Genomic DNA, 56527 nt, shown 5'->3' with positions numbered 1-56527 from the left:
CGGCAGAGTAGACGGACGAGCTGACGGCGACCTCCGCGACGTGACGATTACGCGGGGTTTCACCTCGCATCCGGCGGGCTCGGTTCTCGTCACCTTCGGGCAGACCCGTGTCATGTGCACGGCCAGCGTCACCGAGGGTGTCCCGCGCTGGCGCAAGGGTTCGGGACTCGGGTGGCTGACCGCCGAGTACTCCATGCTCCCGGCGGCGACCCACGAGCGGTCGGGTCGTGAGTCGGTGCGCGGCAAGGTCGGGGGTCGCACTCATGAGATCAGCAGGCTGGTGGGGCGGTCGCTGCGTGTCGCGATCGACCTGGCGGCGCTGGGGGAGAACACCATCGCTCTGGACTGCGACGTGCTCCAGGCGGACGGTGGTACCCGCACGGCAGCCATCACGGGTGCCTATGTGGCGCTCGCCGATGCGGTGACGTGGCTGCAGTCGAAGGGGGCCGTCACCGGCAGCCCGCTGACCGGTGCGATCGCCGCGGTGAGCGTGGGTGTGGTGGACGGCCGTGTGCTGTGCGACCTGCCATATGAGGAGGACTCGCGCGCCGAGGTGGACATGAACGTGGTCTGCACCGAGGCCGGGAAACTGGTGGAGGTGCAGGGCACCGCCGAGGGTGCGGCCTTCGGGCGTGACGCACTGGACGCGATGCTGGACTCGGCTCAAGCCGGCTGCGAGAAGCTGTTCGCACTGCAGCGTGAGGCCCTGGCGGCCCCGTATCCGGGCGAGTTGCCGAAGCCTGCGACCGCGCGGGCCGGGCGGTAACCCATGGCTGTGCGCCTGTTGGTCGCCAGCCGCAACGCCAAGAAGTTGGCGGAATTGCGGCGGGTGCTGGAGTCGGAGGGAATCGTCGGCATCGAGCCGGTGGGCCTGGACGAGGTCGCCGAGTACGCCGAAGAGCCGGAGGACGGCGCTACGTTTGCCGACAATGCGCTCATCAAGGCCAGGTCGGGGGCCGTCGCCACCGGGCTGCCGTGCCTCGCCGACGATTCGGGACTGGCGGTGGATGCGTTGAACGGGATGCCGGGTGTGCTCTCTGCGCGCTGGTCGGGACGCCACGGCGACGACGCCGCCAACAATGCCCTCCTACTCGCCCAATTGACTGACGTGCCCGACGAGCGTCGGGGCGCAGCGTTCGTGTCGGCCTGTGCGCTCGTCGTCCCCGGGGTACCCGGGGGTGCAGACCACCGAGAGGACGTCGAGGAGGGACGCTGGCGCGGCAGTGTGCTGCGAGACCCGCGTGGTGAGGGTGGGTTCGGTTACGACCCGCTGTTCCTGCCCGAGGGCTCCGAGCGAGCAGCCGGCGAACTCACTCCGGAGGAGAAGGACGCTGCGTCCCATCGTGGTCGTGCTCTGCGGGCGCTGGCGCCGGCGCTGCGCGCACTCGCTGAACGAGCCTGACATCGATACGACGGAGTGCCCCCTTCCGGCATCTGCACCCGCGCCTGCTCACCTCGACCACAGGCGCCGCCAACGATGAACTCCCGCGCCCGCAGCGGCGGGGGCGGGAGTTCATGGTGAGGGGCGCGAGGCGACTGGGCAGAGGCGGGGTCAGACCGCGTATTCGGCCCGCACGTCCAGGGTCCGCTTGTGCTCGAACCAGAACGACAGGAACGGCACGGTCCCCGCGAGAGCGGTGAGGAGCGTGCGGGCTGCAGGCCACCGGGCCTTGATCGCCAGGTCGAGCGTCATGAACAGGTAGATGATGTAGAAAACTCCGTGGGCCTGACCGATATAGGTGAACCACTCCGGGGCGTCCGAGGAGTTGCCCAGGATGAGGTACTTGTAGATCATCTCGGCGGTCAGTACCAGTAGCCAGATGCCGGTGATCCAGGCCAACACCCGGTAGCGCTTGAGCGCGCCGGCGATCTTGCCCTGCGGATCCGGCTTTCGGCCGTCGGTCTGGGTAGCGGCTGCGGCGGTCATGAAGCGGGCTTCTCCTGGGAACGGTCACCGGCGCGGTCCTTGCGGGCCAGCTCGGCGAGATATGAGTTGTACGCGTCCAGGCCCTCGTCACTGGGCTCGGTGTGACTCGCGGGTCGACGCGTGGGGAGGAGATCCGCGGGGATCTCCGTCATGACATGTCGGCGGTTCCGGACTGGTTCGTTCATCCCGGCCCCCGCGGCGGATCCGGGATGGCCGGTCTCGTCGTCGTCGGAATCAAGATCTTCTCCCGTGGCACTGTCGGCCGCGGCTACCTCGTCGCTCTCCTGGGCCTCGAGGCGGACGTACTTCAAGTAGGCGTAGACTAGGAACCAGGCCAGGAACGGCCACATGAAGGTGTACCCGAGATTCTGGACCGTGCCGGTGGCCGCCTTATACCTGGCCAACTGCCAGATCCCCATCCCCAGGCAGAAGATCGCACCCAAGACGACGAACGCGATCCACGCTGGCCGGTGCTGGACCTTCGCGGGCGACGGGGTGCGCGAGCCGGAGTCGCTTCCGGTCGCGCGGGAACCCACAATGTCGGACACGCCTCCACGGTACCGCCGACCACACGCTAAACTCACCTCGCCCGGTACCCCCGGGTCCACGCGCCCGTGGCGGAATTGGCAGACGCGCTGGATTTAGGTTCCAGTGTCTTAGGACGTGGGAGTTCAAGTCTCCCCGGGCGCACCATCTTCTTCGTGCATAAATCCGAAGATCGGGCCGGGCTTCACCGGCTGAGGCCGTTTCAGCTGCCGAGCGGCTGCGCCGAAGCTCCCTCGGGGGGATCGGGATGGATTGAGGCTGGTTCGACGTTCTGACTCAGTGGTCGAGTATGCAACCACAGCGGAGGGAGATGTCGGTGACGAGCCAGGCTCAGGACGAGGACGTCGAGGGTCTGGACACCTCTGACCCGGTGCGTTGGCGCATCCTGGCCGTGCTGCTCATCGCGATCTTCATGTCTCTGGTGGGCGTGAGCATCGTCAATGTGGCACTGCCGTCGATCCAGAATGGACTGGGTGCCTCCCAATCCGATGCCCAGTGGGTGCTTTCCGGATATGCCCTGACCTTCGGCATCGTGCTTGTCGCGGCCGGTCGGGCAGGCGACCTGTGGGGGCGCGGTGGCATCTTTATCCTCGGGGTCGCGGTGTTCACGCTGTCGTCCGTGGCGGCAGGTCTCGCGCCCAACGCCGAGGCCCTCAACGCCGCGCGATTCATGCAGGGCGTCGGCTCGGGGATGCTCAATCCGCAGGGCGTCGGCATGATCCAGCAGTATTTCCGTGGGGCCGCCAGAGGGCGGGCCTTCGGTTACTTCGGCAGCGTCGTCGGGATCGCCGTTGGCATAGGGCCGGTGCTGGGAGGCCTGTTGATCGGCGTCGGTGGCCCCGACTTCGGGTGGCGATTGACCTTTCTGGTGAACGTGCCGATCGGGATCGCGTGCATCGTCCTGGCACTGTGGTGGTTCCCGCGCCCGCTCTTCACACGACTCCCCAAAGCGTCCGGCGAGACGAAAGGGTCGCGGTCTATGGACCCGGTCGGCGCCGTTCTGCTGGGGCTGGCAGTGCTGGCGATCCTCCTCCCGTTTGTCGAGTCGGGAGTCTCCGTCTACGTCTGGCTGCTGCTGCCCGCAGGTCTCGCCCTGATCTACGGGTGGGTCCGGTGGGAGCGCCGCTACGCGCGTACCGGCCGCAGCCCGATGGTGGATCTGAGCATCTTCTCCACCCGGAGTTTCACCAACGGCAGCATCATCGTCACCCTGTACTTCATGGGCATGACCAGCATCTGGGTGCTGGTGGCGCTGTACATGCAGGACGGCGTCGGCCAATCCGCGCTGGCCGCGGGGCTCGTCGGTGTGCCCGCGGCGTTGATCTCCGCCGTGGCCGCGAACTGGGCGGGTAAACGGGTCACGATCTACGGGCGCAAAGTGGTGATCGGCGGCCTGCTCTTCGCGTTGGCCGGGCTGGGGCTGAGCATCGCGGTGGTGCTGTTCCACGAGTCGGGACATCTCAGCGAGTGGTGGTTGGTTCTCTCGCTGTCATTCATCGGAGTCGCACAGGGATCGGTGATCAGCCCCAACCAGACGCTCACACTCGCGGAGGTACCGATTGCGTACGCGGGCAGTTCTGGCGCGATCATGCAAACCGGGCAGCGGATCGGTACCTCGATCGGCATCGCCGTGATCACCGCAGCCGTGTTCGCGACCCTGGACGTGAGTACATGGGCGGTTGCGGTGACGGTCGGATTCGCACTTGTGGCGGTGGTGGTGCTCTGTGCACTCGGGGTCGCTATTAAGGACCAGCGGGACCGGGTGACGGCAGCCCAAGCGGGGGACGTACCGGGCTGATCGACCGGTGCGCGCGCCGGCCCGTCCGCCGGCTAGCGCGGCTTGTGGGCGATCGCCTTGAGCTCCACCAGCGTCTCGGGCATACCCAACTTCTCCACCCCGACCGCGGTCCAGGTCGGTCGCCCGGCACCCTGGAACGTGGCCTTGGCGGCCATGAACTCTTCCATGTGCTCGGGATAGCTGGTGTGATAGCTCATCAAATCGACCAGGTCCTCGGGCGAGCAGCCGGCCTGGTGCAGAACGGCGGCCAAGGCCTCGAAAGCCAGGCGGTACTGTTCCGCGGGGTCGGTGGGGGAGTTGCCCGACTCGTCCAGTCCGACCTGGCCAGAGAAATACACCAGATCCCCCGCTTGCTTGAAGTCTGAGTACTTGAACTGTTCGGCCCAGTCACCGTGCGATGCCATTGTGCTCCCTTTCGTTGATGGCCGATCGTACCGATCTCTACTCATCGCGGGCGGGCAGCCGCGTCGCCAGGTAGGGCCCGGTCGCGCTGCCCTCCGCCCGGGCGACGTCCTCCGGCGTGCCCGAGGCCACGACCCGCCCGCCGGCGTCGCCGCCGCCCGGACCCAGGTCGATGACCCAGTCGGCGCTCGCGATCGTGTCGAGATCGTGTTCGACCAACACGACCGTGTTGCCGGCGTCCACGAGCCGGTGCAACTGGCGCACTAGAAGCGCGATATCCGCCGGGTGGAGTCCTGAAGTCGGCTCGTCGAGCAGGTAGAGGGCATGCCCGTGGCGGGCCCGCTGCAGCTCGGTAGCCAGCTTGATCCGCTGAGCCTCCCCGCCGCTGAGTTCGGTCGCCGGCTGACCTAATCGCAGGTATCCCAGGCCCACCTCACGCAACGTTTCGAGGCTGCGGCGGGCGGCCGGGATCTCGTCGAGGAAATCCGCGGCCTCGTCGACCGAGAGCGCGAGGACGTCGGCGATTGTCTTGCCGCAATAAGTGATCTCGAGCGTCGCGGCGTTGTAGCGGGCTCCGTGGCAGGTCGGGCAGGGCGCGTAGGTGCCGGGCAGGAACAGTAACTCGACGGAGACGAACCCCTCGCCCTGGCAGGTCTCGCAGCGACCCTCCGCGACGTTGAAGGAGAAGCGCCCCGCCCCGTATCCGCGGCGGCGGGCCTCGGGGGTGGCAGCAAATCGCTTCCGCACCGCGTCGAACAGGCCCGTATAGGTGGCCAGGTTCGAGCGGGGCGTCCGGCCGATCGGGCGTTGGTCGACGCGCACCAGCCGATCGAAGGAGTCCAGGCCGGTGGTCTCGTTCACCTCGACCGCAACCTCGTCGTCGTCATCCCGGCCGTCCTCGCGGTCGTCCGTCGACTCGGGCGCTCCGCCGAGGTGACGCCGTACGATCTCGCTGAGCACCCGGGTCACCAGGGTTGACTTCCCCGAACCGGAGACACCGGTCACGGCGGTCAGGACGCCCAGCGGGACGTCGACGGACAGTCCGCGGAGGTTGTGCCGGGAGATCCCATGTAGGTGCACCCACCCGCGCGGGGCGCGCTGGTGACGTTGTAGCGGCTCCGCGCGACCGAAGAGGTGATCCGAGGTGATCGACCCCTCCACGTCCTCGAGCCCCGCCACCGGGCCGGAGTAGAGCACCTGCCCGCCCTGCTCGCCGGCGCCGGGCCCGATGTCGACGATCCAGTCGGCGCGGCGCACCACGTCCAGGTCGTGCTCCACGACGAACAGTGAGTTGCCCGAGCGGGTGAGTTCGTCGAGCACGTCGAGCAGCGGTTCGGCGTCTGCTGGGTGCAATCCCGCTGACGGTTCGTCGAGGACATAGACGACCCCGAAGAGCCCCGAACGTAACTGCGTCGCGATCCGTAGACGTTGCGCCTCTCCCGGAGACAACGTCGTGGAACTGCGCCCCAGCGAGAGATACCCCAGCCCGAGATCGAGTATGACCCTCAACCGGTCGACGAGGTCGGTGCAGATCCGCACGGCGACCTCCGTGCTTTCGCCCGAGTCGGCCGACGCGGTCGCCGCGGCTGCCTCGGCTAGTTCGGTTACCGGACGGAGCACCTCGACCAGTTCGGTGAACGCCAAGGAGTTGATCTGCGCGATGGTCAGACCGCGGAAGGTGACCGCGAGTGCGTCCGTCCTCAGACCTGTCCCGCCACAGACCGAGCAGAGCGCGGCGCGGACGAAGCGCATCGCCTTGTCCCGCATCATCTGGCTCTTGGAGGTGGCCAGGACGTGGTTGATGTGCGCACGGGCACTTCGGAACAGGCCGTGATATCCGTGATCGATCCGGCCGGGTTCGGGTTCGACCAGGACCTTGGGCTGTTCGTCGGTGAACAACAGCCACTCGCGATCCTCTTCGGGCAGGGTGTGCCACGGCGCGTCGACAGCGATGCCCAGGCCGGAGACGATGCTGCGCAGGTTCGCGCCCTGCCAGGCACCCGGCCACGCGGCTATGGCCCCCTCGCGAATGCTCAGAGACGGGTCCGGGACCATCAGGTCCGCGCTGACATCGTGCTCCCGTCCCAGCCCCTGGCACCGTGGACAGGCACCGGCGGTGGTGTTGGGCGAGAACGCTTCCGCCTCGAGTCGCGGCGCGCTCGGCGGATATGTGCCGGCCCGCGAGTACAGCATCCGCACCAGGTTCGACAGGGTCGTGAGCGTTCCCACCGTGGACCGGGAGTTCGGCGCACCGCGTTGTTGTTGCAGCGCGACGGCCGGGGGTAGTCCCGTGATCTCCTGCACGTGCGGCGCTCCCACCTGATGCAGCAAGCGCCGTGCGTAGGGGGCCACCGACTCGAAATACCTGCGCTGCGCCTCGGCGTAGATGGTGCCGAAGGCGAGCGAGGACTTGCCCGATCCGGAGACACCGGTGAAGGCGACCAGTGCGTCGCGGGGGACGTCGACGTCGACGTTGCGCAGGTTGTGTTCTGAGGCGCCGCGCACGCGGACAAACGCATTATCGGGGTTCGGGGTCACGTCCACTGTCTAGCTGCTCGGGGGGAGTCGCACAATCGACGACCGCGGAGACGACCTCGTCGGCGATCGCGGCAGCCGACAGCGAGATCGGACACACGATCCCGTTCTCACCGTGGTCGAGCGGTTCCAGCGTGTGGATCTGCGACGCCAGAATCTGTTGGGAGGCGAAGTGACCGCGGCGCGCGGCGAGCCGGGCCGCGATGATCTCTCGATCCGCACCGAGTTCGACAAAGAACACCGGACGAGCCACGTCTCGGAGGACGTCGCGGTAGTCGCGGCGCAGCGCCGAACACGCGACGACGAGACCTGGGGCGCGCGGCTCGGAGCTGTCGCGCTCCCGCATTTGGTCGCGGACCGCGGCCAGCCAGGGTCGCCGGTCGTCGTCTGTCAGCGGCACCCCGGCGCTCAGCTTCCGTCGATTGGCGGGCGGGTGCAGGTCGTCGGCGTCCAGGATCGGCGCTCCCAACCGCTCGGCGATTACGCGCGCGACCGTCGACTTCCCTGCACCGGAGACGCCCATCACGACGATGTGCGGTGTGGGCATGAGTGGCTGAGGTGTCAGATGGTGAAAGCGATCGAGGCGAGGATGGCGCCGCCGAGGTCCTCGTCGCCGTTGATCTGCACGCCGTCGCCCGGCTCCGCGACGATGCGTCCCGTCGCTGACCGGACGAAAGTCGAGGTGTCAAAAACCAGCTCCACCGTGGGCTGCGAGGTGTCGTCGACGTCTGTGAGGGCCGCACGTCCGTCGACGACGACATCGGTGGCCAGCGACAAATCGGTCTCAGCGTCTCCGGTGACGCGGAAGCGGACCCTGGAGCCGTCCGGCGCCCCGGCCTTCTTCCCGACGATGCGGGGTAGTGCTCGCACGATCTCCTGGACCGCGAACCGCCCGGTGTCTCCACCGAGGTGGTGCTGCATCCCGAGAGCCTGCCGGATGTCGTCCTCGTGGACCCAGCAATCGAAGAGCCGCACGCCCATGAAGTGGCGGTACGGAACGCGACCGACAGGAGAGTCGGTCTCGGCCTCGAAGTCCGCTGCGGACATCTCCGCCAGCTGCTCGGTTCGTGCGGCCACGACCTCGCGGAAGTCCTCGAATGCATCCTCGATCGCCAGGGCCCGGGCCTCCTGCACGAACTTCTCGTTGAGCTCCCCGATCGGATTACGGATGTATTCGCGGGTCGAGGCGGGTAGCTCGATGTCCGGGACAGGCTCGCCGGTGAGCAGGTGCTCGGTTCCCGCCACATGCGCCACCACATCGCGGACTGTCCATCCGGGCAGTGCCGTTTGTGCAGACCAGTCCTCTTTTTTCAGGCCCGCGAGTAGCTCATCGATCCGTTTCCATTGCTGGACGAGGTGGCGCACCTCCAGTGGGGCGGGTGCGGAGGTGCCATCAGCGGCGACGTCGTGGTGAGTGATGTCCATGAGCACACGCTACTGTCACGACAGCGGCAGGGCGGCGAAGTCACACCGACCCCGGTTCCAATAAAGGAACCGGGGTCGGTGCTTGCTTGGTCTGGTGAGTCAGGGGCGCGGTGCGGTGTCCGAGGCAGATTGCTCGGATATGTCGTCCGGGTTCCGCACGAAGTGCGCGATACTCAAGGCGAGGCCGCCCCAGATCACGAGTAGGAACAGCACCATCATGATGATCGCGGGAGTGTCCACGGGTCAGCCCTCCTTGCGGATGTCGGAGTTCGCCGGTGCGGCCGGGGCGCCGTCGGCGTGGGGCGTGAGCCCCTCTTCGTATGAGAAGTCGCTCGGGTCGTTGTCGACCTCCGGCGGGCCCTCGAGATGCGACGCGCCGCGCCAGGGCAGCAGCGACAGGATCACTGACAGGACCAGGATCGCGCCGATCATTCCCCAACCCCAGACGCCGATGACCGAGGCGTCGTAACCCTCGTACGGCTCCGAGATCAAGCTCCGGATCTCGCCGAACAATGAGTAGATCAGGACGATCGGGGTGATGACCGCCATGCACACGAACCAGATCCAGCCCACCCTGAACGAGGAGACCGAGTTGAGGTGATCGCGCAGACTCGGCGCCAGCCGCAGTCCGAAGGAGACCACGATGAGCGCGATCAAGGCGATCCCGACGATTCCGATGCTGTTGGCGAACTTGTCCATGATGTCGAGGTTCTGCAGGCCCGTTTCGGTCGGCATGAGAAGGACCGACGCGCCAGCCATCGGCAGACCCACGCTCAACGTCGCCGTGGTGCGGGAAACCCCCACCTTGTCCTGGAAGGAGGAGACGACCACCTCGACGATGGAGATCATGGACGTCAGGCCGGCGAGGATGAGACAGGTGAAGAACACGACGCCCCAGATCGGCCCTCCCGGCATCTGTGAGACCAGCGTGGGGAACGCGATGAACGCCAAGCCCGGGCCGCCACTGACGTCATCCCAGCCGACTCCGGCCGACGAGCTCACGAGGAAGCCGAGGGTCGCGAAGACTCCAATGCCGGCGAGGACCTCGAACGCTGAGTTGGAGAAACCCACCACGAGTCCCGAACTGGTGAGGTTCGACTTGCGCTTGAGGTACGACGAGTAGGTGAGCATGATTCCGAAGCCCACAGAGAGCGAGAAGAAAATCTGCCCGTAGGCGGCGATCCAAACCCCCGGGTCGGACAGTGCGCTCCAGTTGGGCGTGAAGAAGGTGTTCAGTCCCTCCATCGCTCCGTCGAGGAAGAGCGACCTGACCACGAGGGACGCGAAAAGAGCCACCAGCAGGGGGATGAACACCAGGGCGGTACGTCCGATTCCTTTCTGGACACCCGCCAGGAGGATCCCGAGCGTGACGATCCACACCACGATCAGGACGATCGTGATGGACGGGATGAAGTCGAGACCGAAGCCGCTGCCTGCCTGGAGGAAGTCCTCACTGAAGAATGCCGCGGACTCCTCGTAGGTCTGCCCCCACCGCTCATCGACGGAGAACCATGCGTAACAGGCGGCCCACGCGAGGATCGCAGCGTAGTAGACGGCGATCACGAATGATACGAGGACCTGAACCCACCCGATTGGTTCCGCGAAGCGGCTCATCCGCCGAAAACTCAGGGGAGCGGATCCACGGAACTTGTGTCCGATCGCGTAGTCGAAGAACAGCAGCGGTATGCCTGCCGTCAGCAAAGCGACGAGATAGGGGACGAGGAACGCTCCGCCGCCACTCTCGTACGCGACAAACGGGAAGCGCCAGATGTTGCCCAGTCCGACGGCCGAGCCGATCGCCGCAAACACGAAGACGGAGCGTCCCGAAAATGTCTCGCGTTGTCTGGTACCGCTCGTGGCGGTAGGTGTGGACATGAACTCCTCCTCAGCGGGAAGCACGACTCGTGCCGTGCGGTAGGACCCCTACTTTTAGTCGGACAGTTGCCAATTGGTGACCATTTCGACGCGATCCGTGTATCGCAATCGCGTGACTCGTGTGATTAGGGTAGTCCCATGAGGCACCAAGTGGGCAGCAAGACGATAGGTCGGTCCCTTCTGGCCGCGTCGTTGGCTGTCATCACGGCGGGGGCCGTAACACTGGTTGCGGAGCCGACGAACGCTCGCGCAGTGAGCGGGCAGCCTTCCGGCCCCGCGATCGCTGCGGCGTCGGACCCCGCACCGTCCGACGTCGTCCGTGAGGTCGGGTCTTGGTTCGCGCACGGGTACACCCTCGACCTGCGACGGGATGGAACGGGTACCTTCTCGGTCTGGCTCGGTGCATTCGACGGGGACCGGGTTCAGTTGCGACTGATCCCCGCGCCCGGGCCGGCGACCGTGGCGGAGGTCATCGCCGTAGAGACTGTCGGCGATGGAGCGCTGGGTCCGGATGCCAGACCCGGAATCGGCGGACTGGTCACGATCCTGTTCGGCGAGGAGATCACTACCGCTCATGTCGAGTGGACCTCCGGCCCCGATCGTCACGCGGTTGACCTATGTCCGGCCGTGGGCCTCGACGTGGACTCGATGAATGCGCTTCACTGCGGCGCCTGAGTAGTCCTGAAACCACAGCCCATCAGGCTCTTGCTCCCGCGTCTAGCGGTGTTGTCGTGAGCTGGGTTTGCTCTGCCGAACTCGCCGGAATCACCCACCGCCGCCACCGTCGATGAACTCGCGCCCCGGCTGCTGCGCCCGCCGGTGTGCATACACGGGCGCAGATGCGTTCCCGGCGTACGTGGTGGGACGCGAGAGTTCATCTGCGGGAGCCGATGCCTGGGTTGCGGTTCGGCGCGGTGGGGCATGGGTCGTTCCGGTGGCGACATCACGTGGGATCTGCAGAATTCCCCTGAGAAAAATATAACGATTCGATAACGGGCCAAGCCTGGAACGTGAGGCGGGCCTCACCTGTAAATATGATGAGGGCATCACTTCTATTTGTGATTTAGATCACCACGAGACGACTTTGATCGGAGGCGCAAAATTCGTTCGTACCCGCCTAACCTGAGGACGCCCTCAAGTTCCTGTGGCAGTGTGTGCTCGGTGCCGGACCAGCGATGGATCCCGGCGATAGATGTCCCTGACGCAAGTGCCAAGGAGTTCCCCACGTGACGATCGATGACCGCGACCTCTCCCCCCGCCCGTTTGAGACCGGTTCGGCGGTCCGCCGCCCCGCCCGGGCCCTGTCGGACGAGCTACGTGACGGCACGGCCTACGCGCTCGCCTTCGGTGGACAGGGGATCGCGTGGCGTGACGCCCTGAGTGACCTCATCGACGGCACCGGGATCGGCCCCGAGCTCCAGGACCTCGTTGACGCCTCCGTGTTGCTCACCGAGCCGGTGCACGACGAAATCGCGGTTGTCCGGACCCACGGTTTCCGGCCCATCGAGTGGGCCAACACCACCACCGGCGAAGACGAGGACGGCGCGGATCTGCCCGACGACGCCTCGCTCTCGTCCGCCGCGGTCTCGCTGCCGGCCGTGCTGCTCACTCAGATCGGTGCACTCCGCGCCCTCGCAGCCGAAGGCTTCGACGTGAACGACACGACCCCTGCGGCCGTGGTCGGTCACTCCCAGGGAGTCCTGGCCGTGGAATCGGTGGAGACCTTCGGTTCGATCGACGACCGGCTGCTCGCGGTGGCTGAGCTCATCGGTGCCGCGGCCACGCTCGTGGGTCGGCGCGTCGGTTTGTTCCGTCGGGGAGAGGCGAGCCCGATGGTCGGGGTGTCCGGTATCGACGGCGATGCGCTCCGTGAGCTCATCAATGAGCTGTTCTCGGGAGTGGACGCCTCGATCCGGCCCGCGGTCTCGATCCGTAACGCGCAGCGCCGCCATGTCGTGGTGGGTCGTCCTGATGATCTCGAGGAGCTGCGCCGGCACTGCGCCGACCTCGAGGCTGAGTCGCGTCGTCGTCGTGAGGCCAAGCTCACCGGCGGCGAGATCTTCGCCCCGGTCTTCGACCCCCTCGACGTCGAGGTGGGCTTCCACCACCCGGCCATGGCCCCGGCCGTGGACGTGGTCACCCGCTGGGCCGGTCGCTGTGGACTGGACACCACCCGTGCCACGGACCTTGCGCGCCAGGTGTTCAGCGAGCCCGTCGACTGGGTGGAGGAAATGGCAGAGACGCTGCACGCTGGCGCCGCCTGGATCCTCGACATGGGGCCGGGCGAGGCCCTGACCCGACTCAACCGCTCTGTGGTCCGCGGACAAGGCGTCGGCGTGGTGGCCGCCGCGACCCGTGGGGGCCTGCGCAACCTCTTCACCCCGGGCGCCACCCCGCCCATCGAGCGTCCATGGACGGCGTTCCAGCCGCAGCTCATCACGCTGCCCGACGGCAGCGTCCACGTGGAGACCTCGTTCACCCGCCTCACGGGTTGCTCGCCGATCCTGCTGGCGGGAATGACCCCGACAACCGTCGACCCCGAGATCGTGGCCGCTGCGGCCAACGCCGGCCACTGGGCCGAGCTCGCCGGCGGTGGTCAGGTTTCCGAACCGATCTTCGCGGAGAACACCCAGCGTCTCGCCGAGCTGTTGGAGCCCGGTCGCAGCGCGCAGTTCAATTCGCTGTTCCTCGATCCGTACCTGTGGAAGTTGCAGGTCGGTGGCAAGCGCCTGGTCCAGCGTGCCCGCGCCGCCGGCATCCCGTTCGACGGCGTGATAGTCACCGCCGGTATCCCTGAGCTCGACGAGTCAGTGGCCCTGATCGAGGAGCTCAACGAGGCCGGCCTGCGGCACGTCAGCTTCAAGCCCGGCACCGTCTCGCAGATTCGCCAGGTCGTGCGGATCGCCGCCGAGGTGCCTCATATGCCCGTGATCGTCCAGGTGGAGGGTGGCCGCGCCGGCGGACACCACTCGTGGGAGGACCTCGACGACCTTTTGCTGACCACGTACGCCATGCTGCGCGAGCGCCCCAATGTGGTCCTCTGCGTGGGCGGTGGCATCGGCACGCCTGAGCGGGCCGCCGACTACCTCACCGGTTCCTGGTCTAACAGCCATGGCTTCCCGGCCATGCCCGTCGACGGCATTCTTGTGGGCACCGCCGCCATGGCGACCCTCGAGGCAACTACCAGCCCCCAGGTCAAGCAGCTCCTCGTAGACACCCTCGGCGTGGACCACTGGGTGGGCGCTGGCCAGGCCGAGGGCGGGATGGCCTCCGGTCGCAGTCAGCTGGGTGCTGACATCCATGAGATTGACAACACCGCGGCGCGCACCGGCCGTCTCCTCGACGAGGTGGCCGGTGACGCCGACGCAGTGGAGAAGCGCCGCGAGGAGATCATCACCGCGATCAACGGCACCGCCAAGCCCTACTTCGGCGACCTCGACTCCATGACCTACGAGCAGTGGCTCAGCCGCTTTGTGGAGCTCTCGCTCGCGCTCGGCGCCACCGCCGACGGCACGATCTCCAGCCAGAGCCACGACTTCGACCTGGGCGCGGATTTCGGCTCCGATGTGGCAAACGGCACGCGATCGGTGTGGCTGGACCCGACCATTCGCGAACGCTTTCACCGCATGGTTCAGCGCGCCGAGGCCCGCCTGTCCTCCGAGGACACCGGCCGGATCGTCTCCGCCTTCCCGCGTGTCGAGGCGATGGAGCGTCCCACTGAGGTCATTGCGACCCTCGCCGACCGTCACCCGCAGCTGTCGAGCGCGGTCCTGCACCCGGCAGACGCCGCCGAGTTCCTCGACATCTGCCGCATGCCAGGCAAGCCCGTGCCGTTTGTCCCCGTCGTGGACGGCGACGTGCGTCGCTGGTGGCGCTCGGATTCCTTGTGGCAGGCCCATGACGCCCGCTATGACGCCGACGCCGTGTGCGTGATTCCCGGCACGACCGCCGTCGCCGGCATCACCCGCGTCGACGAGCCGGTCGGCGACCTCCTCGACCGTTTCGAGGCCGCCACCGCCGACCGGGTTCGTGGCTATCTGCCCTCCGCCGAGGCCGTGAGCAGCCGCCGACGCGGCATCGTCACCACCGCCACCGGGCCCGTCGCCGACGTGCTCAACAGCCCCGACGTGACCTGGGCCGGCCGTCTCGTGGTGAGCCCCGTCCACCGCCTGGGCGTGCTCCACGCCTGGGAGATCGACGCCGATGGTGTCGGCCGCCACCCCGTCTCCGGCGGAGTGCTCACCCCGGCAGCCGACGGCAGCAGCGTCGACCTGACGCTTCCCATCGGTCCCTCCGAGATGACCATCACGATCACTCTCGGGGATTCCGTGGCCACCGGTGCCGCCCCCGTCGTGACGGACGAGGCCGCCGAGGCCGCCATGCGCACGCTGCTCGCCACCGCCGCCGGCGTGGGCCGTGGCGGTGCCGGCGGTTCCGAGATCGCGGAGCTCCCGGAGGTCCGCGACGGCGTGGCTACCGCGCGGTTCCGCTTCGAGCAGACGCTGGCCACCGACCACACCGGCGTCACCGCCGGCAGCCTGCCCGCTTCTCTTGTGCCCTCCGTCGGCGTCCCGGATTCGCTCGTGGGAGCTGCCTGGCCAGCGGTGTTCGCCGTGCTGGGCCGGACGCGCCGTCCGCGTGGCGAGGGGACGGTCGTCGAGGGACTGCTCGACCTGGTCCATCTGGACCACGGTGTCCGCATGCACGCGGCGCTGCCAAAGACCACTGCCGACCTCGTCGTCGTGGCCCGCTCCGGTGGTGTTCGCGACACCGACCTCGGACGAGTGGTCGAGGTGACCGTCGAGATGGCCATCGAGGCTGCCGACGGCACCCGTACCCCGCTGTGCACCCTGTCCGAGCGTTTCGCGATCCGAGGTCGCACCGGTCGCGCCGAGGTGGGGGACCCCCGCCCGGCCGGCGGCGCACTGCTCTCCCGCTCCGGTGGTGCGGTCGAGCCGGTGGAGACGTCCCGCCAGGCGCGCGTGTCCACTACCCTCATCGCCCCGCACGACATGACGGCGTTCGCGCTGGTCTCGGGCGACCACAACCCGATCCACGTCTCCGACACCGCGGCCGAGCTCGCCGGGCTGGGCGGGGTGATCGTCCATGGCATGTGGATCTCCGCCGCCGCGCAGCACGCCGTCCAGGCCTCCGAGGGCTCCGTGCCCGCTCTGCGGATCGCCGGGTGGACCGCCCGCATGCTGGCCCCCGTCCGGCCGGGTGACCGCATCAAGGTCCGCGCCGTGCAGACCGGGCGGCACGCCGGCGGGCAGGTACTCGAGGTCACGTGCACCGTCGACGGGGCCACCGTCATGGCGGCCACCGCCCTCACCGAAGCTCCACGCACCGTCTACGCATTCCCCGGCCAGGGCATCCAGGCCAAGGGCATGGGCATGGAGGGGCGCACCCGGTGTCCGGCCGCGCGCGAGATCTGGGACCGTGCCGACAAGCACACCCGGTCCGCGCTCGGCTTCTCGATCCTGGCGCTCGTCCGCGAGAACCCGACCGAAGTCACCGTGCGTGGCGAGGTCCACCGTCACCCGGACGGCGTTCTCTACCTCACGCAGTTCACCCAGGTCGCCATGGCGTGCCTCGCGGTGGCGCAGCGGGCCGAGCTCGAAGCCGATGACCTCTTCATCGACGACGCCTACTTCGCGGGTCACTCGATCGGCGAGTACGACGCCCTGGCCGCCATCTCCGGTGTGCTGGAGCTGGAGCCGCTGCTGGAGATCGTGTTTCAGCGTGGGTCGACCATGCACCAACTGGTCCCGCGCGACGCCCATGGCCGTTCCGACTACCGGATGGCCGCGATCCGCCCGTCGCAGATGGGCATCGCGGACGCCGACATCGTGGACTGGGTAGCCAAGGTGTCCGCCGAGTCCGGCGAGTTCGTGGAGATCGTCAACTACAACCTGGCGGGCTCGCAGTACGCGCTTGCCGGCACGGTCGCCGGCTGCAAAGCCCTGGAGAAGGCGGTCGAGCGTGAGCTCGAGGTCTCGGGCGGCAAGAACGCCTTCATCCTGGTGCCGGGCATCGATGTCCCGTTCCACTCCACGGTGCTGCGCGGCGGCGTCCCGGACTTCCGGGCGACGCTGGATGCGCTGATCCCGCAGGATATTGACATCTCAGTGCTCGTGGGGCGCTACATCCCCAACCTGGTGCCGCGGCTGTTCAGTCTCGAGCGGGACTTTGTGCAGGAGATCGCCGATCTCGTACCGGCCGATGCCCTGGCAGACGTCCTGGCCAACTGGGATGCGTGGGCCGCGACGCCCGTGCGCCTGGGCCGCCTTTTGCTCGTGGAACTCCTGGCCTGGCAGTTCGCCAGCCCGGTCCGCTGGATCGAGACGCAGGAGCTGCTCTTTACTCCTGTAGAGCGTGGTGGGCTCGGCATCGAGCAGTTCGTGGAGGTCGGCGTGGCCAACGCCCCGACCGTCGCGAACCTCGCCTCCAAGACCCTCGACCTCCCCACACACCGCGGCCCCCGCGCCCGCGTGCTCAACGTGGAGCGCGATTCCGCGGCGCTGTACGGCACCCTGCCGCCCAGCGTTGAGGTCGACGACGACAACGACGCAGCGGACGCCACCGGCGCGTCCTCAGCTGCGTCGTCCACCCCGGCCGCCGACCAGGCGAGCCCCACAGACCCCGCACCGGCCGTCAATACCCCCGGCACGGCCGGTGCGGACCGATCCGAACCCGCGGCAGTTGCCGCGGCCGCACCCGGTGCTCCCCGCCCGGACGACCTTGAGTTCGGCGCACCCGCCGCCACCCGCATGTTGGTGGCGCTGCGCACCAAGGTTCGTCCCGAGCAGATCACCGCGAGTGACTCCATCGAGACCCTGTGCGACGGCGTGTCCTCGCGCCGAAACCAGTTGCTGCTGGACCTCGGAACAGAGCTGAGCCTCGGTGCGATCGACGGCGCCGCGGAGGCCGACTTCCCGACGCTGGCCGACCAGGTCGCGCGACTGGCCCGCGGCTACGCACCGTTCGGCCCCGTCCTGTCGGACGCGGTCGGCGAGGCCCTGCGCGCCCTGCTCGGACGCTCCGGTAAGCGTGCCGCGTACATCACCGAGCGGGTGACCGGCCCCTGGGAGCTGGGCACCGGCTGGGCGCATCACGTGACCGCCGAGCTCGCCCTCGGCAGCCGGGACGGTGCCTCGATCCGCGGCGGCGACCTGGCAACGCTGGACACCGCAGGTGTCAAGGACGTGGCCGGCCTGGACGCGCTCATCGACGCGGCCGTGCAGTCGGTCGGTGCGGCCAACGGCGTCGCCGTGGCCATGCCGTCCTCCGGCGCCGGCGGCGGGGCGACCGTCGACGCCGCTGCGCTCGGCGAGTTCGCTGACGAGATCACCGGCCCCGACGGGGTCCTGGCGGAAGCCGCCCGAGGCATGCTGACCCGCCTCGGCCACCTGAAGCCGGACGCCGTGGACCTACTGGCCGAGGCCGACCCGGACTCCGAGCTGGCCGACCTCGTGACCGCCGAGCTGGGCTCGGACTGGCGACGCGTGGTGGCCCCGGCCTTCGACGCGGATCGTGCACTCCTGCTGGACGACCGGTGGGCCTCCGCCCGCGAGGACCTGGCCCGTCTCTGGACCCGGAACGACATCCCGGCGGACGCGGCGGAAGCCTTCCGCGGTGCGGGCGAAATCGTGGCCGGGCAGGCACGCTGGTGGGCGGATAAGGCCACCGCCGCCCGACGCGACGGCCTCGCAGACGCCTACCGGCAGATCGCCGAGACCGCGGTCGAGAAATTCGTGGGCGCGTACGCGGGTGACGTCGCCGTCGTCACCGGAGCCGGAAAGGGTTCCATCGCCGCGGCGGTCACCGGCAGTCTCCTCGCCGGAGGCGCCACCGTGGTGGCCTCCACCTCCAGCCTGGACCAGTCCAAGCTGGCCTTCTTCAAGGACCTGTACCGCTCCAATGCACGCGGCGGTGCACAGCTGTGGGTCCTGCCGGTCAACATGACTTCCTACTCGGATGTCGACGCGCTGGTCGAGTGGGTGGGCTCTGAGCACGCCGAGTCGGCCGGCGGTCAGACCACCGTACTCAAGCCGGCCCTCACCCCGACTCTGTTCTTCCCTTTCGCGGCTCCCCGTGTCCAGGGCTCGATGGCCGACGCCGGCCCGCGCGCCGAGACGGAGATGCGGGTCCTGCTCTGGAGCGTGGAGAAGCTCGTCGCCGGACTCGGTGCCATCGGCTCCGAGACGGACGTGGACTCCCGCCTGCACGTGGTCCTGCCGGGCTCGCCCAACCGCGGCATCTTCGGCGGCGACGGTGCGTACGGCGAGGCCAAGGCGGCGCTCGACGCGATGATCGCCAAGTGGGGATCGGAAAAGACCTGGTCGGAGCGGGTGACGTTTGTCCACGCCATCATCGGCTGGGTACGCGGCACCGGACTGATGGGTCACAACGACCCGCTCGTCGAGGCCGTGGAGGCCGCGGGTGTGTCCACCTGGTCCACCACCGAAATCGCCACCGAACTGCTCCGCTGGTGCAGCCCCGAGTTCCGTGACGCCGCCGGCGACGCCCCCGTGACCGTCGACCTCACCGGCGGACTCGGCACAGCGAACCTGGATATGGCCGCGCTCGCCGCGGACCGCCCGACCACCCCGACAGAGTCCTCGACGGACGAGGCCGCCGGCACCATCGCTGCGCTGCCCTCACTGCCGATCGTCACGGCCGACGAGCGTCCCGACTGGGGCGAGGTCACCCAGGATCTCGACGACATGGTGGTGATCGTGGGGTCCGGCGAGGTCGGTCCCTACGGCAGTGCCCGCACCCGTTTCGAGGTGGAGACCACGGGCGACCTCACCGCCGCAGGTGTCGTGGAGCTGGCCTGGTCCACCGGACTCATCACGTGGGAGGAATCGCCGCGTGCGGGCTGGACGGTCACCGAGTCCGGCGACCCGATCGCCGAGGCCGATATCGTCGATCGCTTCCACGATGAGGTCCTCGCCCGTGTGGGCGTGCGGACCTACGCCGACGACGCGCGCGCAGAGATGTTCGACAACTCATCACCGCAGCTGACCTCGGTGTTCCTGCCGGAGGACCTGTCCTTCGTGGTGGACGACGAGGCCCAGGCCCGTGCCTACCTCGCCGACGACCCTGAGAACACCGTGGTCACCCACAGCGAGGACGGGGAGTGGACGGTCACCCGCAAGGCGGGAACAGAGATCCGCGTCCCGCGTCGCACCACACTCACCCGCGTGGTGGGCGGCCAGATCCCGACCGGCTTCGACCCCACCGCGTGGGGCATCCCGGCCGACATGGTCTCCGGTATCGACCGGGTGGCCGCCTGGAACCTGGTGGCCACCGTGGACGCCTTCATCTCCTCGGGGTTCACCCCGGCGGAGCTGCTGGCCCACGTGCACCCGTCCGACGTCGCCAATACGCAGGGCACCGGCATGGGCGGCATGACCAGCATGCGGTCGCTGTACATCGACGGCATCCTCGGTCGCAGCCGCGCCAACGACACGCTGCAGGAAGCTCTGCCCAACGTCGTGGCAGCGCATGTCATGCAGTCCTACGTCGGCGGCTACGGCTCGATGGTCCACCCCGTGGCGGCATGTGCCACCACCGCGGTGTCCGTCGAGGAAGGCTTCGACAAGATCCGCGCGGGCAAGGCCGAGTTCGTGGTGGCGGGCGGGTTCGACGACCTGTCCACCGAAGGGATCCAGGGCTTCGCCGACATGTCTGCGACCGCTGATTCCGCGGCCATGGCGGGCAAGGGTATCGACGAGCGGCACTACAGCCGGGCCAATGACCGTCGCCGTGGCGGATTCGTGGAGTCCGCCGGCGGCGGCACCATCTTGCTGGCCCGTGGTGACGTGGCGGCCCGTATGGGACTTCCGGTCCATGGCGTGGTGGCGTGGGCGGGTTCCTACGCCGACGGTGCCCACACCTCCATCCCGGCTCCCGGGTTGGGTGCGCTGGGTGCCGGCCGCGGGGGCAAGCGTTCGCCGCTGGCCCGGGGCCTCGCGCAGCTGGGCCTGACCGCCGACGATCTGGCCGTGGTGAGCAAGCACGACACCTCGACCAAGGCGAACGACCCCAACGAGTCGGATCTGCACGAGCGACTCGCCGCTGCCATCGGACGCGCGGACGGCAACCCGCTGTTCGTCGTCTCGCAAAAGACCCTCACGGGTCACGCCAAGGGCGGCGCCGCCGCGTTCCAGCTCATCGGTCTCACCCAGATGCTGCGCTCGGGCACCCTTCCGCCCAACCGCTCGCTGGACTGTGTCGACGACGTCCTGGATCACCACCCGCACCTGGTGTGGCTGCGGGAGACCCTGCAGCTGGGGGGCGCGATGCCGCTGAAGGCGGGACTGCTCACCTCACTGGGCTTCGGCCACGTGTCCGGCCTGATCGCCGTGACGCATCCCGAGGCGTTCCATCGCGCGGTGGAGTCCACCTACGGAGAGGACGAGGCGAACCGCATCCGGGAGTCGGGTCTCGAGCGCGAGCGTTCCGGCGCCCGCCGTCTCGTGGACGCCCTCTACGGGGGCGAATCCCTGTACGTCCGTCCCGAGGCTCGACGGTTGGGCGAGGGCTCGGCGGATGAGGTCAAGGACCGCGAGGCCGCGGTTCTGCTGGATCCGGCCGCGAGGATCAACGACGACGGCGTGCTCGCCTCGTCCACAGGTGCGGGCGACGAGTGAGCCTGACAAGCGGATGAGCGGACTCGAGCGCGTATCAAACGCGAGCGGGGGCGTTCGGGGCGTCGGGGTCGACATAGTCGATCTCGGCGCCTTCGCCGCGTCCCTGGCCGAACCCGGCACGCGGTTCTCCGGGGCGTTCTCGCCCACCGAGCGGAGGCAGTGTCGTGAACGCGCCGAGGCCCGCGGGGCACGTGCCGGCACTGCGGTCTCGTCGTCGTCCCGCCGAGGTTCGGAGACGGCGCCTCACGAGGACCCGGTGGCCCGCCACCTGGCGGGCCGGTGGGCGGTCAAGGAGGCGGTCGTCAAGGCGTGGTCGGTGGCGCTCTACGGCTCGCCGCCGCCGATCTCGCCGGAATTGCTGCGCTGGTCCGAGATCGAGACGGTCTGTGACGCATGGGGCAGGCCCTCGGTACGCCTCAGTGGCGAAGTGGCCCGTCAGGCAGCGGCAACGCTGGGGGAGGGCGTCCGCTGGAGCGTCTCACTCAGTCACGACGGCGGCTCCGCCATAGCGTTCGTGGTCGTCGACGGCCCCGGGGCCTGACGATCCGATCCTGCATCTGGGACTCAGTCGGACTGCGCCTGCTTCTCCGCCAACCACAGGTAGGCGGTGAGCATCCGCTTGAGTTCGGCCACGGTGGCGTCGTGGGCGTCCTCGCCGATCGTTGAAGCCGCACTTATCGCGTTCGCGCTGCTCGTGCCGGTACTGACCGAGAAATTGAGCACCGAGTACGCCACGTGCACCAGGATCTCGGCCATGAACGCACGCTGCTCGCGCTCGGTCGCGGGCATGAGGGGGGCCAGCACACTCGCGATCATCCGGGCGATCTCGCGCTCATTGACCGCCGCGGTGGCGCGGGTGGCCGGGGTCGCCTGTGTGGCCAACCACACGGCACGACGAGACGGATCTCGCAGCCACAGGTCCGCGAGGTGGTCCAGGAAGTCGTTGAGCAGCTCCGGCCAGTCCAGTGCCGGGATCTTCTGGGCGAAGCGTTCGACCTCCTCGATCACGCCGTGAGCGTCCTGGCGGTCGAGTTCACACACCAGCACGTACTTGTTCGCGAAGAACTGGTACAGCGTCCCGATGGGAACGCCGGCGCGGGAGGCGACCTCCTCACATGTGAACGACTCGAAGCCCTCCTCCACGAGGACCTCTCGAGCGGACGCGAGCAACGCCTGGAATTTGCGCCGACTGCGTTCCTGAATGGGCCTGCGGCGCGGGACCAGGATATTGGGCTCGTCCTGGACCGCCTCGTCCGTGGGTTCGTGTGTGTGATCCTGCTCGTGCTCCGGCGGGTCATTGGTCATGTGCGGTCTCAGCCCTCCACGGGCTCGGGCAGCTCAACACCGAGCAACTTGGCGATCATCGATACATGCCCCTTGGCGCGCACGTTGTAGCGGGCGAATGACAGGGTGCCGTCGGATTCCACGACGAACGTCGAGCGGATGACACCCATGACGGTCTTTCCGTAGTTCTTCTTCTCACCGAACGCGCCCCACTCGGAGAGCATCGACTTGTCGGGGTCCGACAGCAGCGGGAACGTGATGTCGTACTTGTCGCGGAACTTCGTGAGCTTGGCCGGGGCGTCGGGGGACACCCCGACGACTGCGATTCCGGCGTCCGCGAGCTGCTGCAGGGCGTTCTCGAAATCGACGGTCTCCGTGGTGCAGCCCGGCGTCATGGCGGCGGGATAGACGTATACGAGCACCCGGCCGTGCGCGGCCAGGAGATCCTCGAGCGACGTGGGTGTGCCGTCGGCGTCGGGGAGGGTGAAGGCGGGGGCGGTCTGGCCCACCTCGAGCCGTGATGTCACCGGTACTCCTGAGGTCGAGTCGGGGCGTCTGACCCCAATAACCTATCCGATGCACCGCCGCACCGGCGCGGATCGTCCCCGGGTGCAGTAGCGTGGGCGGAGTCCAGTACCCGCGGCACCCCGCGGACGAGCGATTGACGGAGGTCTCGTGTCCAGGAGTTACGACAGCATCGAAGGCGACATCGCCAAGGCGCGTGACGATCTCGCGACGACCCTGGACGAGATCATCGACCGGGTCAATCCCAAGAACCTCGCCACCGAGGGCAAAGAGCGGGCCACGACAGCGCTGAAGGACCCGAGGGTGCTGGCGGTGCTCGGCGGCATCGCGGCGCTGGTCATCGGCGGTATCACGGTGTCGATGGCGAACAAGCGCAAGGAGCGCGCACGGATCGAGGCGTACCTGGCGGCCAGGAGGGCCTGAAGCCTCTAGTGCGAGGATTTGCAGCCCTGGGGCGCAACGAAGAGGCCTTCCCATAAGGGGAGGCCTCTTTTCTCATCCCGGATACGCTCTGATCCTGGGTACAAAAAAACCCGGTCACCACGATTGTGGTGACCGGGGTCTTGTTCGCTGTGCGCCATCAGGGACTCGAACCCCGAACCCGCTGGTATGGGGAACGACCCAGCTCAGCGGGAGGCGAGGTGATCCCGCTTCGGCCCGCCGACACCACCCCTCGCGAACTCATCGCAGCATGAGCGCCCGGACACCGCGCACCGTCTCCCTGGTCGGTCTGTGTAGCCGTGAGGTGACCTGCCGGGCACTCGTCGTCCGCGAATACCCCTCGGTGGCGAAGGTCCGCTACTGGATGGGCGACGGCTGGTCCGACGTCCAGGACGCCCACCCTGACACCCTGATCCACGACGATGGCAAGCTCGCAGGCTGGACTTCCGTAGATCACAAACAGAACACGAGTTAACAAATGTCACGCGCGCCACATCTGTTCTCGGTTACCACTGTGCCTATGTCCACCACTGTGTACGTCCCCCCGGCATGGCGCGACACACTCGCCAGGTTCGACGCAGAGCTACGCGCCGCCGGCCGCCCGCGCTCCACCCGCGACATGCGCAGCTACCAACTACGCCGCTTCGCCGCAGACCACCCCACGACCCCACCACCAGAGATCACACGCGAGCACCTCATCTCGTGGCTCGGCTCCCGCGACTGGGCCCCCGAAACCCGCCGCGCCTACCGCGCAGCCCTCACAACATTGTTCCGCTGGCTCCATGCGACAGGCCAGGTCGACATCGACCCCGCCTCTTCCCTTCCGACAGTGACCGTCCCGCGCGCCCTCCCGCGGCCCGCCCCCGACGCCGCACTTCTGGCCGGACTCACCGAGGCCGACGATCGGACCCGCTTGGCGATCGAGGCGATCGACGCCACCGGCCTGCGACGAGCCGAAGCCGCCGCCCTGCACTCGACTCAGCTCATGACCGCAGTCGACGGCAGTGCCCTGCGCGTCGTCGGCAAGGGCGGGCATGTGCGCGTTGTCCCGGTGCCCGAGCGGGTCGCGTTCCGTATCCGCAAGACCGACGGATTCGTGTTCCCCGGCCAAATAGACGGCCACCTGTCCCCGCACTACCTCGGAAAACTCATCTCCCACGCACTGCCCGGGCGATGGACCGCCCACACATTGCGCCACCGCTACGCCACCCGTGTGTACGCCGCCACCAACGACTTACGCGCGGTCCAGGAGTTGCTCGGCCACGCCAACATTCAGACCACCGCCCGGTACGTCGGCGTCACCGGAGACCGGCTCCGAGACGCCGCGCGAGCCGCATGGGATTTACCCAGGGCGGCGTAAACGTCGTGCACACCTGCTACGAATAGACCATCCCCTACGGAAAGGCTATCCGTGTCGCATCCCGGCCCGCAGAACCCCTACCAGCAGCCCGACGGGCCGTACCCGCCCCAGAAGGCCCCGAAGAAGAAGCGGGGTGGCTGCATGAAGGTCGGTCTCATCGTCCTCGGCATCTTCCTCCTGGTCGTGATCCTCGTGACCGCGATCAACGGCAGCGGCGACAACGAGGACTCAGACTCGACGAGCACCATTACTAGCCAGACCGCGCCCGCCCCTGACGGCGACGCCGAGCCTGCCCCAGAAGCCGAGCCCGAGCAGGCAGAGCAGGAGACGGACGTGCCTCGCGAGTTCAAGAACGCTCTCCGGTCCGCTGACCGCTACCTCTCGGTCTCGTCGTTCTCCCAGCAGGGGCTCGTTGATCAGCTGCAGTTCGAGGACTACAGCCCCGAGGCCGCCCAGTACGCCGCCGAGAACGTCGACGCCGACTGGAACGAACAGGCAGCCAAGAAGGCCGAGGAATACATGGCCATGTCTCCGATGTCCCGGCAAGGCTTGGTCGACCAGCTCGTGTTCGAGAAGTTCACTCCCGAGCAGGCCGAGTATGGCGCAAGCCAGGCGTACTGACCGCCCCAGCAACGACAAAAACCGCCCCCGACCGGCATGGTCGGGGGCGGTTCCGTGTTCTCAGGCCGCGAGATACGAGGCGAGGATGTACGCGCCGTGCCGGTCAATGTCCCGCCGGCCACGGTCGTAGATCTCCGTCGTACGCGGATCGGCGTGCCGGGCCATCGTCTGCACGTCCCGCAACGGGATCCCCGAGTCCAGCGCGCACGTGATCGCCGCAGCGCGGAGATCGTGGGGGCTGATGTGCTTATCGATCCCCGCGCGCTTAGCTGCCGCTGCGACGACACGAGCAGCGGAGCGGCGAGTCATGCGCGAGCCGTCCCTACGCAGGATCAGCGGGCCGAGGTGCCGCTCGCCCCGGGCGGCGTCAATCCGCCGGCCGACCGGGACGGGGACGGGGATGCCGGTGACCGTGGCGCCCTTACCCGTAGCGGTGAGGATGCGGTGCCCTCGCTCGTGCCGGTCCGCGCAGTCCACGTCCAAGGCGCACGCCTCCGAGACCCGCAGCCCGAGGACACCCATGAGGGAGACCAGTGCGCCGGCCGCGGGCCCGATGTCGTCGGCCGCGACGAGCAGCGTGGACAACTCCCCGCGGGTGATGTGCGTGTACTGGGTACGGTCCCGCCGCACCCTGGGTAGGCGCGCGTACTCGGCAGGGGAGACGAGGATCCGGCCGTCAGCGGCCATTGTGCGGTAGAAGCTGCGGAGGCACACCAGTCGACGGTGCACGCTGGCAGGGGAGTTGCCGCGCGCGGTCTCGAGCCAGCGGGCGAACATCTCGACGTGGCCGCGCTCGACGGTGAGCACGTCCAGGCCCTGCTCGTCGCACCAGTCGCGCCACAGGGCGAGGTCACCGGCATAGGCGGTGCGGGTGGATTCCGACGAGAACCGGGCGAGGAACCCCTCGATGAGAAGGTCGGTGGTGTCGAAGGTGGGGGGAATTGCGCGCGCAATCGGGCGCGCAGCGGTAGCCTGCTGCACAGGTCATCACTCCAGAGTTGGTGGTGTGGTGGCTCAGACCCTCGGCCGGTGTTGGTAGCACCGTCGGGGGTCGACCGCTTTCTGCGGTACGTCCACTAATACCTCATCGGACCGACATCGTGCCGCCCGTAACGACAAAAGAGCCGCCCCCACCAGGTCAGGTGAGGGCGGCTCATTCGTGCGAGGTGAGGCTACGCGGGCTCATAGGTCCGGCGTGATCTCTGGAGGTGGAGTCTCGATGTCCTCAGGGGAAACGTGACGCTGCAGCTGAGCCACGATGCGCCGTATATAGGCGATCGCCGCCCGGTACTTCATCTCGATCGTGTCGAGCCGCTTCTCGAGACGGTCGATACGCCGGTCCCGTTCGGCGAGCTGTTGCTCGGTCCGCTCGTCCTGCTCCTTCAACTGACGTTCGGTCCACGCTTCCAGCCGTTGCGTGAAGGCATTCCAGTCGGCGGTGTGGTTGGCTTGCTGGTCGTTCTCGTTAGCCTTCTCGCCGGTACGAGCTGACCATCGGGCCGTGATCCATGTGCTGATCATCAGCGTCAACGCTGACACCACCCCGACGGCGAGGTTGCTCCACGTCATACGTCGTCCCCTCTCGGTGGAATCACCGGATCCTCGGGTGGTCCTACCGAGTCAGCCAGGGCGGCGATAATGACCATCACTCCAGCGAGGGTGAACATCGTGGATGCAGTCACCCAGCCTCGGGCAGAGTCGCCGGAGATGGCCGCCCACAGAAACGACAGCCCCCACACTGCCCACAAGGACGCGGCGAACGACAACGCCCACCTGGCGATGACGCGATGCCAAATGCCTGCGAGGATCGCCAGTCCCGAGAGCATCCAGATGATCGCCCAAACCGGCAATGGCACGACCGCGTCGACAAACGTCGTGAGTCCGCCCGTAGATTGCTGACCCACATACGCGAGGCCCCGGGTGATCGACCCAACGGAACAGACGGACAGGGCCGAGATCCGTAGATTCGGATGGAGTGGCTCGAAAGCTTGCATCATGGTCTCCCGACTGCGACGCCAGCGCGAAGTGCCGCGAACGCGGTCAGGCACCCGTAGGCGAGTACACCAGGCTGGGCGACCGGCGACGGGTCGCGGGCCGCGGAGACCGCGAACATGGTCGCGAACACCACGAGCCACAGCATCGCCAGCGTCGCACCCGCACCGACGATCTGCTCACGGCCCAGCACAGTCCCGATGAGCATCAGCACCGCAGCCGCTACCGCCGCCACCCCCCATGTCGCAATTCCGCCAGGGACACTCAACGCCGGCCCGTAGGTGCGCAGTGCCCACAGGTCCTCTCCGTGGATGGCCAGCAGTAAGCCGTAGCCGCCTACTAGAGCGACGAGCACCAGGGCGGTGCCGTGCAGCAGTACTCGTCCGGCGGCTACGGCTCGGCGGTCGTCCGGCACGCTCACTCCTCGAGGCGGTGCCGGCCAGGCGTGGCAACGAGAGACGCGGTCGAGTGGCTACCCACTCCCGCGGAGGCGATCGAGGTGAGTACCGACACGAGGGTGGCGGTACCTGCGATCGCGAGAGCATCGAGCCAGTCGACGGACAGGATGGTCACCCCGGCCACGAACACGGCGACGAGCGCCTGAGCCAGGGTCTTGACCGCACGCTCGGCGGTGTCTTTCCAGAACTGCGAGTTGTACATGGTCACTTCCTCCCCTTCTTGGTGTCGGCGGTGCCTGCGATACCGGCGTCCGCGGCGATCGCGGAGGTCAGGTCGTAGAGGGTGCGGTGGCCGCCCTGCTCCCATCCGTTGAACTCTTGTTCGCCGCGCTCGTTGCGCTGGCCTGCGACCTGGTCGAGAAGAAGGTCGAGCTTGGCCTCGATGCGGTCTGCCTGGTCTTTGGTCACTTCGGTCTCCTTCGGTGCGGGCGCCGGGGCCGGCGCGGGTGCGGGGTTGGTGGGATTGGCCATGGCGTCGTACCAGTGGCGGGCACGGGAGATGAGAGTGGCGTTGTCCTCGCCGCCCGGCGCGAGATTGTGGGGGCATGAAGTGCCGGTGAACTCGCGGTGGTATCGGATGTTCGTGCCGGGGTTTGGCCGTCCCAGTTTGTAGGCGCGGCAGAGTGCAGCGATCAAATGAGCGGCTTCCTCGACCGCCTTGTCGGTGATCTTCCAGCCCGGGGGACCGGTGTAGTTGGACACCTCGATGCCGATGGAGGACTCGTTGATGTAGGTGTTCGCCGCGTGCCAGGCGGTGTCCCAGTCGTTGACGAGCTGGCCGATCAAGCCTCCGGACTCGACCTGGTAGTGGGCGGATGCCTGCCTCGACTGCCAGACCTGCCAGATGTCGTCGACTGAGAGGATGCCGGCGTTGTGGTGCACGACAATCTTGTCGATCGTCCGGCCGTTTCGTCCCTTGGAGTAGTGCTTGTTCATCAGCCGGTACCGATCCGGCTCGAGGTTCTCCCATGACTTCATTTCTCCCCCTTCAAGGCGATGCGCCAGGACTTGTTCAGTTGGGCGATGAACCAGGCGTCGAACACGCTGTTGGCCCACCGCCAGGTCTCCCACGCGAACGGCGCCCACATCTGGGCCCGGAGTCGCCACCGGTAGTAGCGGTTCATGGCCGCACCGTGTGACGTAACGCGTCAAGATAGATAGCGGCGACGGCCCACAGCATCCGCAAGCCCCACACGAGGTGGCCGATCATCGGACGGCCCACGCAGCCGAGTCAGCGATACGGTGCGCGAGAGGACGGGCGTCACCATCCGGGGTGTGGAACGGCTCGAGGTAACCCGCCGTGTGCCTGCCTGCGGTGAGGTAACCCTCTGCCTCACGGACCGATCGTGTGATGCGCGGCCCCAACCCTTGAAACCATTCCCACGGCGGCAATCCCAACATGGGGATCAGTTGCAACCGGCCGCGGTGAGCCTTATCCACGAACGCCGCGAGTAGTTGCCCGGGCACAGCGTCAGCCGATGCCGTGAGGTACCGCAGCAACGAATCGGGGGCGCACCGACTGATCGGATCCAACGGGTGCCCCACCCATAGGGTGCGGTCGGGGATTGGCCCGTAGTTTTCGCCCATCACCCCGAACCCTGGACTGTCAGGGATGCCGTGTTGTTGGCGGTCTGCGGGTTGCCACCCGTCGGCCATCTGCAACACTGCGGCGATGCGGTGGCGCAGTTCGGGGTGTTGTTCGAGGAACTCGCGGACTGGTCGTGTTCCGGCGCTGTAGCCGATGAGGATGATGTCGTCGTCGGTGTCACGCACCATCGACGCGATGCGCATCACCGCCCGGCGTGACGCTTCCGGCCACGACAGTGGCCCCCCCACCCCCATCAGCGACGCCGCCCACGGCACCCACCGGGTGGTGCACCCGGTTTTCCAGCGCAGCCGCTCCACCATCGGATCGACCACCCCGGACGTGCGGCCGTGTGAGCCTGCCCCGTCGAGGACGAGTGCGGTGATAGGCATGTTGCCTCCTGAAATGAGGAACCCCCCAGCGTGAGTGCCGGGGGTTGCAATGAGGAGCGGTCAGAGTGCAACCAGAGTGCAACTAGTTTTTCACTCTGGCCGCGATGACGCCGCCCATGATCGGGCGGTTAGGGGCGGGTCTACTCGTGGGGCCAGAACCCGCCGTCTGGTGCCACCAGTTACCGCGCGGGCACCAGGTCCCGAGTCGCGGCCTACAGTTCCGTGTACGACACCATGTCGACAGTGGACCCCTGGTCCTGAACCATGAGAGTTAGCGGCACTGTATGCGTGTCAGGCATCGACAACGGTCCGCCTCCGTCCTCGGGATGGGCTTCCACCTGCCGCCCGTCCACCAGTACAGTCCACAGCCCTCCCGCACGGCGTAGCGTCACAGACGAACTCACGGACCACGCCCCCACCTCAGACTTACCAACATCGGTGGCGAACCCATCCCTCAGACGCAGCACCCCTGACGGGGCGAACACCACATTTGCGCCAGCGGAGTAGTCCGAGGAAATAGCAAATAGCGTCGCCCCATTTCCGCCTTGGATTGTGACCTCGAACGCGGCAGAAACCGTGGGTCCGGAAATTAATGCGTTGGTCAGACCGGGTGGGGAGTAGGTGCCGTCCATCAAGGTCCACCGCTCATCCAGTGTCGGGGTGGTGAAGTCGTCCACCCAGAGTGGCGGGATCGGCCACACTGTCACGTACTCGCCCAGCGAGGCATCCCACACGAGCGCCTCCTGCAACCCGCCGACACCGTCGAAGCGCACCTTGTCCGCGTCGATCCACTGGTTACCGTTCCACACCTGGATCGCGCGCCGGGATGCGGCGAGGTCCGCAGCCTGACGCGATACCTCCGCAGCCGATTCTGATGATGCCGCCGCCGACGCAGACCCGGCAGCCGCATCTCGTGCGGTCTCGGCGCCACCACGAGCCTCCACTGATCCATCACGGGCGGTACGAGACTCATCGCGAGCATCCCGCGCGTGGTCACGGAACACTCCCGCCTGCGCCTCGCTCTGCGCCGCAGACTGCTCCGACAGGGAAGCGTTCGACTCCGACCCCGCCGCCGCCCCCCGATGCTGGTCAGCGTCAGCAGCGTGACCGCCTGCCACACCGGCCAGACGGTCAGTCTCCGACTCGTGATCAGCCGCCGCATCCCGCGCCGTCTCAGCGGCCTGCCGAGCGCCCTCCGCCGCAACACGATCCGCCTCCGCCTGCTGCGCCGCCGCGCGTGCGTCAGCGCGCAGCTGCACCATCACAGACTCGACCCACGACCGTTCATGCGCAGGAGCCGACTCGGCCACCGCCTCCGACAGCAACGTCATGTCGGCGGTGACATACAGCTCGTAGATGTCCGGGCCACCCGCGTAGGTGTCTACTACCAACACCGCCGGGCCGGGTTCGAGATCGAGCGAAATGGTGCCTGACGCGGCCACTGGCACTGGGGCAGACACGATCAAGCGATCACCCGAAGCCAGTGACCCACGCGCTGCGGGGGCCTTCACGAACGCCTGCCGCACCTGCCCCGCGACAAGTAGCTCGCCTACAACGTCAGCGAGAGAGCCAGTAAGAGTCGGCATCCCAATCCCCCTAAGTAACGTCCGGGCCGTCGCCCGGGTTGCGGATGATTCCTGAGTTCGCAGTGTCAATGTTCTTCCGCTCCACCCAAATCAGGGTCTTCTCCGTCCCGCCGTAGAGCGTCCACCACAATCCGTTGTGCCGATACCCGAGCTCGATCGACCACGGCGCCGATTCAGGCGGAACGATGATCGGCATGGCGTAATGCTGATCCCAGCCGGCATTTGGGGTTTGCCAGTCGAAGAACCGGGTCATGACCTCGGTACCGTTCTTGTCCCGCACCAGTGCCCGCAGCCCGTGACCGACACCGCCGCCGCCTGACGTGGAGATGGTGAAGTGCGCTGACCACGAGCCGGTCTCGATGACCATCCGGTGGTTCGACGTATTGAGTTGAGCCTTCTTCGAAGGCCCATACCGCGAGTTGAACGGGATCGTCTTGTACGTCGCGCCGGACCCGAAGCGGCGGTTCTGGGTCATGATCCCGCCCGCATAGCCGGGAACATCGTCCAGCAGTTCCACGCGGCTATTGAGGGCGGTCATTCCGTCAGCGATACGGACGATCGGATCGCCCGGGCCGGGACCGAACAGGGCGTCGGCGATCATGCCGATGATGCCGGTGAGCCCGTCCGCGAGCGCCTGCCCGATACCGCCGATCCCGTCAAAGATCTGCTGCAAGATCCCGCCCGGCACACCCGGCGACGTTGGGGTCGTACCGCTTAGATTGACGCCCATCTCAGGCCTCCTTGGCCGTCTTGGCGCGCTTGGCCACCAACGCCGCCTGCGCGTTAGTGATGACCTCCGCGAGACCGTCCTCGTCCATATCGGTCAGCACAACCTCCGGGGTCGTCACCTCGACCGTCGCCCGCTCCTTATCAGCCGGGATCCACACCCCGTACTCATGCGGGGCACCGGAGCCTCCGAGCGCGTCGTACTTCACCGACGGCGGGGCTGCACTGCCCGGCCCGGAGCAACCGAGCCGGCCGAACACCCACGCCGCCATCGCGTGCGCACCGTCAGCGTCGACCGACAAGTGCGGCATGTTGAAGAACACGTACGCGAGCGGATGAAAGTCCGGGTGCCTCGGGTACGGAAAAATCTCGTCGGTGATGTCGTCGGGCATCGCTTCTCCTCACATGATGAACGTCTTGACGCGGTCCACCGCGTTCTGCACAGACTTGATCGACCTCGCGAACAAAGCCGCCGGACTCTCCCGCACCCGCGGATCCCCGAGCTCGATCGTCGAGCGGAGTCGGCGGTCGCCGCGCTTCTGCCCGATCGCAGACTTGGAGACGTACGTGGCGAACACGATGTCGCGGTGCACCAGGCCCTGCTGGTCCCCAGCCCGGTAATCGACGCCCCACACGAACGGGGCCGCCCCGTCGACGGTGAACCCGATACTGATACCGCCGGCGCCCTGGGCGAGCATCTGGAACGCCTGCTGGTAGGCAGATAACGTCCAGCCGTCGCCGGCCCCGACCGAATCTCGGTAACCGAACCGGCCGTGCCAGTCGCGGCGTTTGCCGTCGAAGGACACCGACCAGGCGAACAGTTTGTCTTTGAGCCCGTCCCCGACAATCTCGCCGAGGAAGATCGCCGCGGCGTTGATCAGCCCACCGAAGACGGGGATCGCCCCCGCCAGGGCGGCACCGACACCACCGAACACCGCCTTGGCACCGGAGCCGACGAGCTTGTTCAGCGCCTCCGGTGAACGGCCACCCACAGTGACGTGCCAAACATCAGACTTGGCGACCGTGAGCTCCGAGGTCACCGACTCCATGTGCTCCGGGCGCCACACCACCCACGCCGGCACTCCGGCCGCTGTGGACGGAGTATCGGCCAGCCCGATCCGCGGCGCGTTGGCTTCGGTGTCGAAGGTGCGGATCAGTCCCTTGAGCAGATCCCCGACGTGACCGGTCGTGGAGGTGTCCCACTGGCGGGGCACCACGTCGAGGACGATGGTCGGCTTGGTCAGGATGGTGTGCTGCGGGAATGGTTGCGGGTCGCCCTCGAGCCACACGTCGTGGGTGAGCAGTAGCCCGGCGGCGTCGAGGGTTTCCTTCACCGCGGCGAGCCCGGAATCGAAGCGCATGTCCAGGATCGTCATCGCCGTGACGATGTCCGCGTTGATCGGGTTGACGATGCACGGCCACCGGTCGGCGACCACGTTCTGCCACGCCGCCGGTTCCCACAGGTCCCAGCCAGTGATGGACCCGGGCTGGAACTCGCGCATCAGATTGATCAGGAAGTACTCCTTGATCACCTTGAGCGACTGGCCCGCCCGCGTGTCCCGGTACTTCGGCTGCGCGATCACCGGGAAGCCGGGGGAGGCCTGAAAAGTGATGTGCGCCGAGTAACGGTGCAGTGAGACGGCCTCGATCTTGACCCGCGAGCCGCGCCGCTTCGAGCCATGCCCGTCAGTGATGCGCAGCACCCGGTAAAACAGCCGGTTCGGCTTACCCGACACCGGATCTGGGGCGGCCTCGATGAGCACCCACTGCGCGGCATGCACCAGCTCAGTCCAGGTGTCCTCCGGCCGCTCCGGATCGATCGACCCCAACGGGATCAGCGACTCCACGACCGGATGGTTCACCGGGTAGGACGCCTCGAACACCGACTCCTCGTTCACACCTTCCGGGCCTTCCCACTCGATGAAGCCGTGCAGATCGTCAATCGGCTCGATATGACGATCCAGGAGCTTCATCACCACCCCGCCCGCTGCGAGGGTGGCGTGGCGTTCAGCGGACCAGTCGGACACCGCTCACCACCTCCACGGGTCGCAGAACAAGGGCTCGATCACGCCCGTACAGCCGGTGAACGTCCACGGCGCAGACTCCCCAGGGAGGATCGGTACTGGGGCGACACGGCCCCGCAACTGCCGCCGCAGCGCGGTGGCCGGCTCGCCGTCGACAGTGACCAGACCACCGGTGGCCGGGTCGGTGTGCCACACCGCCGGGACCGCCGTGGTCGGCAGAATGACGGACGGTAAGCCCGGCCCGGACACCGTGGCGCCCGACCCGGACCACTCCACCCGCGGGTAGCCTTCCAGCTCGCCCAGATTGAGCACCTGAGCGGCGCCCGAGTACCGCTGTGGGGCGCCGAGCCACACCCCGTCATGACAGGTCACCTCGAGCGTGGTCACCAGAGACACCGTCCCCACCGACCGCGGGGACTTCGCGGGCGTCTCAGATGCGCCCGGCAGACGTGCGCGGGTCCGTAGTAGCGGCCCTTCCTGGGATCGGAGGGTGAATTCCCCGTCGGCGAACGGAGACCACGCCGACCGCCACCGACGAAACAGCCTGCCCGGATCGTCCAGCATCTCGTCATCGCGCCACCGATCAGAGATCCGCACTTTCAGCGACCCCGTCATAGCCTCGAACGAGTACCCGGCCAGCACCACCCCAGCCCGCTCGGGCGCGGGCTCCAAAGTAGTGGTGGCCGAGGCGACGAACCCCGACACCTCCTCGGCGCCGACACCCTCGGCCCCCTGATGAGCGCCGACGAGCTGCCACGTCGAGTTGTTGACGCCGCGGTAAGTGAGCTCGTACACCAGTAACCCCCTCTAGACGATCCCGGAGATTCCGGCGCCGAGCCCGGCGGGCTCGCGTTCCTTCTCCTCGATACGGATCTCGATCAGATCGACCTTCTCGTCGAGCGCGGAGAGCATCTGCTCAACTTCGTCCCGGGAGAACGCCGACTTATCAGCGGGGAGAACCACCACCACCTGGTCGCCCTTGGCGGCCTTGGTGTCGACGTCGTCGGTGGTGCCCTCTGCCGGATCGTCGACTGTCAGTTCCGCCAACGCCGCGGTGTCAGGTACCGCCGTTGCCGGTTCCGCAGATTCGGCTACCGGGGCCGCGTCCAGCTTCGTGCCCAGGACCCGGCCGTCATCGTCGAGAATCGCCGGAGCAGACAACAACGGAGACTCGGCGGCCTCGATCAGCAGGTTCGCGAACGAATCCTTGAACTTGCCGCCGACAATCCCACCGAACCCGACCTGGGAGAGCAGCCAGTCACCCTCGGCTGTGCCGTACTGGCCGCCGTAGTGCTGGAAGTACTCCTGCCACGACCCTTGACGCCCTTGGGAGTCGGAGGCCATAGCCCAGTTCAGGTAGCCGTTCACCGCACCTTGGACCATCTGACCGGTCATGATCGCGGCATCCCTTGCCCGCAGTACCGCCTCGGTCAGCTGACTGTTGGAGGCGGTCCACTCCTCGAGTCGGGCAGTTTCCCCGGTCTCGAAGGCGTGCAACGCCGCATCGGTCGCGGCCTCGATGGCGTTCGGTCCGCCTGCAGCGATGCGCTCCAAGTCCGGCAGGATCGGATCCCGACCGAAGATGTCGAACAGTGCGTTCGCCACCGGGTCTCGGCCCGGCGATGCCTGGCCGGAGATGACCGCCTCCGCCAGGTCGATGTTGGACCGGGCGACCTCTTCCAGCGAGTCATCGAGCCGGACCGCCCGCCACGCGGGCCCCACCTCGTCGGTGGGCACCCGACCGGAACCGATCGGCCACTCACCCTTCGACCAGGCAATAGCCTTGTCGTTCAGGTAACCGGACACCTTCTCCCACTGCTGACCGACCGCGCCGGCCACAGTGAGCGCACCCTTCACCTCGCCGGGTAGCGCCGCCCACACCGCGGCGCCCGCAGCATCGAGCCCGGAATCGATCTGGTGCTGCACACCACGCCGGGTGTCGGCCGCGATCTTCTCCAGGTGATCGATCGCGTCGCGGCCGTCTCGGGCCATGACGCGGATCGGATCGAGAAGCTCAGCGGTAGCCATGACCAGGTTGGAGATCCAACGCCACTGCGGATTGGTCAGCACCGGCTCGACCTTGCCCGTGCCGTTCGCCGCCAGGGTCAGGCCGGGGGCAAGCCCGCCACCCTCCTCATACCAGTGCGGTGACTGCGCGTTCCAGAACGACAACGCGCCCGAAGCAGTGCCGTAACGGTCCTGGATGTACCGAATGCCGTACTCGATCTGCTTAGCCGGATCCGAGGTCTTCGGCCCGTACGGCGCCCACGTCGAGTCAAGGAACTGGGCGATCCCGTAGGCCGTCGACGTTGGGTTCTGGGCATTGTTGTTCCACCCGGACTCGCCCGTCCACAACTGCTTGAGAGCTTCCCATTCGCCGCCGGTCCAGCCGACCTGCCTTGCCGCAGCTTCACCTAGAGCGAGGTTGTCTCCGGCGACTCCAGTCAGGTCGATGTCGCCGTACTGGCCACCACCACCGGACGGGATCTTCGACAGCACCCAATCCTTGAACGTGCCGTACACCTTCTCGCCCAGACCGCGCCCCAGGCCACCGATCAGTCCGCCACCCTCAGGGATCGAGTCCATGATCGGCTTCATGATGGTGTCCATCGCCGAACGAACCATCCGCCCGATGACAGAACCACCATTCCCGCCGGAGCCGTCCGAACCACCCTCGAACACGCCGCCACCGAACGGCATCGTGGGTGGGGTGTTCATCGCCCAGTGCACGTGGTGCTGGTGGTTTCCGGCCTGAGCCCAGGTGTAGAACTGCCCGAACGGCCCCACGAACTGACCGTTCTTGATCGTGCGATCAAATCCGGGGGAGTCGTAGATCAGCTCCGCAGACCCGGGGTAGGTGTCCGCGATGTCGTTCGCCAACGCCAACTGCGCCGGGGTGTTGCCAGAGCCGTTGGAGAAGTCCCCTGCCATACCGGCACCGTGCAGGTCATTGGAGTTCCGGTACCCAGAGGTCATCTGGAGCATTGGGTACTTGTCCTGCACGATCCGGGTCATCGCCGCAACGATCCCGCCATCAGCGAACGCCAGGACACCACCGTCAGCGAACGCCGCCGAATCGCGGCCGTGCTTGGCGATCTCACCACGCATGGCGTCACGGTTCATGCGGTCCACCGCGGACGCGCCACCCACGGCGCGCGTCCACTCCGGGCGCATGATCGCCTCACCACCGGAGAGTTCCAGCCCTTGCCCGGTGCGGGGGTTGACGAACTTGTGCACGTCACGACCCGGGGTGTATCCGGGGAGGACACCACCAGAAGCGAACTCGAGCGGCATCGTATCGAGCTTCTTGTCGTCCATGCCGAGCCAGCCAGCGACCTTGTTCCAGACGCCGACGATGCCCTTGTTGTAGACGGTGTCGATGACGAACCGGATCGGTGCCGCGGTCTTCTCCTTGATGGTGTCCCAGACGCGGCCGATCAGATCGGTGGCGAACTCGAACCCCTTCGCAACAAGATCGACACCCTTCTTGAGCCCCTCAAACACGGGGTGGACAACGTTGTCGGCAACCCAGCGGATCCCATTGCCCAGGGCAGTCCACACCGGGTTGATGACGTTGTTCCACACCCACGAGAACGTGTCCCCAACAAGCCCCAGGCCAGCCTTGACGGCATCAAACACCGGCATGATGACGACATCCCACACCCACTTGATGCCCGCACCGAGCGCGTTCCAGACGGGCTTGATGACCGAGTTCCACACCCACGAGAAGTGCGATCCTACAGCGGTGAATCCGGCCTTGATCCAGCCGAATACGGGCGCCAGGACCGAGCCCCATACCCACTGCGCCACGGCCGCGAAGGCATGGAACACGGGCTTGATGATCGTGTTCCACGCGAACTGCAGGGCAGTGGACACAATAAACCAGTACGTCTTGATGTAAAGCAAGAATCCGGTCACGACGACCGCGGCGACGACCTTGGCGGCAGTCATGATCCCGTCAAAAATCGGCTGGATAAACGCCCACGCCACAGCGAACGCGTTCTTGACCCACTCCCAGCCGGTCACTAGCGCGCCGGTGAACGATGCCCAGATCGCCTGCCCGGTCTCGGTTTTCATGAAGAACCAGGTCAGCCCCGCGATCAGCCCAACAATGGCCCCGGCGATGAGTCCGAACACGTTCGCCCGCATCGCCAAGTTCAGGCCCTTCATTCCCTGCGTCGAAAGCAAGGTGACCACGTTCCAGGCGCGCTGAGCGACAGTGAACGCGACGAGCCCGGCCCGGGCTACTGCTAGCCCAGTCGCCATTGACCCGACCACGATCCCGAGACCGATCACTAGATTCTTGTTCTCGGAGATCCAGCCAACGAGATCCTGAATTGCCGGGACAACATTGTCACGCACCCACACGCCGCCCTGACGGAGCATCTCAAACGCAGCACGCGCGTACGGCTCCAGCTCCACGAGAGCTTCGTTCTTGAGGATCTGGAACTGCTCGCCGAGAGTGCGAGTTTCGTCCGCAAGACCAAGGATCGTGTCATCGGAGGCACCGATCCCGACCATGAAGTCGTCGACCTGGAGGGCCCCAGACTGCACGGCATCGATGAACGAGGCCGCACCCCGGGTGCCGAACAACCCCTCGGCGAGGTCGTATGCGGCGGCACGATCCCCGGCGGCCATGAACCCATCGATCGCGTTCACCGTCTCGAACAATGCATCCTGGGGGTCTTTCCCTGCTTCTGCGAACTCGCCCAGAGAACGGGTAAGCCGCTGGATAACCTGATCTCCCTTGATGCCGGCCTTGTCGAGGCTGCCGATCAGGGCCGCGGACTCATCGAAGGAGATGCCAAACTGGCGCAGAGCCGGTCCACCCTTACCGAGACTGGCCGCGAGCTCATCAACACCGACACCTGTGGCCTGAGAAACCCGGAAGAGAGTGTCGAGCGACTTCGAGGTATCCCCGCCGGCGACACCGAATCCGGTCATCGCCGCCGACAGATCGTTGATGTTCGGGGCCACCCCGGTGATGTTTTCCAGCTCCAGCATCTGCCGGGACACTGTTTCGAGATCGCCACCGGTGAGGCCAAGTCGGGTGTTCAGGTCAGCGAGAGTTGTGCCGACTTCACCCATTGCGTTCGGCACGGTTCTCATGACGGCCAGGGCTGACTCCTCCAAGCCTGCGAGCGCATCACCGGATGCTCCGGTGCCGACACGGATGTCGCGCGACATGGAGTGGAAGTCGGAGCCGAGCTTGACGAGGTAACCGGCGGTGGCGATTGCTGCTGCGCCGGCCGCCAGGATGCCGACCTCTAGCGCCTTCTGCGCACCCTCAAGGTCCTTTGTTGCCTGCTCTGCCTGCTCGGCTGAGAGCCGCGATTTACCGACCGCGTCGGCCTGCTCACGAGCTGCCCGAGCCGAATTGTCCTGCGCAGCCGCGAGGCCCTTCTGTGCCTGCTCCAGGTCGCGGCTCTTGCGCTCAGCGTCGGTAGTGGCCTCAGACTGGCGGCGACGCTGCGTCGCAAGGTTCTCCTCGGCACGTGCGATCTTAACCGGGTCGCCGGACTCCAGAGCCTTGTTGTACTGCTCCTGAGCGATCCGCACCTTACCGGTGGCGTCGGCGACCTTATTCTGCGCCTTCTCCGCCGCGTCACCAGCCTTCGTGACAGCCTTCTCCGACTTGGAGACCGCCGCCTCGAGCTCCTTAGCGATCTGCTCGCCAGCCGCCTTACCGGCCCCCTGCGTGCCGGACTTGAGCTTGCTCGCGAAATCCGACAGAGAGGGCAAAACGGGGACCCAGGCGGTATCTCCATCAACAGCCACAGCGCACCTCCTCGTCGTCGAACTAGCTTGTGGACGCTGTCACCGCGCCAGGATCGTGCTTCGCCCCACCGCCAGGACGGAGAGAACGCAACACCTCGATGGCCTTACTGGCGGACTTCCCGCCACGGTCGCCGAGCTTCTTCTCGTCACGGGTCCACGGGTACTGCCGCCATTTGGGCATCTTCGGCTTCTTGCGCTTCTGCCACACCAGACGCTGATCGATGATCTTGAGCATGTGGATCTGCTGCCAGGCCAGCGCCTCAGACCAGGTCCATTGCTGGCCGTCGTTCTGGGCCCGGTGCAGCGCAGAGGTAGGGGGCAAGCCGTTGATCAGGGACACAAGCATCCGCCCGGTGATCTCGCCCCGCCAGAAGGCGGCGACGGGATCACCGAGGGACGGATACTGGTGGATCAGCGCCGATTCGCACGCCTCCGGGTACTCCGCGAGGACCTCTGGGTAGGGTCCGCCTGCTCTGCCCACTTGCCGACCACGTCGAACAAGATCTGAGAGCTACCACCAGCGTCAAGGAACGCGTCCACCTGACCTTCGTAGCCGGTGACTTCCTCACCGAGGTACAGCTCGAGCATCTCGGAACTGAACTCCGACGGGAGAACCTTGCCATCGTTGAGGTCTGCGCGCAGCCCGGCGAGCTCATCGCGCCACTCGTCGTCGGCCATGATCGGATCCTTGATGTACAGCGTGAGATCCTCGGTCGCCTCCCACGGGAAGCACGTCTCACTGCCAAGCGTTTCTGCACGCTTGGCCTTCATCTGGTCGAGGGAATCGAGCCTGCGGGTTGTGGCCATTGGTGGCCTCCTTCATGTCGGGCTGTCGGGCATGGGTTGGCCCCGGTCGCGCGTGCCCGACAAGGCGCACGACCGGGGCCGTCAAAGGGGGCAGGCGTGACCTGCCGGGGGCCGGTGTGGGGGCAGGCTGGACCAGCCCCCCACACCGACCTACAACACCCCGCTAAGGGGCAGCCTCGTCTAGCGCGGCTTTGACTGTTCCGATCACCGTCGCCAGCCCTGCCAATCCGACGGGGTAGAGGATGAGGTCAATACCATCGAGGGCCTCCGCGTCCTGCTGGTAGTCGGTCTCGCCATCCGCCGCCGCGTGTGGGGACTGAGCGATCGCCATAAGGCCGCGAGATTCCATGAAAGACACCTCGCCGAAATCTGTAGGCTCGGCGGTAGCCCCAGGTCCGAGTTCTTTCCTCGTCCAACTTCCGCCCGTACGCGCATAGTTGGCGTACGGGATACCCACGTGCGGCACCCCGAAAATCGCTTTGACGAGCCGAGCATGATCCTCGACATGCCCCGGATCGCCCGCTGTGGGAGTGCGGTTCAGGCCAGTGAGGGTGTCAGCCTCGCTGACCGCCACCGCCTCTGGAGGATGAATAATCATGTCAGTCTCCTAGTACTGGTTCGAGTACGGTTCGCCGTATGCCCCGGGCGTACCGGGGCTCACGGGTTTCCCGAACCACCACCCGGCAGGTCCCAACCCTCGAGGAACTTGCGCTTGCAGGACCAGCCCTGTGCCGTCAGGTAGCCCTTGATCGTGATCGGGTATCCGATCAGGGAGCCCTTGCGGTACTCCTGCCCGCCACGCTCCGAGATGCCACCGTTGGGGATCTCGATACGGCGCCGGTACGGGTCGTCGATGACGTCGATACCGAAGAACACACGGTGCCTTTTCGGGATGTTGCCGTCAACGAACTCGATCGACCCGTCCGTGTTACGGGTCATGTCCGCTTCCTTCTTGCGGAAGTACAGCGCAATCGTGTCGTAACTGGTGGTCCACAGCGTGGTCTCCCACGTGATCAGGACGCTGGTGACGTCCTCACGGACCTCCGCGGTGGACTGCCACGGGGTGAAACCCTCGGTCGACTCATCGACCGCCTCGGTGATTCCCTCATCAGAGATCCATCCGAGATCGATGAACCCGGCAGGCCATTCGGCCATCCCCTCCGGGGCAGTCGTGCCGGTCGGGGCGTACATCAGCTGACCAGTCACACCCATGCGGACCAGTTCGTCGTCGTAATTGTCGCCAAGTGGGGCGCTCATAGCGGATCCTTCCAGTGAAATGCAGAAAGCCCCCGAGGATTCTCAGAGGCAGTCAAGGGGGGTTGGACCCGCTACGAGCGGGTCAAGAAACTTGCCACGGCACCGTAGCGGCGCACGTTCTCGTTACGGTCCGGCCGCGGAGTCAACGCAGGGCACCGGTCATTGACCGCCGCATGCGAGACCAAAGGCTCACGGAGCCGGGCCCGGACGGCCTGCCCCACGTTGCGGGCTTCCGTCTTGGTCGCGGCGTACACATCGATGTCGGCATCGAGTCGATCGATGGACAGGCGACCGTTCCACGACCGGTGCTCCTCGGTAGCAGGCAGAGCCCTCACCTGAACGAACGGAAGCGGCGAGTTTGGAAGCATCGCCACCCCGACCGCCGCCACACCGAGCTGATTAAGCGCCAGCCGGAAGTGGGCAACTAGCTCCGACTCGATGTCGACACCGGACACGTCTAGCTCTTCCCGGCGACCTTGGCCGACTTCGCAGCCGCGGCCGCCTGCGTGTCCGGTCCGGGAGCTCCGGGCAGGTCGATCTCCCCGGTTGCCTCCACCGAACTTTCAGCGGACTTGCCCGAGGCCTTCGCAGCGGCGAGAGCAGCATCGCGCGTCGCCATCGACGGACGCGCCGGCGGGGCGTCCTTCTCGCTGACGTACCGAGCCATGCCGGTACGGACCGCAGCGTGAGCCTTCAGCGGGCTCAGCTTCTCCTTCTTGCCGACCCTGGACGGGTCTTCGTGGGTAGCCCACTCGACCTCGATCAGCTTCTCTTCCTTCGTTGCCATGTCATACCTCTCTGATAGCGCGCCCAAGAGCGCGAGTTCCCGGTTTCGACTCGGTGCCGTACTCCTCGGCAGGCGAGTCCGTCACAATGTTCACGAACGCGCGTCCACCCGGCCGGATACCCGACTCGAGCGTGATCCGCGCTTTCCCGCCCTCAGCGTTAGTGATCGCCTGCGCCCGGGCCGCCTTCGCCCGCGCCACCTTCATCAGGTGCGCACGTACCTGCCGGTTTTGGTTGACCTGGTCCCACATCCGCTTGGATAGCGCCATCAGCCCGACACCCTCTCGAGCATCACTTCGACGTGATGGACACCGTTCGGCTTGATCGGGTGCGGAAACCGCAGCACATCACCCACCACTGCGAACACCTGACCGGCCGCAGTGCGGACCCGATCAACCGAACGCAGCGGAAGATCCCGGCCTGGCGGGGTGATGAGTTGCCACCCGGTCACAACCTGAGGCCGTTCCACCGGTCCCTCCGACGAGGTGAGCGGCTGAACGGACACGTAGAAGCCGACCGGCACCTTCTCCGGCGGCAACGTCCAGTCCGGAGACGGAGCGCCCGACCCGAACTCGTCCACCGTTTCCAGCGCCTTGAGGATGACGATCTCGGTGGTGAAGCCGCGGCTCACAGCTCAACCCGATCGCCGAAGTCCCACGAGGGGGACAGCGCGCTCGGCGCCCCGAACATGGCCAGATGCCAGTCCAGTAGCCGCAATGACCCCGCAGACGCCACTAAGCTCCCCGACCCTGCCAGGGCCCCGTTACGCCACGAGTACGACTGGTGCCCGCGGTACTCACCCGGTGCGATGACTTCCGCCACCATGTCGACGACGACGATCTTGGCCAACGCCAGGCTGTCATCGTCGCCCTGGTCGACTTGCACGTGCTGATCGAGGAGCCGGGACGCTGCAACGACGAGAGCTTCCGTGCGTGCGAGGTCGGACGTCGACAGATCACGATCGATCTGCAGCGCGACCTCCTGCGCATCTGCGAAGAGCATGGTCACCCCTTTCCCCGCCACCCTCCGGCGCACCGCTGCTCAGCGGTGCGCCGGAGGGGCGATCGTGTCACCCGAACTGGGCGATCAGGTCGGCCCGCTCGGCTGCGTCGGCCTCGTCGGGCTCCATCCCCTGGCCGACTGCGTACTCCCGCCACTTGGCCACCGGAGCGGTCTTGGCTGGCTTGGCCACCGGCTCGGGCTCGTCCGGACCGCCCTCGTCGTCGCTACCGGGATCCGAACCGTCTGGATCGGCGGGGGTCGGCTCTTCGGGCGTCTTGTCCGTCGCGGCCGGCGCCTTAGCACCAGGCTCGGGGGCCGACTTGCGGGTGGAGCGGCCACGAGGGGCTGGCTCCACCGCGCCCACCCGGAGCAGACGACGCTCGTCTGCGCCCGTCAGCTCGACCGTTTCGCCCTTGCGGTGACGCACGAACTGGAACGGCTCGTTCGGCTTGGAGACCACTTGATCCCACTGGTCTGCCAGGAGCGTGTACTTCGCCATCGGACTCCCTCCTTATCCCTTGATCCCGGTGATCCAGCAGGCCGCGAGCGGCTGATCGATTCCGTTGACCCGCTTACGCGAGGTGTCCGAGCGCCACGACTCGGTGGGGCCGCCATTCGGCCCGCCACCTTCCGGGTACATGGCCGTGGACTGCAGGGCTCGAGTATCGGAGAAGAACCCGACAGTGCGCCGCTCGACGACGAGCACCCGGTCCAGCGGCCACGACCGCGACTGCAGCGCGTTCATGCCCATGATCTGGTTCGGGAGCTTGCCCGTGTACCGGAGATCCTCGGTGGCGAGACTGTCCTTGTACACGTCGATGAACTTGTCGTTGTCCATCAGCACCGGTGTGATGGAGGCGGGCAGCACGACGGTGTCCGCCACGAACCCCATCGTGTCGTCCTCCTCGACGTCGCCGGACAGCGAAGCCGAGCCGACCTTCTCCATGGCCGCAGCGATGTCGTGTCGCGGATTGCCCAGCCCGTCGGTCCATGCCGCCGAGGCCGGGATCTCCGGGATCGCCGAGTGCGAAAGCAGGTAGCGCAGCGCCCGGTCGTCGTTGCGGATGAAGGTGTTGACGAGCTGGGTGATCTGGGTCTGCGCCAGATCGAGCCGACCCTCGTCGATCATCTCCTTCGAGACGCGGATACCGCGCGCGAGCTTCTGGGAGACCGCGATCTTCGGCAACCCGATCGCGCCCGCGGTCACCGGGATCTCGGAGAACTCCGCGACCGGCTCCGGCCCCTCGTCGAGGTACAGCGGCGTGGACTCGTTGTAGGAGACCATGCCGTTGACGTTGGGGCCCGCGTCGCGCAGCAGTGACTCGGAGAGAAACTGATTGGCGAGCATTTGAATGATCTTCGTCGGGACCAGCTTCGGGCTTCCGACGAGATCGTTGATGGTGATGCGGGGACCGTCGTTGACGCTCACCACTTCTGTGGGTGCCATGATGGCGATTCCTTTCTAGGGGTTCAGAGCGTCCGGACGAGACCGGACTTGTTGGCCGCGGACACACCGGCGGGCTCGGTGACGTACCCGACGATTCGGCCGGTCGGGCTCGCGCCCGCGGGCTTGACCTTGCCGTCGCCGGCGGACACCACGGCCTCACCGAAGGTGGCCGCGGCCGAGAACACGCACTTGACCTCGATGCCGCTGTAGGCGACGCCGGTGTACTCGGGAACCGCAACCGCAGACACGACCGGATTGCCGAACGCATCGTCGGGCAGCGCCGCGGAAGCGGCCGGGGCGGCGTCACCGATCGAGACGCCGAGCACCTTCGCCGAGTCTTCAGCAGCGACACCGATCTTCCCGCCAGTGCGGGCCTCCACGACCTGCCCACCGCGAACGGTCTCGGCAACATGGAAGGTCTTGGGTCCGTGCTTGGTGACAATGGGGATGGCAGACATCAGAAGCTCCAGTTCTGGTAGACATCGGACTCGGTGACGTCGGCAGCCGCGCCGACCTGGTCGCCGTCGTGGCCGATCTCAGCGACCGGCACGAGATTGTCGGGCTGGGAGGCCAGGACCTCTGCCATGCCCGGGTCTGCCTCGATAGCCGTGAGCCAGTGCTCGCGTCGCGAGGTCGGAATCTTGCCGGCGCGGATAGCCGCGCCAACCTTGCTCTCCCGGTCCTGCCGGGCCAACTGCTCCTGCGCCGCGGCACCCGCGGCGGCCTGATCGCGAACACTGTCGAAGGTGGCAGCGTCTACCACTGTGAGTCCCTTCGTTGCGGCGGAGGCTCGGATCTGATCGACCCCAAGGGTCGAGGCGGCGACCGTCTCGCCGTTGTCGCCGCCGCCAGCGGAGGCGGTCGTGGTGGCCGTGTCGACCAGCGCGGTGAGCGCGGTGATCACGTCCGGTGCTGTGGCGTTGTCTCCCAGACTGAGCAGCGTCAGCAGCTCCGCGGTCTGGGTTTCGTCGAACTGCATCGACGTTCCTTCCTCTTGGTTGTCACCGACCGCGGCGGCCGGAGATTGGGGGCGGGACTCGGCGCGCGAGCCCCACGATGCGACGGCGGTCTGCCCGGAGGCCGCCACGTATTCGCGCTTGACTTGTTCGGGCTCGCCCCAAGTGACGCCGGTGTCGCCGGCGGTGTAAGGGACTCGGTACAGGTTGCCGGTTTCGTCGTCGACCGCGATCACCTCGGGCGGGTCGACGTACAGCTCTTCGATCCACCACCAGTTGTCGGCGGCGGGCCCTTCGTAGAAGGTGCGGCGAACGTCCTCGATGGACTGCGAGGCCGCAACCTTGATGGCCTGTGGCATGGGGGTTCCTTCCCTTGTGACCGGCATCTTGAACGCTGATCCGGACGGCTTCTGGGTCTCGGCTGCGGACACTCCGTATAGCGCGGCGATGTCCTGCAGGCTGGAGAGTGTCCCGACACCGGGCGCAGTCACGCCCAGCAGCGCCACCGCCGTCAGGATGAACGGGTGCTCGCGTCCTGTCTGGTCCACAAACCCGTACTCGCCCTCAATGGACCGGTCCGGGTACGCGGAGGCGAACACTGTGGCCAGCCACTCGGGCACGCCCTTGTAGTCCCCGACGAGGGTTGACCCATCGTCGGAGACCCGAAGGTCATCTACCCAGCCGACTGCGGGCTCGCCGTTGAACCGTGGGTCGGTGTGGCCGAGCTTGAGTACGGGCCTGCGGATCGCGGGGGAGTCCAGCGCGGCCACCGCTGCGTACAGGTCGCTCGAGGTGACCGTCCACACGCCGGTCGAGATTGTCCAGGTGCCAACCTTGACCAGCTCTACGTTCGGGATCGTCTTGAGTACCGGCCGAGGCGGCACCACTATGTCAACCATCGCCGCCACCTCCGTCCGTATCGACCGAGCTCGAGCTGGGCCCAGGTTCGGGAGCACCAAGCGCCCGGCGTAGCCACACCTCGAGGTCTTCATCGACCGTTATCGCGCCCGAGTCGATGAGGGTTCGGACCGCCTGTGCGATCGCCATGTCCGTAGAGCCGATCGTGTCGAACGTCAGCGTCGGGGCCAGTACGTCGGCGCCGAACTGCCAGTCGACGAGATCGTCGATCACGTGTTGGTTAGTGGTGTCGGCGATCATCTGGGCGATCGCGTTCAACGACGTGATAAACAGGTCGGCTTGAGTGGAGGCCAGCGCGTACGATCCGCCCTTGCCGTCGAGGTTGAGGAAGTGCGCCAGCGCGGTCCGCGCGATCTGCGCATCGTGGTACTCGATGACGGTCCGCGCCGGGACAAGGAGTCCGGTCACGCCCTTGAGGTCGAGCTTGGCGCCATACGGTAGTCCCGCGCCAGCGGAGTCTCCGGCGCGGTAATCATTGGCCATCTTCCGACCCTTGGCGATGTCCTCAGAGCTTGCCCCGTCCGGCGCTGTATATACCGGCACACCGACACCGTTGCGGCGCACCGAGATCGCCTCGATGCGCAGCAGTTGGTCCTTGAGCAGCCAATGCTTGTAGGCGCCCCGTAGGAGCGAGGTGCCAGCCCAGTCCGCGCCCTCCCTCTCGTTGACGTACGCGACCAAGCGGTCCACCGGAATGAACCGCCGCCCGCCGTCGCGCGCCTTGACGGTTCGTCCGGCCGGGGCGGCCTGCTCGATACCGATCAGGCCCCCGTCATCGGCGACCTTGATGTCGGACAGCGTCGCCGGCATCCGGGGAGCCAGCTTGCGCAACTCAACATCTCCAGTGGCTGGGTCCACGCTGACGACCTGCTCGAAGAACATGTGCCCCAGAGGCAGTGACAGCAGCGCCAGCCGAAGGTGCTCGGTCCAAGAGAACCGTGACTGCCGGCGACGCGGCGCGGGATTGTCGCCCGTTGTGAGCGGGAGCCCGAGCTGCTCGGCGACGTACGCCGCCACCTCGGGCTCGGCGTCGCCCGGGTCGATCCGCCACTTCGTGGACCGGATCGGCAACGTCACCGCCTTGAGTACCGAAATGGTCTGCGCGTCCGCCCGGCGCATCCGATTGAACACCGATATCGACTGGGGCCACCGCAGCTCCGGGACCTCCTCAACGTCGGCGTCGATACTCCAGTAGCTTCCCGGCCCAGAGGTTGTCAACGACGGAGTCGAGTGCACGTAACCGACCTCGCCTACCGGCGCGGGTCCAGGTGCGGGAGCGGTGGCCTTCACAGATTCCGTCATCGGCCCTCCCTTCCTCGTCTAGAAGCTCGCGGTCATAAAATCGACACCGCCGGTGGCTCCGCCATTCGGATTCGCGGTAGCGGGCTCGTGCTCGGGAGCGGGCGGTGGCGGGACCGCAGCCACGTCGAACTCGTCCAGCCCCCACGCCGCATTGGTCAGCGCGATCACCGGCGCAATGTCTTCGTTCTTGGGTCGTTCCCACGCCGCGCCGCCGGCCTGCCCGATCTCGCGTAACTGAACGCGTTTGAGCACATCCCCGACCCTCGGGTCCCCGTCGTGGGTGTAGGTTCGCCCGTCGATTCCTTGCAGGAATCCGTTCGTCGCCTGGGATACTTGGCCGGCCTTCACGAACTCCGGTTCAATCCCCAGATCTATGAGGTCCTTGGTCAGCAAGTCCTTGGCGATCGACTTGCTATCTATCACCACTGCGACCGGGTCGTTAAGCCCGACCACCTCGGCAACCTTGCGCGCGATCTCCGACGGAGATCCCGGGCCCCGATAGCCGAGCTGCAGATGCTTGCCCGTCGACGTGCGGACCGCGGCGCCGATAGACCAACGTCGAGCGCGCCGCTGCGACGGGTCGCGCACCGTCTCACACTCGACCGCGATGCAGGACGCCCCCGCCGCGACAGCGTCGAGATCCTTGAGGTCCTCCCACGCTTCCGAATCAACCACGGGCGGCAACTCCTCCGGGCCTTCGGTCGGCCACTCGCCGATCCCCAGGTACTCGCACCCGAACGACTTACGGCCGGCCTCGGTCTTGCGGAACTTGCGCCACTCCGCGCTGAGCTTGTCTTCGTTCGCGATGACGCCATACGCAGGATTGGCGATCCGCCAGGTCTCCGGCTTATCCATCTCGGCGTCATCCGGCGCCCGCCACTCCGCGTAAAAAAGGCGATTCTCGTGGTCTAGGCCCCGCGCGCGTACCGATGCCAACTGCATGCCGTTCGGCTGTTGCTCGGCGTTGACCGCCGTCGATGTGTAGATACTCTGCGGATCCGGCGCCGCCATCTGTGTCGGCGACAGTGCAGCAAGGTCCGCGAGGTCCAGGTCGTATGCCTCGTCGTAGATGGCCAGGTCAATCCGGTCCAGACCGCGCGCCGCGTTCGGCGACCTGGTCGTAAACACAACCTGCGCACCGGACTTCAACACGATCGTGCCGCGCCCCTGCGAGCACGTGTGCGACTCGACCAGAGACAGTAGATCCACGTGACTCCGCACCATGTTCCACGTGCGCTTCCACAGCGATTTCGCCGTCTCCCACTGCTGCGCCGAGAAGATGATCTGCTCTCCGAGCTTGAACATGCGGTAGATGACCACCAGCGACAGGATCAGCGACTTACCGTTCTGGCGCGGGACGATCAGGCAACACTCCGGGTGAGTCCACGTACCGTCCGGGTTCTTGGCCATGATCTTCTCGATCGACCATGTCTGCCACGGCATCGTGCGGACCATCATCCGGCGCGCGAGCTCCACGACTTTCTCGCCGAGCTCCCAGCTGCCAACCTGAAACGACTGCGCGAACGGAGTCTGCCGACCCGTCAGTTTCGGCCACTCCGCCGCGATGATCTCGGCGAACCTCTCGTCAATGTCCTCGTCAGAGGTCGTCGAGGATGTTGCCAAGCTTTCCTCCGAGAGTGCCGGTTCCATCACGTCTCCTCCGGATCTCCGCGAGCGTCTGCCGGAACACCGTCGTCAACTGCCGCGCTTCCTGCATCACCGAATCGACCTTGATTTCTAGGACCTTCCCGCTGCGCCCCTCGGTCAGTTGGGCCCACATGTCGGTGTCGCCGCGAAGGATCGCGTCGAGCTGGTCGAGCCGATCCTTAGTTCGCGACGCCTCTTCGATCAGAGCGGTCAGGTCCGCCGGATCATCGTCCAGGGCAAGAGCCTGGCGCAGTCGAGCACCACCCGATGGCTCGGCGCCAGCCGGGTCGTCGTCGGTCACCTCCGGCACCTCCTGCATGTGAGTTTCGAGCCCTCCAAAAAACTCCTGACTCGATCCGGCAAGGGGTCAGGAGCGGGGGGCCCTCGGATATTTCTGGGGTGGGGGGTCTAAAGGCCAGTTCAGAACGTCGGCACGCGGCTCCGGAGGGCCTGTCTGGCCCGCTTGAGTGCTGGGGGAGACGTTCATGGCGGGCGGGGGCCAGACGCCTGTGATGGCGGGCCGTACGTCGTCCCGGCTTCCGTCGCCGCGTTGCCTGTTGCAGATCGCGTGGAGGAGCCGGGTGGCTTTCTCACCGCCGTGCGCCCGTGCCTCATCGTGATCCGCGTCGAGCTCCTGCGTACGGAGCATCGGGAGTCCACACCAGTAGCAAGGCGTTCCGTCACGATGCGCGCGGATCAGCCTCTCTCGCTGTCTCTGATGCTTCCACCCGAGGCCACGCTCGGTAGTCGAGCCCATCAGGTGAGCCGTTCGAGTATCTGTGCCCGTGCGAGGTCGAGCATGCCGAGCATGGTGGTCGCCGTCGCGTCGTCATCCTCGCTGCACTCGACCTCCACGTACTCGGTGCCTTCCGAATCGCAGCTGAGCGTGACAGTGATCGCGGCGAGGTGCATACCTTCTGGCGCTCGGTCCATGTTCACCTCGCTGTGTGGTTGAACCCGGCCGTCCGCCACACGGGGGGATGCGCGCCCTCGCTGATGCGGGGCCAGTGGAGAGATGCGCGCGGGCGGCTACGGCCGGGAGATTAGGTCCACGCTCTATGCCGCGGCGTGGGCTCACGGGTTCCACACGCCGACCACAGAGCGGGAACGACGAAGCGCGGCGGTCCAATGGACCCACCGCGCTCGCAAGGCGAAGCCTACCATCGTTTGCTGGACAAGCCAGTCACATCTTTCGTTTCGCGTGTCGCACGTGATCGAGCACCTCACTCACCGCATACATGCGAGAACGCGGCGGCCCATACACCGACACCTTCTCCCGCTGGCCCCACTTCCGGATCTGCTCAGCCGTCGGCTGGTACTCACCGTCGGTGTACTCGTCGACCAGCTGCGCGCACATCTCGGCCGACACCTGGGCGGTGGCCAGCCCTTCGGCACGCTGGGCGGTCGAATACTCATCGATGCGCCGAACCGGAGGCGGGGTGGTCAGCCCGAGGATGGTCGCGGCCCACGTACCGATCTCATCCGCGCAGTCCTGCGACCACGACTGCTGGGCGATCCGATGCACATGCACACCGAGATGAAGCGCAAGTGTCCGGTCGTCGTCATGCTCGGGCAGGTCGACGCCAGCACTCTCCTTCAGGTAACGAGACCACTCCATCAGACAGGTGTGGATCTCGTTCGCCACCGACAGTGCCCCGATGTTCAGCGGAGGCCGGGAGCCCGGCACCCGCGGGTTACGCGCAGCCCGCCCACCGGGAGGACTGGTCTCCAGCCTGGCGATGCGCAGCAGCTCGGCGGACGAGTCAGCGATGATCTTGCAATCGGTGGCCAGGGTGCGCACAGCCTGCCGGTCGAGGAACGTCTCGGTCACGAAGTCTCCTGGGATACGGGGTCGGACAGGTCGAGCAGGAGTGGCGGCATCAGCCGGCCTCACTCTCGGTCTTGCACTTGCGGCACGGCTCAGGCAGACCATGACGATCACAGTCCGAGCCCTCCACCAACAGCGGAGGACCGGCATGCCCGTAGTAGGGAGACCCCCACCTGCCAGCCACCTCCACCTCAGGACAGGCACCAGCAGAAGGCACACCCTCACCACCAGCCGGAGAACGACCACCACGACCACGCCGACGCCGCTTCCTAGAACCGGACGGCTGACCCGAGCCCTGGCCGTCACCCGGACCCTGGCCCTTCCCCACACCCCTACCCACTCCCTGCCCTGACCCTGCCCTGCCCGGGTGCGCGCGCGACGCGCGTACGGGGACACGATCTGGTTCGGGTTTCGGTTGGGTTACCCGATGGGTTTGCGATCGGGTCGGCGGTGGGTCGGCCGGTGGGTGCTCGTCGGGTACGCGCGGCCCTCGTTGTACGTCCTGCGGTCCGTCGTCGACAGCGCCGGGCGTCCCGGTCACAGCGGCCTCGTGCGGCGATCCCTGGGGTTCAGCGGCGCGATGCGGCGACCGAGGACGGTCAGCGGCGCGGTGCGGCGATCCAGTGGGGCCTGCGTTCACACGAGGGCGGCGTGCCGGGCCAGCGGCCGGCATAGTCGAGTCGGGTCCAGCGACGGACGCGCTGGGGCCTGCGAGCGTGCCCGGCACACGGCCGGCGCTATGGGCAGGGGGCGGGGACAAGGTCATCCCAGCCTGGGCAGGTGTGCGTTGTCCCTTGCGGCGGTTGCAGTCCCCGCACGCGAGGACAACATTCTCCGGGCCTGCCGCCTTGGTCGGGTCGACGTGGTCCAGGTGCGCCTTGCGCGTACCGCGGTGGTCGTACTTTTTGAGTACAGCACCGCAGTACCGACATTCCGCGACCGTCGGGTCAGACGGATCGAGGCAGTCACGCGCCCACACCTGGGCATGCAGCTTGGAATCCTTGAGCTCACGCCGTTTACGGCGAGTGGTCTTCACCTGGTCGGCCCGGTCGTAACCGAGATCCCACCAGTCGTGAAAGATCCACCCCTTCTCCGGCGGCTGTTCGCAACGTGGGCAGTCATGACCAGGCTCATGCCACAGGCCAACCCCGACGAGGATCCCGGCAAGCTCGATCGCCAGTCCAGCGTCCGGCATCAACCGGGCGATCTGGGAGCGAGTCACCATCCCATCGGACAAGGTTGCTTGGCAGTCAGCACCGGCCATCACCCACAGGAACCCTGCCGCCGGGCCGCGAAGGTCACCGTCCAGAACGGAGTCGGCCAGGTCCCGATGCTTCTGCGAGTTCGGGAGCTGGTCATCGATCTGGAAGAACACGGGTGGCCTCTCGGGTCAGGGTCGCGCAGGGCAGGACGGTGGTCGGGTGGTGGCGAGCGTGGCAGCGTAGGACTGCTCATCGTTTGGTGGCCTTCCACTGGTCCTTGAGCCTCAGCGCGTGAGCGAGATCTTTGCGAGCCCGGCGTACCGTCTCCGGGTCGCGCGCCCGGTCGACGGCGAGGCGAGCATTCTTGATGCGTTTATCAATCGCGGACATGCTCATCGGCTGCTCCCGCCCCTGCGTTTCTGTGCCCGGCGTCGCGCTTGCTCGCGGCGCTCGAGGCGCGCTTCTTCCTGTTTCCACGAGACTTGATCGGATGGCCGCACATGCGCCTCCGGTCGGGCCGCCGGGACGACGGAGGACTCAAGAAACCCGCTCATGTGTCCGCACTCCCGTCGTCTTCGAGCGCCCACGCTGGACGGTTGTATCCGTCGCTGCCCAGCCCTCGGCGCTCCTGGTCGATGGCGTCCTCACTGCCGTACATCCGCACACCCAGCCACTGAGTAGTCATGTACGTGTGGCAGGCGCATCCCCGGCAGATGAAGTAGACGCGCCCCTCGTGGATGTCGGGCTGGCGAACCTGCACCCGCCCGTACTCGTCGAGGAGTTGCGTTTCCATCACCATCGACACGGGTTCCCAGTGGTGGTTGCAGTCTCTGGGTGCGGCGAACTCGTGCGGAAATCCGGCGGTCATGTGTCTGCGCTCCCGTCACCCTCGGCCAGGTCGGCGGGAACCCATTGCTGGCATTGGCTTGCAGGCATGGCCTCCCACAGCCGATACAGCGTGTCGCCAGGCCGCATCTTGGTTCGGGCCTCGCTCTCGCTGCTGGTCTCAGCCCACAGTTGGTTATCTGCCCCTATGACGCGCCACCACCGTGCAGGCCGCGGATCGGGGGCCAACAAGAGAGCAGAGTGTAGGGCGCGGGCGATGACCTCGGCTCGGTCGTTGGGCTCGTCCAGCCACCGGTACTCCCACGACCGCATAGCCACGTCGATCACCTGTGCGGCGAGTTCAATCCGCGTGGATTCGGCACCGTTGAGCATGTCTGCGGTGAACCACACATTGGTCATTGGCCTGCGCTCCCGTCACCCTCGGCCCGGTCGGCAGGCTCGCAGTCGGTAACCCATCGGCGGCGGCGTTCGACCACTGCGGGCCGTCCACCCCATTCCACGATCTGGTCTGTCTCGGTCTCCTCGACCAGTGGCGCGGGGGCGAGCAGACCAGTGGCGGCGAGAGCGCGGGCGACACCGAGTGCGTAGTCCTCGTGTGCGTCTTCCGGGACGCCGAACGCTGCGCCTGCCTGGAATTCTCGCGTACGACGGATCGCCTCGGCCACCTGTTCGATGGTGTTGTCCATGCCGGTCACCGCGTGGCCTCGTCTCGATCACGCTTGCTGTATGTGCCCCGGTCGCGGGTGCCCACCAGGTAGGCCATGACCGCGACGACCATCATCGAGAACAGCCCCGCTGCCTTAAGCCAAGACTCGTGCCTGCTGTCGGCGATGATCCGCACGAGCGTGTAGGCGGCGAGGATGAACACGAACTCAGCGACCCAATCCCAACGGATGAATGCGACGGCCTTGTCGACGGTCTGTAGGACGGGTCCGCGCCCGTACTCGTCACGGCTCACTGCCCCTCCTCTACTCGTTTCCAATCCCACCAGGACTCGAAATTCCCGTCCGCTTTCTCCGCCACCCACCAGGTGCCGCAGCGCTCGCACCGCCACGGACGGTTGGCCCACTTGCGTCGAGCCCTGGGCTGGCTGGGGTGGCCGTACTGCCAACACGACAGGAACGGCACGAGCGAGGTCAGCGCGTGATAGCCGTCGACGTCCCGATCGGCGAGTATGGGGATCACCTTGCGCACCTTGTCCAGCGCCTCCCACCCCATCTCCGGGTCTGGCACATTGCTCATTTCTCAACCTCCTTGACCTTCTCGCCGCGCCAAGAACGGCCACAGTGCCTGCACCACGGGGGGCGGGCATCCCGGTGCTGGACTGGCCTGTGCTTGAGCTTGCCGGGGCACAGGTCCCGGACCACCTTGATCAGCTCCGCTTCCCGCATATCTAGCTGGCTTCGGTAGAGGTCGATCCCAAGCTGCTCGGGGGACTCATCTGTGTCACTCATCGCTCGCCCCTTTCGTGGAGTCGCTGTTCGGTTCGCCCAGACCGTGAATGACGCGTGTGCTCACGATCGTTGCCAGGTCTCCGACGATCTCGGCGGATACGCCGACGCGGGTCATGTAGTCGAGGTAGGCGATAAGGTTCGCGGTCCGCAGCTCGTGGGCGGTGACGGCGTCAACGCTGGCCGGCGAGGCCAGTACGCTCCAAACGGCGTCGGTCACCGCTTCCGTGGTGTGCTTCCGGTACGCGGCCTTCTGCTGACCGTGCGCAGCCCCGAGGTCCGTTCCGCAGGCGCACAGTCCCTGGATCTCATACTTATGCTGTTCAATAGCGTCCGCGACCGCCTGCGCGATCCGCTTACGTGCGGGGTTACTCATCGCCCAGCCCCCAGAACTGGCGTGCTGCGTCCGCATCCCCGTACCGGAGAGTTACGTAGTCCTGGGCACTCGTTTGCCCGAGAATGTGCCGAGCGAGACGGCGATACTCCTCTGCCGCCTCGGGTGACAGTTCATCAAAGCGGAATGGGTTGATCCCACGTCCCGCCTGCCACAGTTCTTCGGCCTTAGCTTCTACGGGGTCGACGGTGGCCTCAGCCTCGAAGGCCCGAGCGATGGCCTCATGACCAGCGGCATACTGCAAGTACTTCTCCGCGAACATGCGGGCCTGATCGGGGCTTCCCGCACTCCTGTCGAATGCGACTTTCTGGCTCCCGATGGTCTCCACCTCGACAGCGGACACGTCGGCTTCCCTGACGACGTACACAGCAGGGTCGTCACTGATCGCTGCGCACACACGTCGCGCCAACTGATTAACGGTGAATCCCCGGTAAATCCCATCCGCGAGTTCGGCCTCGACCACGTCCTGATCCACGGCAGAAGCGGTGCGGGCGAGGGATGCCCGCAGTTCCTTGATCTCGTCGGCCTGCTCAAGGATGCGCGTGTGGGCGCTGCCGGGATCACCTGTCAGGTGGACGCCAAGTGTGGCAGCGTCGGCCCTGAGGGCTGCGAACCTGTCCTCGGCTTTCTCTGCTCGGGCTACAGCCTCATCACGCTCACGCTCGGCATGCTCGGCGCGGGTAGTGGCCTCGTTGCGTTCACCTTGCATGCCTATCGCGACCATCTCCCAGTTGACGCTGGGCTCC

62 protein-coding genes and 1 tRNA gene (1 of these 63 cut by a window edge) are annotated in these 56527 nt (G+C 66.8%); 11 read left to right on the top strand and 52 right to left on the bottom strand.

Features of this window, described 5'->3' with window-relative positions; all coding sequences use genetic code 11:
* Both rph and ON04_RS12345 read left to right on the top strand, forming a co-directional pair.
* Positions 1-766 carry the 3' portion of a ribonuclease PH gene (gene rph, locus ON04_RS12350; protein ID WP_029458364.1) on the top strand. It extends 5 nt beyond the left edge of the window, so 766 of the gene's 771 nt are visible here — the last part of the coding sequence; its start codon lies off the left edge, out of view; its stop codon occupies positions 764-766.
* 3 nt (positions 767-769) lie between these two features.
* Positions 770-1402: a non-canonical purine NTP pyrophosphatase gene (locus ON04_RS12345; RefSeq protein WP_010541937.1), complete on the top strand. Its 633-nt coding sequence runs from the start codon at positions 770-772 to the stop codon at positions 1400-1402.
* 150 nt (positions 1403-1552) lie between these two features.
* Here the strand turns inward: ON04_RS12345 and ON04_RS12340 are convergent, their stop codons facing one another.
* Together ON04_RS12340 and ON04_RS12335 are read right to left on the bottom strand one after the other, a co-directional pair.
* Positions 1553-1927: a DUF3817 domain-containing protein gene (locus ON04_RS12340; protein WP_010541936.1), complete on the bottom strand. Its 375-nt coding sequence runs from the start codon at positions 1925-1927 to the stop codon at positions 1553-1555.
* On the bottom strand, positions 1924-2475 hold the full coding sequence (locus tag ON04_RS12335; protein WP_010541935.1) for a hypothetical protein: 552 nt from the start codon (positions 2473-2475) through the stop codon (positions 1924-1926). The genes ON04_RS12340 and ON04_RS12335 overlap by 4 nt, the downstream gene beginning before the upstream one ends.
* 60 nt (positions 2476-2535) lie before the next feature.
* Here ON04_RS12335 and ON04_RS12330 point away from each other — a divergent pair.
* Both ON04_RS12330 and ON04_RS12325 read left to right on the top strand, forming a co-directional pair.
* Positions 2536-2620 (top strand) — tRNA-Leu (locus tag ON04_RS12330).
* A gap of 163 nt (positions 2621-2783) precedes the next feature.
* Positions 2784-4271, top strand: a complete 1488-nt coding sequence (locus ON04_RS12325) for an MFS transporter (protein ID WP_010541934.1) — start codon at positions 2784-2786, stop codon at positions 4269-4271.
* A gap of 32 nt (positions 4272-4303) precedes the next feature.
* Here ON04_RS12325 and ON04_RS12320 read toward each other — a convergent pair whose 3' ends face one another.
* The 6 genes from ON04_RS12320 to ON04_RS12300 all read right to left on the bottom strand — a co-directional run bounded on the left by ON04_RS12320 (position 4304) and on the right by ON04_RS12300 (position 10508).
* Positions 4304-4675 (bottom strand): RidA family protein, encoded by a 372-nt coding sequence (locus ON04_RS12320; RefSeq protein WP_010541933.1) that lies wholly within the window; start codon positions 4673-4675, stop codon positions 4304-4306.
* A 37-nt stretch (positions 4676-4712) separates the two neighbouring features.
* The gene (gene uvrA / locus ON04_RS12315) at positions 4713-7211 is read right to left on the bottom strand and encodes an excinuclease ABC subunit UvrA (protein ID WP_010541932.1); all 2499 of its coding nucleotides are present in this window, start codon (positions 7209-7211) and stop codon (positions 4713-4715) included.
* Positions 7192-7755 carry a gluconokinase gene (locus ON04_RS12310; protein ID WP_010541931.1) on the bottom strand — a complete coding sequence of 188 codons (564 nt, stop codon included), beginning with the start codon at positions 7753-7755 and terminating at the stop codon, positions 7192-7194. Before ON04_RS12310 ends, uvrA begins: the two co-directional genes overlap by 20 nt.
* A gap of 14 nt (positions 7756-7769) precedes the next feature.
* Entirely contained in the window at positions 7770-8633 is an 864-nt protein-coding gene (locus ON04_RS12305; RefSeq protein WP_050815357.1) for a maleylpyruvate isomerase family mycothiol-dependent enzyme, read from the bottom strand.
* Positions 8634-8732: 99 nt separating this feature from the next.
* Positions 8733-8873: a methionine/alanine import family NSS transporter small subunit gene (locus tag ON04_RS16305; RefSeq protein ID WP_081477184.1), complete on the bottom strand. Its 141-nt coding sequence runs from the start codon at positions 8871-8873 to the stop codon at positions 8733-8735.
* Between the two features lie 3 nt (positions 8874-8876).
* A complete protein-coding gene (locus ON04_RS12300) occupies positions 8877-10508 on the bottom strand; it encodes a sodium-dependent transporter (protein WP_010541929.1) in 1632 nt (543 codons plus the stop codon).
* A 252-nt stretch (positions 10509-10760) separates the two neighbouring features.
* On the opposite strand from ON04_RS12300, the gene ON04_RS12295 reads away from it, so the two are divergent.
* From ON04_RS12295 to ON04_RS12285, 3 genes are all read left to right on the top strand, one after another.
* Complete coding sequence (locus ON04_RS12295) at positions 10761-11183, top strand: hypothetical protein (RefSeq protein WP_238529321.1); 423 nt, start codon at positions 10761-10763, stop codon at positions 11181-11183.
* A 551-nt stretch (positions 11184-11734) separates the two neighbouring features.
* Complete coding sequence (locus ON04_RS12290; RefSeq protein WP_010541927.1) at positions 11735-21166, top strand: type I polyketide synthase; 9432 nt, start codon at positions 11735-11737, stop codon at positions 21164-21166.
* 13 nt (positions 21167-21179) lie between these two features.
* Positions 21180-21707, top strand: coding sequence for a holo-ACP synthase (locus tag ON04_RS12285; protein ID WP_010541926.1), 528 nt, complete (start codon positions 21180-21182; stop codon positions 21705-21707).
* Between the two features lie 23 nt (positions 21708-21730).
* Here the strand turns inward: ON04_RS12285 and ON04_RS12280 are convergent, their stop codons facing one another.
* Both ON04_RS12280 and ON04_RS12275 read right to left on the bottom strand, forming a co-directional pair.
* A complete protein-coding gene (locus ON04_RS12280) occupies positions 21731-22471 on the bottom strand; it encodes a TetR/AcrR family transcriptional regulator (protein WP_010541925.1) in 741 nt (246 codons plus the stop codon).
* Between the two features lie 8 nt (positions 22472-22479).
* On the bottom strand, positions 22480-22977 hold the full coding sequence (locus ON04_RS12275; RefSeq protein ID WP_010541924.1) for a peroxiredoxin: 498 nt from the start codon (positions 22975-22977) through the stop codon (positions 22480-22482).
* 148 nt (positions 22978-23125) lie between these two features.
* On the opposite strand from ON04_RS12275, the gene ON04_RS12270 reads away from it, so the two are divergent.
* The 4 genes from ON04_RS12270 to ON04_RS12255 all read left to right on the top strand — a co-directional run bounded on the left by ON04_RS12270 (position 23126) and on the right by ON04_RS12255 (position 25397).
* Positions 23126-23398 carry a DUF3618 domain-containing protein gene (locus tag ON04_RS12270; RefSeq protein WP_010541923.1) on the top strand — a complete coding sequence of 91 codons (273 nt, stop codon included), beginning with the start codon at positions 23126-23128 and terminating at the stop codon, positions 23396-23398.
* A gap of 268 nt (positions 23399-23666) precedes the next feature.
* Positions 23667-23891 carry a hypothetical protein gene (locus tag ON04_RS12265; protein ID WP_010541922.1) on the top strand — a complete coding sequence of 75 codons (225 nt, stop codon included), beginning with the start codon at positions 23667-23669 and terminating at the stop codon, positions 23889-23891.
* A 45-nt stretch (positions 23892-23936) separates the two neighbouring features.
* Positions 23937-24776 carry a tyrosine-type recombinase/integrase gene (locus ON04_RS12260; RefSeq protein WP_158217841.1) on the top strand — a complete coding sequence of 280 codons (840 nt, stop codon included), beginning with the start codon at positions 23937-23939 and terminating at the stop codon, positions 24774-24776.
* A 51-nt stretch (positions 24777-24827) separates the two neighbouring features.
* Positions 24828-25397, top strand: coding sequence for an Ltp family lipoprotein (locus ON04_RS12255; protein ID WP_029458353.1), 570 nt, complete (start codon positions 24828-24830; stop codon positions 25395-25397).
* Positions 25398-25457: 60 nt separating this feature from the next.
* On the opposite strand, the gene ON04_RS12250 is transcribed toward ON04_RS12255, so the two are convergent.
* From ON04_RS12250 to ON04_RS16750, 42 genes are all read right to left on the bottom strand, one after another.
* Positions 25458-26378, bottom strand: a complete 921-nt coding sequence (locus ON04_RS12250; protein ID WP_010541919.1) for a tyrosine-type recombinase/integrase — start codon at positions 26376-26378, stop codon at positions 25458-25460.
* A gap of 201 nt (positions 26379-26579) precedes the next feature.
* A complete protein-coding gene (locus tag ON04_RS12245; RefSeq protein ID WP_010541918.1) occupies positions 26580-26966 on the bottom strand; it encodes a hypothetical protein in 387 nt (128 codons plus the stop codon).
* The gene (locus ON04_RS12240) at positions 26963-27394 is read right to left on the bottom strand and encodes a hypothetical protein (RefSeq protein WP_141564770.1); all 432 of its coding nucleotides are present in this window, start codon (positions 27392-27394) and stop codon (positions 26963-26965) included. Before ON04_RS12240 ends, ON04_RS12245 begins: the two co-directional genes overlap by 4 nt.
* Positions 27391-27804: a hypothetical protein gene (locus tag ON04_RS12235; RefSeq protein ID WP_010541916.1), complete on the bottom strand. Its 414-nt coding sequence runs from the start codon at positions 27802-27804 to the stop codon at positions 27391-27393. The genes ON04_RS12240 and ON04_RS12235 overlap by 4 nt, the downstream gene beginning before the upstream one ends.
* Positions 27805-27806: 2 nt before the next feature.
* Positions 27807-28049, bottom strand: coding sequence for a holin (locus tag ON04_RS12230; RefSeq protein WP_010541915.1), 243 nt, complete (start codon positions 28047-28049; stop codon positions 27807-27809).
* A 2-nt stretch (positions 28050-28051) separates the two neighbouring features.
* Positions 28052-28825, bottom strand: coding sequence for a peptidoglycan recognition protein family protein (locus ON04_RS12225; protein ID WP_010541914.1), 774 nt, complete (start codon positions 28823-28825; stop codon positions 28052-28054).
* On the bottom strand, positions 28822-28971 hold the full coding sequence (locus tag ON04_RS16765; RefSeq protein WP_158217840.1) for a hypothetical protein: 150 nt from the start codon (positions 28969-28971) through the stop codon (positions 28822-28824). The genes ON04_RS12225 and ON04_RS16765 overlap by 4 nt, the downstream gene beginning before the upstream one ends.
* Positions 28972-29053: 82 nt before the next feature.
* Positions 29054-29824 carry a hypothetical protein gene (locus ON04_RS12220; protein WP_010541913.1) on the bottom strand — a complete coding sequence of 257 codons (771 nt, stop codon included), beginning with the start codon at positions 29822-29824 and terminating at the stop codon, positions 29054-29056.
* Between the two features lie 212 nt (positions 29825-30036).
* Positions 30037-31284, bottom strand: coding sequence for a hypothetical protein (locus ON04_RS12215; protein WP_141564769.1), 1248 nt, complete (start codon positions 31282-31284; stop codon positions 30037-30039).
* A gap of 136 nt (positions 31285-31420) precedes the next feature.
* Positions 31421-32140, bottom strand: coding sequence for a hypothetical protein (locus tag ON04_RS12210; RefSeq protein WP_010541911.1), 720 nt, complete (start codon positions 32138-32140; stop codon positions 31421-31423).
* A gap of 1 nt (position 32141) precedes the next feature.
* Positions 32142-32528, bottom strand: coding sequence for a hypothetical protein (locus tag ON04_RS12205; RefSeq protein ID WP_010541910.1), 387 nt, complete (start codon positions 32526-32528; stop codon positions 32142-32144).
* A gap of 9 nt (positions 32529-32537) precedes the next feature.
* A complete protein-coding gene (locus ON04_RS16020) occupies positions 32538-34163 on the bottom strand; it encodes a Gp37-like protein (protein WP_010541909.1) in 1626 nt (541 codons plus the stop codon).
* 3 nt (positions 34164-34166) lie between these two features.
* On the bottom strand, positions 34167-34955 hold the full coding sequence (locus tag ON04_RS12195) for a hypothetical protein (protein ID WP_010541908.1): 789 nt from the start codon (positions 34953-34955) through the stop codon (positions 34167-34169).
* 12 nt (positions 34956-34967) lie between these two features.
* Positions 34968-39938, bottom strand: coding sequence for a phage tail tape measure protein (locus tag ON04_RS12190; RefSeq protein ID WP_010541907.1), 4971 nt, complete (start codon positions 39936-39938; stop codon positions 34968-34970).
* Positions 39939-39960: 22 nt separating this feature from the next.
* Positions 39961-40284, bottom strand: coding sequence for a hypothetical protein (locus ON04_RS16015; protein ID WP_010541906.1), 324 nt, complete (start codon positions 40282-40284; stop codon positions 39961-39963).
* Between the two features lie 65 nt (positions 40285-40349).
* Complete coding sequence (locus ON04_RS12180; RefSeq protein ID WP_010541905.1) at positions 40350-40745, bottom strand: hypothetical protein; 396 nt, start codon at positions 40743-40745, stop codon at positions 40350-40352.
* A 163-nt stretch (positions 40746-40908) separates the two neighbouring features.
* Positions 40909-41343, bottom strand: a complete 435-nt coding sequence (locus ON04_RS12175) for a hypothetical protein (protein WP_010541904.1) — start codon at positions 41341-41343, stop codon at positions 40909-40911.
* A gap of 59 nt (positions 41344-41402) precedes the next feature.
* Entirely contained in the window at positions 41403-42002 is a 600-nt protein-coding gene (locus ON04_RS12170; protein ID WP_010541903.1) for a phage tail tube protein, read from the bottom strand.
* A gap of 71 nt (positions 42003-42073) precedes the next feature.
* Positions 42074-42457, bottom strand: coding sequence for a hypothetical protein (locus ON04_RS12165; RefSeq protein WP_010541902.1), 384 nt, complete (start codon positions 42455-42457; stop codon positions 42074-42076).
* A gap of 2 nt (positions 42458-42459) precedes the next feature.
* Entirely contained in the window at positions 42460-42789 is a 330-nt protein-coding gene (locus ON04_RS12160; RefSeq protein WP_010541901.1) for a hypothetical protein, read from the bottom strand.
* 1 nt (position 42790) lies between these two features.
* A complete protein-coding gene (locus ON04_RS12155) occupies positions 42791-43057 on the bottom strand; it encodes a hypothetical protein (protein ID WP_010541900.1) in 267 nt (88 codons plus the stop codon).
* Positions 43057-43419, bottom strand: a complete 363-nt coding sequence (locus ON04_RS12150) for a hypothetical protein (protein ID WP_010541899.1) — start codon at positions 43417-43419, stop codon at positions 43057-43059. Before ON04_RS12150 ends, ON04_RS12155 begins: the two co-directional genes overlap by 1 nt.
* On the bottom strand, positions 43416-43790 hold the full coding sequence (locus ON04_RS12145; protein ID WP_141564768.1) for a hypothetical protein: 375 nt from the start codon (positions 43788-43790) through the stop codon (positions 43416-43418). The genes ON04_RS12150 and ON04_RS12145 overlap by 4 nt, the downstream gene beginning before the upstream one ends.
* Positions 43791-43857: 67 nt before the next feature.
* A complete protein-coding gene (locus tag ON04_RS16010) occupies positions 43858-44289 on the bottom strand; it encodes a hypothetical protein (protein ID WP_010541897.1) in 432 nt (143 codons plus the stop codon).
* A gap of 12 nt (positions 44290-44301) precedes the next feature.
* On the bottom strand, positions 44302-45237 hold the full coding sequence (locus ON04_RS12135) for a hypothetical protein (protein WP_010541896.1): 936 nt from the start codon (positions 45235-45237) through the stop codon (positions 44302-44304).
* A gap of 23 nt (positions 45238-45260) precedes the next feature.
* Positions 45261-45695: a hypothetical protein gene (locus ON04_RS12130; protein WP_010541895.1), complete on the bottom strand. Its 435-nt coding sequence runs from the start codon at positions 45693-45695 to the stop codon at positions 45261-45263.
* Complete coding sequence (locus ON04_RS16005; RefSeq protein WP_010541894.1) at positions 45695-47092, bottom strand: phage protease; 1398 nt, start codon at positions 47090-47092, stop codon at positions 45695-45697. Before ON04_RS16005 ends, ON04_RS12130 begins: the two co-directional genes overlap by 1 nt.
* Positions 47085-48413 carry a phage portal protein family protein gene (locus ON04_RS12120; RefSeq protein ID WP_010541893.1) on the bottom strand — a complete coding sequence of 443 codons (1329 nt, stop codon included), beginning with the start codon at positions 48411-48413 and terminating at the stop codon, positions 47085-47087. Before ON04_RS12120 ends, ON04_RS16005 begins: the two co-directional genes overlap by 8 nt.
* Positions 48414-48431: 18 nt before the next feature.
* A complete protein-coding gene (locus ON04_RS12115; RefSeq protein WP_010541892.1) occupies positions 48432-50036 on the bottom strand; it encodes a putative phage associated protein in 1605 nt (534 codons plus the stop codon).
* Positions 50011-50361, bottom strand: a complete 351-nt coding sequence (locus ON04_RS12110) for a hypothetical protein (protein ID WP_238529320.1) — start codon at positions 50359-50361, stop codon at positions 50011-50013. The genes ON04_RS12115 and ON04_RS12110 overlap by 26 nt, the downstream gene beginning before the upstream one ends.
* A gap of 455 nt (positions 50362-50816) precedes the next feature.
* A complete protein-coding gene (locus tag ON04_RS16760; RefSeq protein ID WP_158217839.1) occupies positions 50817-50993 on the bottom strand; it encodes a hypothetical protein in 177 nt (58 codons plus the stop codon).
* Positions 50994-51243: 250 nt separating this feature from the next.
* Positions 51244-51891, bottom strand: coding sequence for a DUF7341 domain-containing protein (locus ON04_RS12100; RefSeq protein WP_010541889.1), 648 nt, complete (start codon positions 51889-51891; stop codon positions 51244-51246).
* A gap of 49 nt (positions 51892-51940) precedes the next feature.
* On the bottom strand, positions 51941-53083 hold the full coding sequence (locus ON04_RS16295) for an HNH endonuclease signature motif containing protein (RefSeq protein WP_010541888.1): 1143 nt from the start codon (positions 53081-53083) through the stop codon (positions 51941-51943).
* A 256-nt stretch (positions 53084-53339) separates the two neighbouring features.
* Complete coding sequence (locus tag ON04_RS16755) at positions 53340-53486, bottom strand: hypothetical protein (RefSeq protein WP_238529228.1); 147 nt, start codon at positions 53484-53486, stop codon at positions 53340-53342.
* Positions 53487-53640: 154 nt separating this feature from the next.
* Positions 53641-53958, bottom strand: coding sequence for a hypothetical protein (locus tag ON04_RS12095; RefSeq protein WP_010541887.1), 318 nt, complete (start codon positions 53956-53958; stop codon positions 53641-53643).
* Positions 53955-54335, bottom strand: coding sequence for a hypothetical protein (locus tag ON04_RS12090; protein WP_010540393.1), 381 nt, complete (start codon positions 54333-54335; stop codon positions 53955-53957). The genes ON04_RS12095 and ON04_RS12090 overlap by 4 nt, the downstream gene beginning before the upstream one ends.
* A complete protein-coding gene (locus ON04_RS12085) occupies positions 54332-54622 on the bottom strand; it encodes a hypothetical protein (RefSeq protein ID WP_238529319.1) in 291 nt (96 codons plus the stop codon). The genes ON04_RS12090 and ON04_RS12085 overlap by 4 nt, the downstream gene beginning before the upstream one ends.
* A gap of 5 nt (positions 54623-54627) precedes the next feature.
* On the bottom strand, positions 54628-54894 hold the full coding sequence (locus tag ON04_RS12080) for a hypothetical protein (RefSeq protein WP_010541885.1): 267 nt from the start codon (positions 54892-54894) through the stop codon (positions 54628-54630).
* Positions 54891-55178 (bottom strand): hypothetical protein, encoded by a 288-nt coding sequence (locus tag ON04_RS12075; protein WP_010541884.1) that lies wholly within the window; start codon positions 55176-55178, stop codon positions 54891-54893. The genes ON04_RS12080 and ON04_RS12075 overlap by 4 nt, the downstream gene beginning before the upstream one ends.
* The gene (locus ON04_RS12070) at positions 55175-55390 is read right to left on the bottom strand and encodes a hypothetical protein (protein ID WP_010541883.1); all 216 of its coding nucleotides are present in this window, start codon (positions 55388-55390) and stop codon (positions 55175-55177) included. The genes ON04_RS12075 and ON04_RS12070 overlap by 4 nt, the downstream gene beginning before the upstream one ends.
* The gene (locus ON04_RS12065; protein WP_010541882.1) at positions 55383-55763 is read right to left on the bottom strand and encodes a hypothetical protein; all 381 of its coding nucleotides are present in this window, start codon (positions 55761-55763) and stop codon (positions 55383-55385) included. Before ON04_RS12065 ends, ON04_RS12070 begins: the two co-directional genes overlap by 8 nt.
* A partial coding sequence (locus ON04_RS16750) for a hypothetical protein (RefSeq protein WP_033444287.1) occupies positions 55756-56527 on the bottom strand: 772 nt, incomplete at its 5' end. The genes ON04_RS16750 and ON04_RS12065, both read right to left, overlap by 8 nt.

This window comes from Dietzia alimentaria 72 (assembly GCF_000226215.1).
Taxonomy (GTDB): domain Bacteria; phylum Actinomycetota; class Actinomycetes; order Mycobacteriales; family Mycobacteriaceae; genus Dietzia; species Dietzia alimentaria.
Note: the sequence above shows the minus strand (reverse complement) of the source record. Positions and strands in the feature narration are given on the sequence as shown.

Coding starts and splice junctions, on each gene's coding strand:
- ON04_RS12345 (WP_010541937.1), top strand. CDS start 770: ATGGCTGTGCGCCTGTTGGTCGCCAGCCGCAACGCCAAGAAGTTGGCG.
- ON04_RS12340 (WP_010541936.1), bottom strand. CDS start 1,927: ATGACCGCCGCAGCCGCTACCCAGACCGACGGCCGAAAGCCGGATCCG.
- ON04_RS12325 (WP_010541934.1), top strand. CDS start 2,784: ATGTCGGTGACGAGCCAGGCTCAGGACGAGGACGTCGAGGGTCTGGAC.
- ON04_RS12320 (WP_010541933.1), bottom strand. CDS start 4,675: ATGGCATCGCACGGTGACTGGGCCGAACAGTTCAAGTACTCAGACTTC.
- ON04_RS12310 (WP_010541931.1), bottom strand. CDS start 7,755: ATGCCCACACCGCACATCGTCGTGATGGGCGTCTCCGGTGCAGGGAAG.
- ON04_RS12305 (WP_050815357.1), bottom strand. CDS start 8,633: ATGGACATCACTCACCACGACGTCGCCGCTGATGGCACCTCCGCACCC.
- ON04_RS12300 (WP_010541929.1), bottom strand. CDS start 10,508: ATGTCCACACCTACCGCCACGAGCGGTACCAGACAACGCGAGACATTT.
- ON04_RS12285 (WP_010541926.1), top strand. CDS start 21,180: ATGAGCGGACTCGAGCGCGTATCAAACGCGAGCGGGGGCGTTCGGGGC.
- ON04_RS12280 (WP_010541925.1), bottom strand. CDS start 22,471: ATGACCAATGACCCGCCGGAGCACGAGCAGGATCACACACACGAACCC.
- ON04_RS12265 (WP_010541922.1), top strand. CDS start 23,667: ATGAGCGCCCGGACACCGCGCACCGTCTCCCTGGTCGGTCTGTGTAGC.
- ON04_RS12260 (WP_158217841.1), top strand. CDS start 23,937: ATGTCCACCACTGTGTACGTCCCCCCGGCATGGCGCGACACACTCGCC.
- ON04_RS12245 (WP_010541918.1), bottom strand. CDS start 26,966: ATGACGTGGAGCAACCTCGCCGTCGGGGTGGTGTCAGCGTTGACGCTG.
- ON04_RS12240 (WP_141564770.1), bottom strand. CDS start 27,394: ATGATGCAAGCTTTCGAGCCACTCCATCCGAATCTACGGATCTCGGCC.
- ON04_RS12230 (WP_010541915.1), bottom strand. CDS start 28,049: ATGTACAACTCGCAGTTCTGGAAAGACACCGCCGAGCGTGCGGTCAAG.
- ON04_RS12225 (WP_010541914.1), bottom strand. CDS start 28,825: ATGAAGTCATGGGAGAACCTCGAGCCGGATCGGTACCGGCTGATGAAC.
- ON04_RS16765 (WP_158217840.1), bottom strand. CDS start 28,971: ATGAACCGCTACTACCGGTGGCGACTCCGGGCCCAGATGTGGGCGCCG.
- ON04_RS12220 (WP_010541913.1), bottom strand. CDS start 29,824: ATGCCTATCACCGCACTCGTCCTCGACGGGGCAGGCTCACACGGCCGC.
- ON04_RS12210 (WP_010541911.1), bottom strand. CDS start 32,140: ATGGGCGTCAATCTAAGCGGTACGACCCCAACGTCGCCGGGTGTGCCG.
- ON04_RS12205 (WP_010541910.1), bottom strand. CDS start 32,528: ATGCCCGACGACATCACCGACGAGATTTTTCCGTACCCGAGGCACCCG.
- ON04_RS16015 (WP_010541906.1), bottom strand. CDS start 40,284: ATGCTTGTGTCCCTGATCAACGGCTTGCCCCCTACCTCTGCGCTGCAC.
- ON04_RS12180 (WP_010541905.1), bottom strand. CDS start 40,745: ATGGCCACAACCCGCAGGCTCGATTCCCTCGACCAGATGAAGGCCAAG.
- ON04_RS12175 (WP_010541904.1), bottom strand. CDS start 41,343: ATGATTATTCATCCTCCAGAGGCGGTGGCGGTCAGCGAGGCTGACACC.
- ON04_RS12170 (WP_010541903.1), bottom strand. CDS start 42,002: ATGAGCGCCCCACTTGGCGACAATTACGACGACGAACTGGTCCGCATG.
- ON04_RS12160 (WP_010541901.1), bottom strand. CDS start 42,789: ATGGCAACGAAGGAAGAGAAGCTGATCGAGGTCGAGTGGGCTACCCAC.
- ON04_RS12155 (WP_010541900.1), bottom strand. CDS start 43,057: ATGGCGCTATCCAAGCGGATGTGGGACCAGGTCAACCAAAACCGGCAG.
- ON04_RS12145 (WP_141564768.1), bottom strand. CDS start 43,790: ATGCTCTTCGCAGATGCGCAGGAGGTCGCGCTGCAGATCGATCGTGAT.
- ON04_RS16010 (WP_010541897.1), bottom strand. CDS start 44,289: ATGGCGAAGTACACGCTCCTGGCAGACCAGTGGGATCAAGTGGTCTCC.
- ON04_RS12135 (WP_010541896.1), bottom strand. CDS start 45,237: ATGGCACCCACAGAAGTGGTGAGCGTCAACGACGGTCCCCGCATCACC.
- ON04_RS12130 (WP_010541895.1), bottom strand. CDS start 45,695: ATGTCTGCCATCCCCATTGTCACCAAGCACGGACCCAAGACCTTCCAT.
- ON04_RS16005 (WP_010541894.1), bottom strand. CDS start 47,092: ATGGTTGACATAGTGGTGCCGCCTCGGCCGGTACTCAAGACGATCCCG.
- ON04_RS12120 (WP_010541893.1), bottom strand. CDS start 48,413: ATGACGGAATCTGTGAAGGCCACCGCTCCCGCACCTGGACCCGCGCCG.
- ON04_RS16760 (WP_158217839.1), bottom strand. CDS start 50,993: ATGGACCGAGCGCCAGAAGGTATGCACCTCGCCGCGATCACTGTCACG.
- ON04_RS16295 (WP_010541888.1), bottom strand. CDS start 53,083: ATGCCGGACGCTGGACTGGCGATCGAGCTTGCCGGGATCCTCGTCGGG.
- ON04_RS16755 (WP_238529228.1), bottom strand. CDS start 53,486: ATGAGCATGTCCGCGATTGATAAACGCATCAAGAATGCTCGCCTCGCC.
- ON04_RS12095 (WP_010541887.1), bottom strand. CDS start 53,958: ATGACCGCCGGATTTCCGCACGAGTTCGCCGCACCCAGAGACTGCAAC.
- ON04_RS12090 (WP_010540393.1), bottom strand. CDS start 54,335: ATGACCAATGTGTGGTTCACCGCAGACATGCTCAACGGTGCCGAATCC.
- ON04_RS12085 (WP_238529319.1), bottom strand. CDS start 54,622: ATGGACAACACCATCGAACAGGTGGCCGAGGCGATCCGTCGTACGCGA.
- ON04_RS12075 (WP_010541884.1), bottom strand. CDS start 55,178: ATGAGCAATGTGCCAGACCCGGAGATGGGGTGGGAGGCGCTGGACAAG.
- ON04_RS12070 (WP_010541883.1), bottom strand. CDS start 55,390: ATGAGTGACACAGATGAGTCCCCCGAGCAGCTTGGGATCGACCTCTAC.
- ON04_RS12065 (WP_010541882.1), bottom strand. CDS start 55,763: ATGAGTAACCCCGCACGTAAGCGGATCGCGCAGGCGGTCGCGGACGCT.